Annotated in this window: 41 protein-coding genes and 1 tRNA gene; 24 read left to right on the top strand and 18 right to left on the bottom strand. The window is 37.9% G+C overall.

Features of this window, described 5'->3' with window-relative positions; translation table 11 throughout:
- Positions 1-176: 176 nt before the first annotated feature.
- From RMO03_RS00485 to RMO03_RS00470, 4 genes are all read right to left on the bottom strand, one after another.
- Entirely contained in the window at positions 177-2,594 is a 2,418-nt protein-coding gene (locus RMO03_RS00485; RefSeq protein WP_309640114.1) for a ribonucleoside-diphosphate reductase subunit alpha, read from the bottom strand.
- A gap of 318 nt (positions 2,595-2,912) precedes the next feature.
- Positions 2,913-3,890, bottom strand: coding sequence for a ribonucleotide-diphosphate reductase subunit beta (locus RMO03_RS00480; protein ID WP_309640113.1), 978 nt, complete (start codon positions 3,888-3,890; stop codon positions 2,913-2,915).
- Positions 3,891-4,188: 298 nt separating this feature from the next.
- Positions 4,189-4,767, bottom strand: coding sequence for a DUF3109 family protein (locus RMO03_RS00475; protein WP_309640112.1), 579 nt, complete (start codon positions 4,765-4,767; stop codon positions 4,189-4,191).
- Between the two features lie 70 nt (positions 4,768-4,837).
- The gene (locus RMO03_RS00470) at positions 4,838-6,436 is read right to left on the bottom strand and encodes a T9SS type A sorting domain-containing protein (RefSeq protein WP_309640111.1); all 1,599 of its coding nucleotides are present in this window, start codon (positions 6,434-6,436) and stop codon (positions 4,838-4,840) included.
- Between the two features lie 120 nt (positions 6,437-6,556).
- Here RMO03_RS00470 and RMO03_RS00465 point away from each other — a divergent pair, with 120 nt between their 5' ends.
- From RMO03_RS00465 to RMO03_RS00455, 3 genes are read left to right on the top strand one after another with little or no spacing between them, the layout of a single operon-like run.
- Positions 6,557-7,132 (top strand): MarC family protein, encoded by a 576-nt coding sequence (locus RMO03_RS00465; RefSeq protein ID WP_309640110.1) that lies wholly within the window; start codon positions 6,557-6,559, stop codon positions 7,130-7,132.
- A gap of 39 nt (positions 7,133-7,171) precedes the next feature.
- Positions 7,172-7,372 carry a hypothetical protein gene (locus RMO03_RS00460; protein ID WP_309640109.1) on the top strand — a complete coding sequence of 67 codons (201 nt, stop codon included), beginning with the start codon at positions 7,172-7,174 and terminating at the stop codon, positions 7,370-7,372.
- On the top strand, positions 7,373-7,987 hold the full coding sequence (locus tag RMO03_RS00455) for an FAD-dependent oxidoreductase (protein ID WP_309640108.1): 615 nt from the start codon (positions 7,373-7,375) through the stop codon (positions 7,985-7,987).
- Positions 7,988-7,991: 4 nt separating this feature from the next.
- Here RMO03_RS00455 and RMO03_RS00450 read toward each other — a convergent pair whose 3' ends face one another.
- Genes RMO03_RS00450 through RMO03_RS00440 form a run of 3 tightly spaced genes read right to left on the bottom strand, consistent with a single transcriptional unit; the run spans position 7,992 to position 10,596 of the window.
- Complete coding sequence (locus RMO03_RS00450; protein WP_309640107.1) at positions 7,992-9,575, bottom strand: S41 family peptidase; 1,584 nt, start codon at positions 9,573-9,575, stop codon at positions 7,992-7,994.
- Positions 9,575-10,003, bottom strand: coding sequence for a dCMP deaminase family protein (locus tag RMO03_RS00445; RefSeq protein WP_309640106.1), 429 nt, complete (start codon positions 10,001-10,003; stop codon positions 9,575-9,577). Before RMO03_RS00445 ends, RMO03_RS00450 begins: the two co-directional genes overlap by 1 nt.
- A gap of 2 nt (positions 10,004-10,005) precedes the next feature.
- On the bottom strand, positions 10,006-10,596 hold the full coding sequence (locus RMO03_RS00440) for a HupE/UreJ family protein (RefSeq protein WP_309640105.1): 591 nt from the start codon (positions 10,594-10,596) through the stop codon (positions 10,006-10,008).
- 169 nt (positions 10,597-10,765) lie between these two features.
- On the opposite strand from RMO03_RS00440, the gene RMO03_RS00435 reads away from it, so the two are divergent.
- Positions 10,766-11,197 (top strand): TerB family tellurite resistance protein, encoded by a 432-nt coding sequence (locus RMO03_RS00435; RefSeq protein ID WP_309640104.1) that lies wholly within the window; start codon positions 10,766-10,768, stop codon positions 11,195-11,197.
- An 82-nt stretch (positions 11,198-11,279) separates the two neighbouring features.
- On the opposite strand, the gene fbp is transcribed toward RMO03_RS00435, so the two are convergent.
- Positions 11,280-12,299 carry a class 1 fructose-bisphosphatase gene (gene fbp / locus RMO03_RS00430; protein WP_309640103.1) on the bottom strand — a complete coding sequence of 340 codons (1,020 nt, stop codon included), beginning with the start codon at positions 12,297-12,299 and terminating at the stop codon, positions 11,280-11,282.
- Positions 12,300-12,506: 207 nt separating this feature from the next.
- On the opposite strand from fbp, the gene RMO03_RS00425 reads away from it, so the two are divergent.
- From RMO03_RS00425 to RMO03_RS00395, 7 genes are all read left to right on the top strand, one after another.
- On the top strand, positions 12,507-12,992 hold the full coding sequence (locus tag RMO03_RS00425) for a GNAT family N-acetyltransferase (RefSeq protein WP_309640102.1): 486 nt from the start codon (positions 12,507-12,509) through the stop codon (positions 12,990-12,992).
- Between the two features lie 10 nt (positions 12,993-13,002).
- A complete protein-coding gene (locus tag RMO03_RS00420; protein WP_309640101.1) occupies positions 13,003-14,265 on the top strand; it encodes an aspartate kinase in 1,263 nt (420 codons plus the stop codon).
- A gap of 105 nt (positions 14,266-14,370) precedes the next feature.
- Positions 14,371-15,807 carry a T9SS type A sorting domain-containing protein gene (locus RMO03_RS00415; RefSeq protein ID WP_309640100.1) on the top strand — a complete coding sequence of 479 codons (1,437 nt, stop codon included), beginning with the start codon at positions 14,371-14,373 and terminating at the stop codon, positions 15,805-15,807.
- Positions 15,808-15,814: 7 nt separating this feature from the next.
- The gene (locus RMO03_RS00410; RefSeq protein ID WP_309640099.1) at positions 15,815-16,543 is read left to right on the top strand and encodes a T9SS type A sorting domain-containing protein; all 729 of its coding nucleotides are present in this window, start codon (positions 15,815-15,817) and stop codon (positions 16,541-16,543) included.
- Positions 16,544-16,674: 131 nt separating this feature from the next.
- Positions 16,675-20,082, top strand: a complete 3,408-nt coding sequence (locus RMO03_RS00405; RefSeq protein WP_309640098.1) for a hypothetical protein — start codon at positions 16,675-16,677, stop codon at positions 20,080-20,082.
- A 66-nt stretch (positions 20,083-20,148) separates the two neighbouring features.
- Positions 20,149-20,766: a hypothetical protein gene (locus tag RMO03_RS00400; protein WP_309640097.1), complete on the top strand. Its 618-nt coding sequence runs from the start codon at positions 20,149-20,151 to the stop codon at positions 20,764-20,766.
- A gap of 191 nt (positions 20,767-20,957) precedes the next feature.
- Positions 20,958-23,090, top strand: a complete 2,133-nt coding sequence (locus RMO03_RS00395; protein ID WP_309640096.1) for a T9SS type A sorting domain-containing protein — start codon at positions 20,958-20,960, stop codon at positions 23,088-23,090.
- A gap of 65 nt (positions 23,091-23,155) precedes the next feature.
- On the opposite strand, the gene RMO03_RS00390 is transcribed toward RMO03_RS00395, so the two are convergent.
- The 3 genes from RMO03_RS00390 to RMO03_RS00380 all read right to left on the bottom strand — a co-directional run bounded on the left by RMO03_RS00390 (position 23,156) and on the right by RMO03_RS00380 (position 25,403).
- Positions 23,156-23,229, bottom strand: a tRNA-Ala gene (locus RMO03_RS00390).
- A 23-nt stretch (positions 23,230-23,252) separates the two neighbouring features.
- A complete protein-coding gene (locus RMO03_RS00385; protein WP_309640095.1) occupies positions 23,253-24,923 on the bottom strand; it encodes a DUF6029 family protein in 1,671 nt (556 codons plus the stop codon).
- Positions 24,924-24,926: 3 nt separating this feature from the next.
- On the bottom strand, positions 24,927-25,403 hold the full coding sequence (locus RMO03_RS00380; protein WP_309640094.1) for a TlpA disulfide reductase family protein: 477 nt from the start codon (positions 25,401-25,403) through the stop codon (positions 24,927-24,929).
- A gap of 95 nt (positions 25,404-25,498) precedes the next feature.
- On the opposite strand from RMO03_RS00380, the gene RMO03_RS00375 reads away from it, so the two are divergent.
- The 3 genes from RMO03_RS00375 to RMO03_RS00365 all read left to right on the top strand — a co-directional run bounded on the left by RMO03_RS00375 (position 25,499) and on the right by RMO03_RS00365 (position 27,805).
- The gene (locus tag RMO03_RS00375; protein ID WP_309640093.1) at positions 25,499-26,338 is read left to right on the top strand and encodes an Omp28-related outer membrane protein; all 840 of its coding nucleotides are present in this window, start codon (positions 25,499-25,501) and stop codon (positions 26,336-26,338) included.
- A gap of 235 nt (positions 26,339-26,573) precedes the next feature.
- Positions 26,574-27,026, top strand: a complete 453-nt coding sequence (locus tag RMO03_RS00370; protein ID WP_309640092.1) for a 6-carboxytetrahydropterin synthase — start codon at positions 26,574-26,576, stop codon at positions 27,024-27,026.
- 23 nt (positions 27,027-27,049) lie between these two features.
- Positions 27,050-27,805, top strand: coding sequence for a UDP-2,3-diacylglucosamine diphosphatase (locus tag RMO03_RS00365; protein WP_309640091.1), 756 nt, complete (start codon positions 27,050-27,052; stop codon positions 27,803-27,805).
- 1 nt (position 27,806) lies between these two features.
- Here RMO03_RS00365 and recJ read toward each other — a convergent pair whose 3' ends face one another.
- Complete coding sequence (gene recJ / locus RMO03_RS00360) at positions 27,807-29,495, bottom strand: single-stranded-DNA-specific exonuclease RecJ (protein ID WP_309640090.1); 1,689 nt, start codon at positions 29,493-29,495, stop codon at positions 27,807-27,809.
- Positions 29,496-29,619: 124 nt separating this feature from the next.
- Here recJ and ade point away from each other — a divergent pair, with 124 nt between their 5' ends.
- Positions 29,620-31,239 carry an adenine deaminase gene (ade, locus tag RMO03_RS00355; protein ID WP_309640089.1) on the top strand — a complete coding sequence of 540 codons (1,620 nt, stop codon included), beginning with the start codon at positions 29,620-29,622 and terminating at the stop codon, positions 31,237-31,239.
- On the opposite strand, the gene RMO03_RS00350 is transcribed toward ade, so the two are convergent.
- The 3 genes from RMO03_RS00350 to RMO03_RS00340 form a co-directional block, all read right to left on the bottom strand.
- Positions 31,236-32,594, bottom strand: coding sequence for a thioredoxin-like domain-containing protein (locus RMO03_RS00350; RefSeq protein WP_309640088.1), 1,359 nt, complete (start codon positions 32,592-32,594; stop codon positions 31,236-31,238). The two genes, ade and RMO03_RS00350, sit on opposite strands and share 4 nt — an antisense overlap.
- A 222-nt stretch (positions 32,595-32,816) precedes the next feature.
- Positions 32,817-33,494 carry a 16S rRNA (cytidine(1402)-2'-O)-methyltransferase gene (gene rsmI / locus RMO03_RS00345; RefSeq protein ID WP_309640087.1) on the bottom strand — a complete coding sequence of 226 codons (678 nt, stop codon included), beginning with the start codon at positions 33,492-33,494 and terminating at the stop codon, positions 32,817-32,819.
- A 134-nt stretch (positions 33,495-33,628) separates the two neighbouring features.
- Positions 33,629-34,594 carry a hypothetical protein gene (locus RMO03_RS00340; RefSeq protein ID WP_309640086.1) on the bottom strand — a complete coding sequence of 322 codons (966 nt, stop codon included), beginning with the start codon at positions 34,592-34,594 and terminating at the stop codon, positions 33,629-33,631.
- Between the two features lie 201 nt (positions 34,595-34,795).
- On the opposite strand from RMO03_RS00340, the gene RMO03_RS00335 reads away from it, so the two are divergent.
- From RMO03_RS00335 to RMO03_RS00305, 7 genes are all read left to right on the top strand, one after another.
- Positions 34,796-35,425, top strand: a complete 630-nt coding sequence (locus RMO03_RS00335; protein ID WP_309640085.1) for a thymidine kinase — start codon at positions 34,796-34,798, stop codon at positions 35,423-35,425.
- Positions 35,426-37,870: a bifunctional UDP-N-acetylmuramoyl-tripeptide:D-alanyl-D-alanine ligase/alanine racemase gene (locus RMO03_RS00330; RefSeq protein WP_309640084.1), complete on the top strand. Its 2,445-nt coding sequence runs from the start codon at positions 35,426-35,428 to the stop codon at positions 37,868-37,870. It abuts the gene before it with no gap.
- Between the two features lie 45 nt (positions 37,871-37,915).
- Positions 37,916-40,210 carry a T9SS type A sorting domain-containing protein gene (locus tag RMO03_RS00325; RefSeq protein WP_309640083.1) on the top strand — a complete coding sequence of 765 codons (2,295 nt, stop codon included), beginning with the start codon at positions 37,916-37,918 and terminating at the stop codon, positions 40,208-40,210.
- 179 nt (positions 40,211-40,389) lie between these two features.
- Positions 40,390-40,791 carry a large conductance mechanosensitive channel protein MscL gene (mscL, locus tag RMO03_RS00320; RefSeq protein WP_309640082.1) on the top strand — a complete coding sequence of 134 codons (402 nt, stop codon included), beginning with the start codon at positions 40,390-40,392 and terminating at the stop codon, positions 40,789-40,791.
- Positions 40,792-40,921: 130 nt separating this feature from the next.
- Positions 40,922-41,911: an aspartate-semialdehyde dehydrogenase gene (locus RMO03_RS00315; RefSeq protein WP_309640081.1), complete on the top strand. Its 990-nt coding sequence runs from the start codon at positions 40,922-40,924 to the stop codon at positions 41,909-41,911.
- Positions 41,912-42,055: 144 nt separating this feature from the next.
- Positions 42,056-42,406, top strand: a complete 351-nt coding sequence (locus RMO03_RS00310) for a hypothetical protein (RefSeq protein ID WP_309640080.1) — start codon at positions 42,056-42,058, stop codon at positions 42,404-42,406.
- 66 nt (positions 42,407-42,472) lie between these two features.
- A complete protein-coding gene (locus tag RMO03_RS00305; protein WP_309640079.1) occupies positions 42,473-44,680 on the top strand; it encodes a TonB-dependent receptor domain-containing protein in 2,208 nt (735 codons plus the stop codon).
- A 191-nt stretch (positions 44,681-44,871) separates the two neighbouring features.
- Here RMO03_RS00305 and RMO03_RS00300 read toward each other — a convergent pair whose 3' ends face one another.
- Positions 44,872-45,687 (bottom strand): SDR family NAD(P)-dependent oxidoreductase, encoded by an 816-nt coding sequence (locus RMO03_RS00300; protein WP_309640078.1) that lies wholly within the window; start codon positions 45,685-45,687, stop codon positions 44,872-44,874.
- Positions 45,688-45,887: 200 nt separating this feature from the next.
- Here RMO03_RS00300 and RMO03_RS00295 point away from each other — a divergent pair, with 200 nt between their 5' ends.
- Complete coding sequence (locus tag RMO03_RS00295; protein ID WP_309640077.1) at positions 45,888-46,262, top strand: DoxX protein; 375 nt, start codon at positions 45,888-45,890, stop codon at positions 46,260-46,262.
- A gap of 45 nt (positions 46,263-46,307) precedes the next feature.
- Here the strand turns inward: RMO03_RS00295 and mtgA are convergent, their stop codons facing one another.
- Both mtgA and RMO03_RS00285 read right to left on the bottom strand, forming a co-directional pair.
- Positions 46,308-46,988: a monofunctional biosynthetic peptidoglycan transglycosylase gene (gene mtgA / locus RMO03_RS00290; RefSeq protein WP_309640076.1), complete on the bottom strand. Its 681-nt coding sequence runs from the start codon at positions 46,986-46,988 to the stop codon at positions 46,308-46,310.
- Positions 46,989-46,995: 7 nt separating this feature from the next.
- Positions 46,996-48,108 (bottom strand): FAD-dependent oxidoreductase, encoded by a 1,113-nt coding sequence (locus RMO03_RS00285; protein ID WP_309640075.1) that lies wholly within the window; start codon positions 48,106-48,108, stop codon positions 46,996-46,998.
- A 236-nt stretch (positions 48,109-48,344) separates the two neighbouring features.
- Between RMO03_RS00285 and RMO03_RS00280 the strand changes: the two genes are divergently transcribed.
- The coding region (locus RMO03_RS00280; protein ID WP_309640074.1) for a reprolysin-like metallopeptidase at positions 48,345-49,421 on the top strand (1,077 nt) is incomplete at its 3' end.

The raw sequence follows: 49,421 nt of genomic DNA, 5'->3' as shown, positions 1-49,421 counted from the left end.
ACCCCTCGACTGCGCTCAGGGTGACAATAAATTTCAAATCGTACTAGCCCTGATAGAGCCGATATCCTTTTTGAGGCACGAAAAAAGATAAAGGCGAAAGCAGGAATAGCTTCTAAAAAATAAAACAGCTACCCAAAGATAGCTGTTTTTTGATGGGATAGTAACCGTCTCAAGAATTACGATCCACACATTTCGCAATCATCGGGTCCGGCATTTCGTGCCAGTTCGATCATAGCTTTAAAATCTTCAGCAGACATTTCACCCGTTTCATTGGGCTCAGCCACTTCTACTGCGGCGGCAACTTCTTGTGTTGGTTCTGCTTTTTTATCATTGTTCAGCGTAAACTTGATGGCGTCTACGGCTGACTTGGTTCTTAAATAATACATTCCGGTTTTGAGTCCTGATTGCCAAGCGTAGAAATGCATTGACGTTAGTTTGGAATAGTTCGCATCTTGCATGAACAAGTTTAGCGATTGCGACTGATCGATGAAATACCCTCTGTGGCGCGACATATCGATAATGTCTTTCATCGACATTTCCCAAACGGTTTTGTAGAGTTCTTTCAAATCTTCGGGAACGGCTTCGATATTTTGCACCGAACCGTTGTGGCGCATGATTTCTTGTTTGAGATCTTCGTTCCACAAACCGCGGTTCACTAAGTCTTCGAGCAAGTGTTTGTTGACTACGATGAATTCACCAGACAATACTCTTCTTGTGTAAATGTTGGAAGTGTAAGGTTCGAACGCTTCGTTGTTTCCTAAAATTTGCGACGTAGAAGCAGTCGGCATCGGTGCTACCAAAAGTGAATTTCTCACACCGTTTTTCATGACTTCTTTTCTAAGCTTAGCCCAATCCCAACGGCCTGACAATTCCTCGTCTTTCATACCCCAAAGGTTGTATTGGAATTCGCCTTGTGAAATCGGCGAACCTTTGAATGACGAATATGGACCTTCTTCAATAGCCATTTCCATAGAAGCGGTTACGGCTGCGAAGTATAAGGTTTCGAAAATTTCTTGGTTTAGTTTTTTGGCTTCGTCGCTCGTGAATGGCAAACGCAATAAGATAAACGCATCGGCTAATCCTTGTACGCCCAATCCTACGGGACGGTGGCGCATGTTCGAGTTTTCGGCTTCTTTTACTGGATAGTAATTTCTGTCGATGACTTTGTTTAAGTTGCGTGTGACACGTTTGGTTACGCTGAATAACAAATCATGATTGAATGCACCGTTTTCTACGAACATTGGCAATGAGATTGATGCTAAATTACATACGGCAATTTCATCGCTCGATGTATATTCCATAATCTCTGTACACAAATTCGAAGAACGAATCGTACCCAAATTTTTCTGATTCGATTTACGGTTCGCCGCGTCTTTATATAACATGTATGGCGTTCCGGTTTCGATTTGCGATTCTAAGATTTTCTCCCACAACTCACGCGCTTTGATGGTTTTTCTGCCTTTGCCTCTTTCTTCATAAGATAGGTATAAGGTTTCGAATTCTTCTCCGTAAACATCGTACAATCCTGGACATTCGTTCGGACACATTAATGTCCAATGACTGTCTTCTTGTACTCGTTTCATAAACAAATCCGACGTCCACATTGCGAAAAATAAATCTCTGGCGCGCATTTCTTCTTTTCCAGTATTCTTTTTCAAATCGAGGAATTCGAAAATATCAGCATGCCAAGTTTCTAAATAAATCGCAAAACTTCCTTTTCTTTTTCCACCACCTTGGTCTACGTATCTTGCCGTGTCATTGAACACACGCAACATCGGAACAATCCCGTTCGACGTTCCGTTGGTTCCTCTAATATAAGAACCTGTAGCTCTTACATTGTGAATAGACAAACCGATTCCACCGGCAGATTGCGAGATTTTCGCAGTCGATTTTAAGGTGTCGTAAATACCGTCAATACTGTCATCTTGCATTGAAAGCAAGAAGCAAGAAGACATTTGTGGTTTTGGTGTTCCTGCGTTGAATAACGTTGGCGTGGCATGCGTGAAGAATTTTTTCGACATCAAGTCGTAAGTTTCTATCACGGCATCTAGGTCGTTTAAGTGAATTCCAACCGAAACACGCATCAACATATGTTGCGGACGCTCAACAATTTTTCCGTTGATTTTGAGTAAATACGAACGCTCTAAAGTTTTGAACCCGAAATAATCGTAATTAAAATCACGGTTGTAAATGATATGCGAATCTAAAAATTCTGCATTCGCCTGAATCACTTCATGCACTTCTTCCGAAAGCAATGGTGCGGCTTGGTTGGTTCTCGGATTCACATAATGAAACATTTCATTCATCGTTTCCGAAAACGATTTGGTGGTATTTTTGTGCAAATTCGAAATCGCGATACGAGCAGCAAGCTGAGCATAATCAGGATGTGCAATCGTCATCGATGCGGCGGTTTCGGCTGCTAGATTGTCTAATTCAGAAGTCGTCACGCCGTCATACAATCCCTCAATAACGCGCATGGCTACTTTCACGGCATCGACTAAGTCGTTTAAGCCGTAGCATAATTTTTTAATTCTGTCGGTAATCTTGTCGAACATTACTGGCTCTTTGTGGCCATCTCTCTTTACTACGTACATAGTTTTGTTTGTTTTAAGCAATAGAAAATCCCTTCGCTACTGCAGGTTATTTGTGTTTGTTTTTTTGGAAGCTAATCCCGCTATCATTCCAATCTTTTGCGCCACCCGAGCCTTCGCGAACTGACGAAGTAAACAACGGCACAAAAGGATTTTCCCTTCTATCGGGGCTAGGCAATCCGGTAACTAATTAGGCGTGGAATTTAAAATTGGCGTAGAAGTAATTTATAATCTTTTATTTTGGCTTGCAAAGACGCAGAGACGCAAAGTATAAACTGTTGCTTTTTCTTAGCCCCTTTGCGTCTTTGCGAGAAATATTATTTAAAAATCAGCGTCAAACGAAATTTTTCCAGATTCAGAATCCGTGTTCATCACACCGGCTTTCTGATATTCCGCAACGCGTTTCTCAAAGAAATTGGTTTTCCCTTGCAACGAGATCATATCCATAAAATCAAACGGATTCGACGAATTGTATTCTCTCGGGCAACCCAATTCTACTAACAAACGGTCAGCAACAAATTCTAAATATTGCGTCATCAAATTGGCATTCATTCCTATCAAACTCACAGGAAGCGATTCCGTTACGAACTCACGTTCGATAGTCAAAGCATCAACAATGATTTCTTTGATTCGTTTTTTTGGCACTTTGTGTACTAAATGGTGGTTGTGTAAATGCACGGCAAAATCACAATGCACACCTTCATCACGAGAAATTAGTTCGTTTGAAAACGTTAAGCCCGGCATCAAACCTCGTTTCTTGAGCCAGAAAATCGCGCAGAATGCACCTGAAAAGAAAATGCCTTCAACAGCTGCAAACGCAATCAGTCTTTCGGCGAACGAATCTGATTCAATCCATTTCAAAGCCCAATCGGCTTTCTTCTTAATGGCCGGAAATACTTCAAGCGCAGTAAACAATTGGTTTTTTTCGAATTCGTCCTTAACATAGGTATCGATCAACAGCGAGTAGGTTTCGCTGTGGATGTTTTCCATCATAATTTGAAAACCGTAGAAGAATTTGGCTTCGGCATATTGCACTTCATTCACAAAATTTTCGGCTAAATTTTCATTGACGATACCATCTGATGCGGCAAAAAAGGCGAGAATGTGTTTGATGAAATATTTTTCTTCATCGTTGAGTTTGTTATTCCAATCGGATAAATCCTGATGCAAATCGATTTCTTCGGCAGTCCAAAAACTGGCCTCCATCTTTTTATACCATTCCCAAATATCGTGGTGTTTAATCGGGAAAATAACAAATCGGTTTTTGTTTTCTTGTAGAATGGGCTCTATCGCTGACATGTGCTGTGTGTGAATTGTGTGAATTTGTGTCAAAAAGAGACTGCTTTTTGACTTGTACAAAGATTGCCTTTTGTAATGGAAAATGAAAGCCAAACTTATCCACAATCGACTTTAGTTTTTAACAAATTCTTTTTTTAACACGTGTTTTCATTCGATTTTTAAAAACTTGAATTTCAGCATTTTAAAACATAAAAATAAGAAAAAAGCGCCTAAAATGGGCGCTATAGAAAGATTGAAGCGATTCGATAATTTAACATTTTTCAAAAAAACATTACGCTGTCATAATATTTAGATAACGTTATTTTCGCTGTTGTTTTTGGAGTTCATCAGCGACTTTCTCAAGTTCTGCATACCAGTCTTCACCAAACCGTCGGATAAGCGCTTCTTTGACAAATTTATACACTGGAACTTCGAGTTCTTTTCCGAGTGAACAAGCATCATCGCAAATATCCCATTTGTCATAATTAACTGCCGCGAATTCCGTAAAATCTTTCACACGGATGGGATACAAATGACAAGAAACCGGTTTTTTCCAATCTACTGCGCCTTGATTGTAGGCTTGCTCGATACCACAAAGCGCAGTTTTACCATCATAGATTACGTAAGCACAATCTTTTTCGTCAACCAAAGGTGTTTCTAAATCGCCATCGGTACCTGTTCTCCAAGTGCCTTGTGCTTCGATTGCGGCAATGCCTTCAGGTCTTAAAAAAGGCTTTACTTTGGTGTAGATTTCTTCTAAAATTTTTGTTTCCTCCTTAGACAAAGGCGCTCCGGCGTCTCCATCAACGCAGCACGCGCCTTTGCATGCCGAAAGATTGCATACAAATTCTTTTTCTAAAATGTCTTCGGAGACTATGGTTTTGCCGAGTTGAAACATGCGGCAAAGATACTTTAACTTTTATAATGTCAAAGCGCCAAACAAACTTAAAATTAACAAGGCTTAAGCCTTAATGCAATACCATGATTTTATGCACGGATTGTTGATGATTTTCATCCGACAACGTCAGAAGATATATCCCATCAGCGAGTTCGCCCACATTAATTGCATTGATGCCAACGAAATTGACATGTTGGACCTGAGTTCCGAAAATATTATGCAAAGTCGCTTCAACAATGTTTGTTTTTGAAGTAACATTAAGTACCGTGCTCGCAGGGTTTGGAGCAATAACAATGTGCTGCATACTGAAATCCTCTGTTGCAAATGTAGTTCCGTTGAATCCATATATATAGGTGTGGTAATGCAAATCATCGAACGAAAGTCCACTCTGAACGTAAGCAATCATTTTATTGGCACAATTCGGAAACTCACTTAATAACACTTCAGAAGCACCAGGAATCGACAATAAAACTGTTCCGTCTTCTTTAACAACCGATGAATCATAATGTCCGCCGTCGAGTGTGTTAGACCAGATAGAATAAACCGCCTCCAACTGATTGTCGGAATCAATTTTAGTTTCTGAAACAGAAACATTTTGAATTGTTTCTTCAGGATTTTGGACAGGAACAACAATCGTTTTCCATGGTGAATGATCACTATTATAAACCATAATCTCAGTGGTATTAGGGTCATAAAATTTGGCAAAATATTTCTCGCCTGAATTTTCAAGTTTTATGCGTTCGATTTTCGCCGGGTAAGTATGCTCAAAATTCAGATCCGGTAGCGAATATAAATGGGTATCATACTCTGCATAAATATCCGAATTGATATAATCAACCATTAGCTTATTGGGTAAACCATCAATAGTGCTTATTCTAAAATCGTCCGCGTCGCTTAATGTGAGAAGCGGCGACGCATTTTCATTGATGATTCTCGACTCCTTTTGCGTATTGCTACTACATCTATAACCGACTTCGATCAAATCATCCGCATTAATCTGATGTTCCGAAAGAAAAATTATATTCGAAACATTATAGCCATCTGGCTTCGGAAGCACAATGCTTTTCCAAAAAGAATGATCGGCATTGTATAAGGCAACCAAACTGTTAACCACATCTAAAACATAATATTTTTCACCTGAGTTTTCGAGTTTTACTCGATTTAAATTCATTGTGGGATAAGTGTGTTCTGGCACTAGTCCGGGAACAGCATAAATGACACCGGTTGCCGCAATAATTTTATTAACAAGTCCTGCTTTTTCGTCAAGGCGCAACCCAATACAGTTGTCAACGCTCAGAAGCACTGTTCCCAATTCATTGATGATTTTGCTTTGATTACCTGCTGAGGAGAAAGTACTATATGAAATCTCGAGCTTATCATCGGGGTCGATTTTCGTTTCGGAGATGTGCGGCACATAAACCGACCAAGTTTGGGAAGGCAACACGACGGGAACATTTTTCCATGGTGAGTAATCAGCATTAAAAAACTCGAATCTGCCTGCCTGCCTATTGAGCCAATAGTATTTCTCCCCTGAATTTTCCAAAACAATCCTTGTAACGCTGGTATTATAATAAACATGCTCAAGTCCGAGCTGCGCTGAACAGAATGAAGAAATCAATAAGGTAGTGAAGAGTAATGTTTCTTTCATAATGGCGGGTTTTAGTTTCATAAAAATACAGATTTATATGATTGAATTCGATTTTTCCAGAAAATAATAAAACTAAAATTAACTTGATTTTAGCTAATAACCCTATGATATTGAATAATTTTGCAGTGTAAAAACATTCCTATGAATTTTGACTTCAAAGAAATTGCCACTGTTGGCATGGTGCTTTTCGCAGTAATTGATATTGTCGGAACCATTCCAATTGTCGTTGATTTAAGAAGCAAACACGGGCATATTGAATCCGGAAAAGCTTCACTGGCAGCGGCATTTATTATGATTGTATTTCTTTTTGTTGGTGAAGGACTTCTGAAACTCATTGGCATTGATGTACATTCTTTTGCGGTTGCCGGCTCACTTGTTTTGTTCTTTTTAGCACTCGAAATGATTTTGGGAATCCGCATTTACCGTGATACTGAAGCCAGTTCCGCCTCTATTGTTCCGCTTGCTTTTCCGCTGATTGCTGGTGCGGGAACCATGACCACTTTACTTTCTTTACGTTCTCAATTTTATACGGAGAATATTATTGTGGCTATTGTTTTGAATATTATTTTGGTGTATGGTGTTTTAAAATCTTCATCAAAAATCGAAACGATGCTCGGCAAAACCGGCTTAGGTGTCGTTAGAAAAACCTTTGGTGTGGTGCTATTGGCGATTGCCGTTAAATTATTTGCATCGAATGTTAAAGGTTTGTTTGTTTAAATCAATTGTATTACTTTCACTCCAAATTCTACTCTACGCATGAAAATTTTTACTTCCATTTTAGTTGTTCTCGCTCTAGCTTTAATTGTTTTCAATATCACACTGCTTGATTTCGATCATTTGTTTGAAGGCAATAGCGTTGTAGCCTTAATAGGAATTGCCGCTTCTTTTTGCGCAGTTTGCATCTTACTCATTTTTAGAATGTCGAAAATGATTGTTGAAAAAACAAAAGACCAATAAATGACATTTGACACACTCATTATTGGCGGTGGTGTTGCCGGCGTTTCTTGCGCTATGATTTTAGGTTCTGCTCACAAAAAATCTTTTGTAGCCGATAAAAAAATCGGAATCATTGCCCATCAAAAAACATCTTCGCTTCAAGAAGCTTTATTTAATAATGCTTATGGAATTTGTGCGGGCACTTTAGGTTCGGATTTATTACAAAGCAGTCTTCAACAATTAACCGATTTATATCCGCATGTGACTCAAATCGATGCCGAAAAAGTCATGCGTATTGAAGGTCATTTTCCCAATTTTACCTTAGTGACCAACAAAAATAGTTATACTGCAAAATCGATTGTAGTTGCCATTGGTTATTCCAATACTTTTGACATCCAAGGGTTAATGGAATTTATATCGCCACATCCAAAAGCTATCATAGAAAAACAACGCATTTACCTTCGCAATATCGATCATAAAGTAGCTGATGGTATTTATGTCGCCGGAACTTTAGCTGGTTGGCGCAGTCAATTGGCGATTGCTTCGGGAAGTGGTGCGGCTGTGGCTACCGACATTTTAACTTTGTGGAATAACGGTATTGATTCGCAAAGCCACGATAGCATTAAAAAGATTTAAGAAATTAGATTTTAGATTTTAGATTTAAAACTGCCTTAATCATCGGGTCTTCTTTTAAGACAATTTCATAATATTTCTGTTCACCAAAAAGCTGCGATGCAAATTCGGCCGTGAGATATCGTTTTACCAAGATTTTGTTATTGGATAAATTCAATCGAATGCCGTTGTTCAACAAATAGTTTTGGAAATTATTGAAATACAAATCGCTTGCATTCATTTTACTAAGAAACTGTTCATACGACAACCCATTGAAATCTTTTCTGTTTCGGTCTAATTGCTCAAAGACAAAATGGTTCACAATACCTGATTGCTCCATCACATAGACGATTCCGGCTTCTCCTGATTTGCCTTCCAAGGAAACAAAAATATCGGGAACGATTCCACCACCGCCATAAACGATTTTGCCTTTTGGTGTTTTAAATTTTAAAGTATCGGCAATTTTGATGCTGTCTTTTTTGTACAGTTCTCCGCTTTCAAAACGTTTGGTAAATTCATTCTCATAATCTTCTTCGTCACCTTTGATATAGGGTTTTTGAATAGATCTTCCGGTTGGCGTATAATATCTCGCGATGGTTAATCGAACGGCGGAACCATCATCAAAATTCATTTCTTGTTGTACCAAACCCTTTCCGAAAGAACGTCTGCCTACAATAGTTCCTCGGTCATTATCTTGAATAGCACCTGCCAAAATTTCGCTGGCCGAAGCACTGTTTTCATTAATCAGAATGTAAACTTTTCCTTCTTCAAAATCACCAACATTTGTAGCGATTGATTTCTGAATCTCATTCCTTTTGTTTTTGGTAAAAACGATGAGCTTTTTATTGACAAGCAATTCGTCGGCTATTTTAGTGGCTATTTCTACATAACCGCCACCATTGTCGCGCAAATCAATCACAAAAGTTTTCATGCCTGAATTCCTCAGCTTAGTCATGCCATTTTGAAATTCAGCATAAGTCGTTTCAGCAAATCGATTGATTTTGAGATAACCTGTCGTCGCATTGAGCATCAAAGCCACATCGACACTTTTGATTGGAACGACGTCGCGCTTGATTTTGACTTTGAATTTTTTATCCTTTCTAAAAACGGTCAATTCAACTTCAGAACCCACTTCGCCTTTGAGTTTAGAAAACAAAGTATCAGAAGGTAATTTCTTGCCGAAAAGTCTGGTTTTATCGGCATAGAGTATGCGATCTCCGGCTTGGATTCCGGCTTTTGCTGAAGGCCCGTTTTCTAATGGTTTTACAACGGCAACCGTGTCTTTATACATATAAAAATTAATGCCGATGCCTACGAAGTCGCCTTTCATACTTTCCGCTTCATCGCTTTGTATGCTGGGCGGTAAATACATCGAATGCGGGTCGAGTTGCGCTAAAATATTGGTTACTGTAAGATCTACAATAGAATCAGTATTGACTTTATCGACATAATCATTATTGATAAAATCAAGCAATCGATTCAATTTGTTTTTGGAATTGTTTTTGGAAATTGACACATGCTGAATCGGGAAATTCAAAATACCACCCAAGACAACACCGATGGCAAGCATTAAGAAAAGTAAAAACGGTAAATAGATGTTGCTTTTTTTCATCAATCTAAATCTTCAATCTGCTCGACGATAACGCCTGCTTTGGTTAGAAAATCGATACCTGTCGTGTCGCGATAACCCAACTGATACACCACTCTTTTGATGCCTGATTGGTGAATTAATTTACTGCATTCTTTGCAAGGCGAAAGTGTGATGTAGAGTGTCGCGCCTTCGCAAGTTTGGGTGGAGCGTGCTACTTTTAGAATCGCATTGGCTTCGGCATGCAACACGTACCAATTGGTTAAACCGTCTTCATCTTCGCAGCAATTTTCAAATCCCGTTGGTGTTCCGTTATAACCATCGGATATAATCATGCGGTCGCGAACTATGATGGCGCCTACTTTTTTACGATCACAATACGACAATTGACTCCACTCTTTTGCTATTTTGAGGTAGGCTTTGTCGTATTTGTTTAATTTTTTTAATTCCATAATCAATTCCAAATTTCGTTTTGTAAAATCATCGGCATTACAACTCCGACTATAAATGCTGAAGTTACTATCGTAAAATCGCGTTTTGAAAACTTAAAAAAGGTTTGCAAAAAGTAAGACAAGATTAAGATTGCCAATACCACAGTCATTTGTGCACCTTCAATTCCGAGAGCAAATTCAAGCAAAGGCATTACTTTATCAGAAGGATTTCCGGGCAATATTGTTTTAAAATAATTCGAAAAACCCAACCCGTGTATCACGCCAAAAAACAAAGTGATTAAAACAATGCTGTTGACCGATTCTTTCTTGGATGCCTTCCCGACGGAAAAAAAGTTGAATATTGCAGTAATCAAAATTGTAATTGGAATCAGAAATTCTACCAGCTGCGCTTTAATCATCACGATTTGAAATACCGATAACACTAAAGCTAAAGTATGACCAATGGTAAAGACCGTCACTAAAAGCAAGATTTTTTTCCAATCATTGAATGTATGCGGAACGGTCAAAGCCATCAAAAACAAGACGTGGTCGTAGCTTTTGATGTTCAATACGTGTTTTAATCCGATTTCAACATAAATCCAAAAATCTGACATTGGCTTTGTTATTAAAGATTTAGGGGTTGTAAACTTACAATTTATTTTGAAAAACAAATCCTTTTGAAATCATAAAACATTGCCCTAAAAAATTAAATAAAATCATCACAAATCCTTTCTCTGAAAATGAAAATAAATTTATATTTGCAGGAAATTAAACAACTGAATTATGTCGATCTCTGATTTATTTGATAGCGAATTTAAAGCCCGAAATAAAGGTCATTTTTCTGCTATTGTACGTGTGGCACTTGCCGATGGAGGTGTAACTGCCGAAGAAAAAGCATTCTTGAATAAACTGGCTACCAGACTAGATATTTCAGCTTCTGAATATGAGGAAATTTTAGAAAATCCTTTGAAATATCCAATCAATCCACCTTATTTGTATTCTCAGCGTTTAGAGCGTTTGTATGATTTGGCACGCATGGTGCATGTGGATCATCATCTTGGAGACAAGCAAGATATTTTATTACGTAAGTTCGGTTTGGCGTTAGGATTTACGCCAAGCAATGTGAATTATATTGTAGACAAAGCCTTATCACTGATTGATAAAAAAGCAGATGTGGAAACGTTTCTTTATGAAATGCAGCACATGAATAAATAATAAATTTTCTATTATAGCTCTGCGGCTCTGCGTCTTTGCGAGATAAAATCATGTCTCGCAAAGACGCAGAGCCGCAAAGTTTTTAGTATTTACTGAGCTTGGCTAAGTGCATGAATTCCTCAGCTTTTTCAACCATGTTGTAACTGCCGCAGAAAAACGGTACGCGTTGGTGGAGTTCTGTTGCTTCTATTTCCATGATTCTTTGGAAACCATCGGAAGCCTTTCCGCCTGCTTGTTCGGCGATAAATGCCATGGGATTGCATTCGTATAACAATCGCAATTTTCCTTTGGGTGCTTTTGAACTTGTCGGATAAATATAAATACCGCCTTTGATCATATTTCTATGAATGTCGGAAACCAAACTTCCAATATACCTTGATGTATATGGACGATCGCCTTCTTCGAGCTGACAATATTTGATGTAATCTTTCACGCCTTGTGGGAAATGCACATAATTGCCCTCATTGATCGAATAAATATTACCGTCTTTTGAGAATTGCATGTTGGGATGCGACAGGTAAAAAGTACCAATTGCGGGATTTAAAGTAAATCCGTTGACGCCATGTCCGGTCGTGTAAACCAACATAGTGGATGTGCCATAAATCACATAGCCCGCCGCCACTTGATTGACACCCGGTTGCAGAAAATCTTCCAAAGTCACCGGTGTTCCTACAGGTGTGATGCGTCTGAAAACCGAAAAAATCGTTCCGACTGAAACATTCACATCGATATTGGATGAACCGTCGAGCGGATCCATTAAGACTACGTATTTGTTGTTGTGACTTTTGTCAGAACCGGAAACGGTGATAAAATCATCGTTTTCCTCTGACGCGATACCGCATACAATTTCACGGTTGATTAAGGTTTGAATGAAAATTTCATTGGCATAAACATCGAGTTTTTGTTGGTCTTCGCCTTGAATGTTTTGTTCTCCTGCGGCGCCAACGATATCAACCAAACCAGCTTTGTTTACTTTGTAATTGACCACTTTCGCAGCCAATCTGATGGAGTTAATAATACGAGAAAGTTCTCCTGACGAATATTGAAAAGCATTTTGGTTTTCAATGATAAATTCTCCTAGGGTTTTGTTGCGTTCTTCCATTCCGAAATCGTTGTAGTTAGTGGTGCAAATATCGGTTTTTTTATGAAATTGTTTCGATTTTTGTCAGATAGTTTATCGGATTTGTATATTTGTTTTTGAAACCGAAAACCCTAGCCCCGATAGAAGGGAAAATCCTTGGCATTGGGAGATTGCCGCGCAAGCTCGCAATGACAAGATTGGAATGATAGCGGGAAACAGCTCCTAAAAATGAATATTAGAAAAGGTCGAAAAGAAGACATGTCCGCAGTACTTGATTTGATTCAGGAACTTGCTACTTTTGAAAAAGAACCCGATGCTGTTGTTGTAACGGTGGCGGATTTGGAGCGCGATGGTTTTCAAGAAAATCCTTTATTTTATACTTTTGTGGCAGAAGTTGGCGACGAGATTGTCGGCATGGCCTTGTATTATTACCGTTATTCTACGTGGAAAGGCAGAACGATTCACCTCGAAGATCTGATTGTAAAAGAGAAAATGCGCGGCTCAGGTTTGGGTTTTGCTTTGTATGCAGCAATCATAATGCAAGGTAAAAAAGAGGGTGTTCGCAGAATTGAATGGGCGGTTTTGGATTGGAACACGCCGGCGATTGACTTCTATAAAAAATCAGGAGCAAAAGTCCTCGAAGATTGGCGCGTCGCTCAAATGGATGAAAACGGAATTAACGCTTTTCTGAAATCTAATAATCTAACAGTCTAATAATCTAGAAATGAGAATATTCAAATTTGGTGGCGCATCCGTAAAAGACGCAGCAGGAATCAAAAACGTTTACGATGTGCTTCAAAAAGTGGGTTACGAAGATGTATTGTTTGTGGTTTCGGCAATGGGAAAAACAACCAATGCTCTAGAAGTTGTGGTGAAAGATTATTTTGAAAAATCGGCTTCATTGCAATCTTCGATTCAGGAAGTTAAAAAATACCACAATCAGATTTTATTGGATTTGTTTGAAGACGAAAAAAGCCCTGTTTTTAAAGCGGTGAATGACTTATTTTCGGAATTGGATTATTTTTTAAACCATAATAAATCGCCCAATTATAATTTTGTTTACGACCAGATTGTAAGTTTTGGCGAACTCGTTTCGACTACGATTTTGTCGCATTACATGACGTATCGTGGCATTAAAACAAATTGGATTGATGTACGCAATTACATCAAAACCGACGCAACGTATCGCGATGCTGAAGTGGATTGGGATGCGACTCAAAAGTGTATTGCCAAAAATATTAAGCGCAAAGTGCTCAACATCACGCAAGGATTTTTAGGTGCTGATGAAAACGGATTCACAACCACTTTAGGTCGAGAAGGTTCAGATTATACCGCCGCTATTTTTGCATATTGCCTCAATGCCGAAAGCGTGACGATTTGGAAAGATGTACCCGGTGTGATGAATGCTGATCCGCGCTATTTTGAAAATGCGAGTTTGCTGAATCAGATTTCGTATCGCGAAGCAATTGAGTTGGCATTTTATGGTGCGAGTGTCATTCACCCGAAAACATTACAGCCGTTGCAGAAAAAAGAAATTCCGTTGTATGTAAAATCATTTATAGAACCTTTATTACCAGGAACGAGTGTTTCTAAAGGTGCTGATTTAGAGCCGCATTTGCCTTGCTTTATTGTGAAAAAAAACCAGTTGTTGATGTCGCTTTCTTCTATTGATTTTTCTTTCATTATGGAAGAAAACATTAGTGAAATTTTTGCTTTGTTGCACCAGTTTAAAATCAAAGTCAGTTTGATTCAGAATTCGGCGATTAGTTTTTCGGTGTGTATTGAGGACAAATTCGGCAATTTCAATGATTTGAAAACCATGTTGTCGAAAAAATTTAAAGTGGCTTATAATGAGAATGTTTCGTTGTATACGATTCGACATTTTAACGATAAAGCCGCACAAATGGTGGAAGAAAACAAAGTCGTTTTGCTCAAACAAGTCAGTCGTGAAACCATGCAAATCGTAACTAAAGAATCAATTGATTAAAATTTAACAGATAAAATGATCTTAAAGGTTTGATTTTAGTCAAATTATTCCTATCATTGCTTAAAATACAATTCTCTAACAACCAAACTCTTAAAACCCTTATTCATGAAAAAAATTACTTTATTTTTTGCCTTTATTTTGCTTTCTCTTCAAGGGAATGCTCAAATTGCACCGGGAAGTGTTGCTCCGGATTTTACTGTAACCGACATCAATGGTGTTACACATCATTTAGCAGATTATATCGCCGCTGGAAAAACGGTTATTATGGACGTCTCTGCCACTTGGTGCCAGCCATGTTGGAATTTTCACAACACTAGAGCATTAGAAGATATTTATAGCGCTTACGGTGCCGGAGGTTCTAGTGAAGTAGTTGTTTTATTTATCGAAGGCGATGCTGCTACTACAGATGCTGATTTACATGGTACAGGAACCAATACGCGTGGCGATTGGACTCAAGATGTTCCTTATCCAATTATCGACGGAAGTAATGTTGGTAATTTATATCAAATTACTTATTTCCCTACCCTTTTTAGAATTTGCCCTGACGGTTTAGTTTCTGAGATTAGTGCTGGTACTCCAGCTAGTATTAGAACTAGTATCAATACAAGTTGCGGTGTTTTGACAGGTACTCAAAATAATGTTGGATCTTTAGACAACACGAACGCTTTTTGTTCAGCTAACGGAAGTGCTATTGCTAAAATGAGAAATTATGGTGAAAACATTGTAACAGCAGCGACATTAAATTTAAAAGAAAACGGTACTGTTGTAGCTACTAAAAATTACGTAGGTTCAATGCCAAGATTTACTACAAGAACACTTACTTTCGACAATTATGCTTATAACGCAACCGCAGATTATACTGTTGAAGTAGTGTCAGCCAATACTGCAACACCTTTTAACCCGGCAATAACTTCTGCTGAAATGGGTGTTTCTATTGCAAAACAAGCTACAACCGATGTTGTTGTAAAAGTATACACTGATAATTATCCTACAGAAATTTCTTGGAATATTAAAAATAGCGCAGGAACAATCGTAGCTACTGGCGGACCATACGTTGGTAGTGCTAATGGTGGTGGCGCTGATGCGAATACTACAAAAATTCATAATGTTACTTTATTAGCTAATGATTGTTATTCTATTAACCTTCTTGATTCTTATGGAGATGGATGGAGCTATGGTACTACAGCACATGGCGTTGAAGTTTTCGACAATGCTAGTAGCTCCATTTTAAACATTCCTGTTGGAGGTTTTGGTACAGCTCTAGCCAATCCAAACGCATTGACTACTAATGCTCTTGCTCTAGCTGATTTCAAATCAAATACATTCAAAGTATTCCCTAATCCAACAAACGGAATCATTTCTATTAATACTGAAGTGGCAGTGAATGTTAACATCATTGACGTTACCGGTAAAGTAGTTTTCGTTGCCAACAACATCACTAAAGATAAAAACATCGATTTGTCTGGATTGCAAAAAGGAATGTATTTAGCTAAAATTTCTAGCCAGAATGCAACCACTACAGAAAAAATCATTTTAAATTAATACAACAATGAAAAATTTATTCCTTTCCATAATTTGTCTTTCATCGCTTTTTGCAACTGCACAAATGTCTTTGAAAAAACTTGATGGAACCCCTATTAACAATGGCGATGTGCTTGTTTTTGATAGTGTCGAAGAATCTTATTCGTATTTAGGAATTAAAATTTATAACGATTCTGACAATGATATCAACATCAAAGTAAAAGTCGAAAACATTGTCAATTCTAACGGAACCAATCTGCAATTGTGTGTAGGAAATGTTTGTCTAAGCACTATTACTGCTGGCAGTTCATACCCTAATTTCCCAGCAGTTATTGAAGCCCATAACCAAAATGGGGATTTTGATCACTTCTTGAATTTGAATTCAGGAATCGACCAAACGGCACCCGTAGAATATACTTTGAAATTTTTTCAAGTAGACGACAATGGTGTTGAAATTGGAAATTCAGTTTCCTTTTCTTATCGTTATGTTTCTGCTTTGGGTGTTTCTAATTTCAATGCATTGGCACAATCAGGCGTTACTTTAAAGTCAAACATCGTTGCCAATGAAATCGAAATGACTACTACTAAAAATGTACAATACGATTTGTATGACATTTCAGGAAAGTCAATCCTGCACCAAAATGTAACGGCAGGAGATTATCGCGTAGATGTTTCTAATTTGAATTCAGGCGTTTATATTCTCTATTTTCAAAACAATGAAGGCCAAAAAGCATCGGCTAGAATTATCAAGAAATAGTATTTAATCGCATTCTTTAATAAAAAAACCGTCTAAGCAATTAGGCGGTTTTTTATTGGTGTCAGGATTCAAATCACTGCAATAATTACAATAAAACACACTACTTTTGAAGTCAATCCGTTATAGTTTCTATGTTTAAAAAGTTTTTTTTTGGTCTTCTTCTGACTTGTTGTGGACTCCAAGCCCAACAAATCGAAACGCCTTATAAAACCAAAAGAATTATGGCAACGCGCGACACCATTCGGATTGATTCTGTGAGCGTGAATTCTAGTTTTTTCAAGCTGCTTAATGCTAAGTCCGAACCGATCGATTCAACTTATTATCACGTCGATTTTGAGAAAGGCACGTTGGTTTTCAAAGATAATTATGCGTTTACCACAGATACTTTAACGGTTCGCTTTTTAAAATTTCCAAAAGCATTAACCAAAGTTTATAGCATTTACGATGAAAGCCGCGTCGTCAAAAGCGAAACCGGGCAGTATAATTTGTATAAAATTTCACGCGATCCGTTCAAGAAATTTGTTCCTTTTGATGGTTTGAATACTTCGGGAAGCATCACGCGAGGCATTACGGTCGGCAACAATCAGAATGCTGTGGTTAACTCCAATCTCGATTTGCAAATCACCGGAAAAATATCCGATAAAGTCAGTCTACGCGCATCAATTCAAGACAATAACATTCCATTACAAGACAGCGGTTATTCTCAAAAATTGGATGAATTCGATCAAATTTTCATCGAATTGTTTAGCGACAAATGGAGCATTCGTGCCGGCGATTTGTTTCTCGAAAATCGGAAATCGCGATTTTTAAATTTCAATAAAAAAGTACAAGGCTTATCGACCAATTTCAATTTGGGAAAAGACGGTAGCAAAACCAATGTATTTGCTTCTGCAGCTTTAGTTCGTGGGCAATACGCCAAAAGCAATCTTATCGGTCAAGAAGGCAATCAAGGCCCGTATAAACTAAAAGGCTCCAATGGCGAGCTCTTTATTCTCGTGGTTTCAGGTTCGGAACGTGTTTATGTGAATGGCATTTTGTTGAAACGCGGTGAAAACAACGATTACATCATCGACTATAATGCCGGTGAAATCATTTTCACTTCGCTTTTCCCGATTACTTCCGAAATGCGAATTTCGATAGAATATCAATTTTCCGACAGAAACTATAGCCGGTTTGTGACTTATTTCGGCGCTTCACACGAACGCGATTCTTGGAGCATTGGCACCAATGTTTATTCAGAAAGCGATTTAAAAAACCAGTCTTTGCAGCAAAACCTTTCTGCAGAGCAAGCACAAATCTTAGTCAATGCCGGCGATGACAACAGCTTAATGGTGGCGCCTTCCGCTTATGCAGATGATTATTCTGAAAACAAAATATTGTATAAAAAAACTACGATTGACGGTGTTGAAGTCTTCGAATATTCAAACATTGCTACCGATGTTTTATACAATGTAAAATTCAGTTTGACGGGCAATAATCAAGGAAATTACGTTTTATCAAACGCCGCAGCCATTGGGAGAATTTACCAATATGTAGCTCCGATTGGCGGCATTAAGCAAGGGAATTACGAGCCGATTATTCGATTGATTGCGCCAACAAAAATTCAGATTGCGACTGTTTTCGGAAAATACAATCCGTCTGAAAAAACATCAATCGATTTTGAAACCGCCATCAGCAATAATGATTTGAATTTATTTTCATCACTTAATGACAACGACAATCAAGGTTTGGCCGGGAAAATCAATGCCAAACAAAGGCTTTTTACGCGAAAATGGGAAGTCGATGCTTTTGCGAATTACCAGTTTGTTCAAAAGGAATTTCGAACCATTGAACGGTTGTATAACATCGAATTTGATCGCGATTGGAATTTGACTTTGGTTTCGGGAAATCAAAGCTTTTTGGTTTCGGGTTTGCAATTCAATTTGCCTCAAAAAGGACTATTGACTTATCAATTGGAGAACTTAAATTTCTCGAATAGTTTTAATGGAAACCGCCACAGTGTCAATGCCGCATTCAAGCTCAATCAATGGAACATTCAAAATAAAAGCAGTTTGATGAGCAGCAAAGGAACGGTTTCTAATTCAAAGTTTTTAAGAAATCAATCACAGGTAAAATACCATTTTAAAAACAATTGGATTGGTTCATCTTTGCGTTTTGAAAACAATCAGGAGCGCAATAAAGAAACACATTTGTTGTCTTCTTTGAGTCAACGTTTTGTAGAATACGGCGGTTTTTTAGGCCGCGGCGACAGCACCAAAGTTTATATGGAGTTGGGCTATTTGCATCGCACGAATGACAGTTTACAAAGCGGAAAATTGCAACGCGTCAATACTTCGCAATCGTATTATCTGAAATCGAAATTGATACAAAATGACAAAAGCGATTTGGCGGTTTATGTCAATTATCGAAGCCTGAAATATGAAGATCAAACTAGAGGCAACGAACCGTCATTGAATTCCAGAATTTTATATAACGACCGTTTTTTCAATCAATTGATTCAAACGACTACTGCTTATGAGAACACTTCAGGAACGATTGCACAGCAAGAATTTACGTATTTGGAAGTCGAACCCGGCCGTGGTGTTTATGCTTGGAATGACTACAATAGCAATGGCATACAAGAATTGCAGGAATTTGAAATCGCGCCTTTTCCCGATCAGGCAAAGTACGTTCGGGTATTTTTACCGAATCAAGTTTTTATAAAAACACATCAAAATAAATTTTCAGAATCATTGACTTTGAATCCGAATCAGTGGCAAAACGAAAGCGGTTTGAAGAAATTTTTGTCTTATTTCTACAATCAAACTTCGTATTTAATCGATAGAAAAATAGCCCGTGACGGCGACAATTTCGATTTGAATCCGTTTAGCACTTCGCAAGAAAACTTATTGGGACTGAGCACCAGTTATAGAAATAGTTTTTTTTACAATCGAGGTAAACAGAAGCATTCGGTGACTTATACTTATTTGAACAACCGCACTAAAAACTTGCTTTCTGTGGGTTCGCAAGAAAGCAAAAACATTTCACATCAATTGCAGTATTCTCATCTTTATATGAAATTTTGGCTGTTTGATTTATCGGGTAAAACCATCAAAACTGACGCTTTTGTAGAAAATTATACTTCGAGAAATTATACTATTGAAGGTTATCAAGTGGCACCGAAAATTTCGTATTTGTTTTCACAGAATGCGAGTTGGGATATCTTTTATGAATATCAAAACAAACAGAATAAAATTGGAAATTCAGAAACCTTGACGCAAACCCGCTTGGGCACTTCCTTTACGTATGCGAGTTCAAAAAAACTAACGATGAATGGTGAATTTTCTTTATATGAAAACAAATTTGATGGCGATGCATTAACGCCGGTTGCTTTTCAAATGCTTGAAGGATTACAGCCTGGGCAAAATATGACTTGGCGTTTGTTGATACAAAAAAACCTTACGGATTATTTGGACATTAATATCAATTACCAAGGCAGAAAAAGTGAGACTAGTCAAACGATTCACAATGGTAATATTCAGCTTCGGGCATATTTTTAAAATTTTGGCGCTCATTTGAATTTAATTATTAACTTTAATCTATGTAAAATTTAATTTTTTAAAACCATGAAATCGACGATTCACGAATACCAAAAAAACAAACTATTACGCTTGAGTAAAAAAATACTAGTGTTGTGTTTGTTATTTGTTTTTTCAACAAGCTTCTATGCTCAAGAAACAAAAGCCAAAAAGTCTAAAGCCAAAACAGAAAAAGCTGCAGAAGCTAAAGAGAAAGCGCAAGCTAAGAAAGAAGCTGCCAAAGAAAAAAAGGAAAAAGCAGCCGACAAAAAAGAAAAAGCTGAAGCGAAGAAAGAAAAGGCTGAAGCGAAAAAGGAAACCGCTACTGCAAAGAAAGAAACAGCCAAAGACAAAAAAGAAAAAGCAGAATCTAAAGCGAAAAAAACAGCCGATAAAATTGATGAAAAGGCAAAAAAAGCTGCCGCAGCAACCAACAAAGGTATAGACAAAGTAGCAGACAAAACAGCCAAAGTTTCTAAAAAAATAGAAGCTTCTGTTACTAAAAAATCGGCGCCAAAAACAAGAGAAACTTCTGAAAAAGCTCCGAAAGTAGCGGATAAGGTTTCTGGAATGTATAATGGTAAAAAAGTATATACAGGCCCAAGAGGTGGAAGATATTACATCAATTCTAACGGAAATAAGACTTATATTTCTGACGACAAATAATATTTTTCAAGGAATTGCACAAATTTGCGTCCATGATTGCGAGTTTGTGCAATTTTTTTTGTCTGATGGAATCTAATGATGAAGCATAAATCGCGGTAATCTGTACTTATTTTGCTCAATACGAATTGTTTGCCTACATTCGTGTTCAGGCCCTAATTCGGAATATTAGAAATTTCATTAAAACAGATAAAATGAAACATACACTACTTTTTTTTGCAGTTGTAATGAGTGCCTTTTCAGGTTATTCGCAAACATCACTTCCAGCACCTCATTGTGACTTGGAAATACCTGGAGATACTACTGCAGATAATTCGACAGCAACACTCGTTTGCCCGACGCCTAGTACTTTAATGGTCTCAGCTGTTACCCCTTTTGGAGCTACCTTTGGATGGACAAGTTCATCAGTGCCATCATCGTGGCAAATATTGGTCTTACCAACCGGTTCTCCGGCTCCAACAGTGGCAACCCAAGGGATTGTAACTGACGGCGGTGGAGGTTCCGGCTCGACACATACGTATACTCTTAGTCCGGTTTTGATACCCAATACATGTTATGTGTTTTATATGCGATCAGATTGCGGAGCAGTAGATGGGACAAGTGTTTGGGTAGGCCCGTTTAATTTCTGTACAACCCCGACGACCTGCCTTAGTCCAACCAATTTAACATCTACGCATCCTAATGTTGTTGATGCAGACCTATCCTGGACAGAAGTGAGTAACGCTACCAATTGGGAGTTAATCATTCAGGCTTATAATGGGCCTGTACCTACAAATACTAGCACTGTAACAACGGTTTCTTCAGCTGCAGGTCCAACGGTCACTTTTAACACTGGCATATTAGCCCCCGGAATATATGAATATTATGTACGAAGTGCATGCTCCGAAATTGATAAAAGCCCTTGGGCAGGACCATTCACCTTCTATATAGCAACAGGCAATTCGGCTTGTGCCGGTATCGATTTTGACATGGAAACAACCGCTACCGGCGAGATTGATATATGCAACGTGGAAAATTGTGTAGATCTTTCGGCCACCTATACCGATATGAAAGACACTTCAACTTATTCTGTGCTTCCTTTAATCTACAATCCATATCCGACAACGGGAGGAATAGAAATGCAAATTATTTCCGATGACAAATGGTCCGCGCCTTTTTTGCTACCGTTTAATTTTTGTTTTTTCGGAGTCAACTACCCAACTTTAAACTTTGGTTCAAACGGTGTAATCACATTCAATAATTTTGCAGCTGGAGACATATGTGAATGGAATACCAATATTGGACAAATAATTCCGAATCCTTCATTCTCGATTCGGAATGCAATTTATGGCGTATTTCAGGATATTGACCCAACGGAAAATACCGCTCCGATTCAGCGCAGCATCAATTATCAAGTAATAGGAACAGCGCCTTGCAGATTTTTTGTTTTGAATTATCTTAATATAGGTCAATTCAATTGCGGAACTGATATCGGTTTACAAACCAGCCAGATTGTATTGCATGAAAATTCAAACATCATTGATATATACATCAAGGACAGAACCGCATGCGGCAACTGGAATGATGGTTTGGGTGTTGTCGGTCTGCAAAATGCTGACGGAACGCAGGCCCATTTTCCTCCGAACAGAAATTTAGGGAATTGGGAAGCACATAATGAAGCGTGGCGATTTACACCAAATGGCGCTTCGAACACCACATTTTCATGGCTTAAAGATGGTGTTTTCTACAGCAGTAATCCTGCAATCAACATTTGCGTTTCGGAAACCACCAACATGACTGCACAGACTTTACATACGGATTGTGCGGGCGTTATTTCATCAATCACCAAGGATGTTTTACTCAATTTTATCAATCCGACAGCGCCGACAGGAGCAAGCAACCAGATAAGCGGCGTAGGTTCTACTTTAGAAAATTTGGCGGTAGCCGGCCAAAATATTCAATGGTATACAGAAGCAATTGGTGGTACACTGCTTCCTGGCAATACTCCTTTGGTGAATGGCGCAACCTATTATGCTTCCCAAACCATGGGCAGTTGTGAGAGTTCAAATCGATTGGCGGTGACTGTTGAAATTTCGTTGGCCAATAGCCATTTTAATTCGATTACCTATTCCTATAGTCCGAACCCGGTTGATGATGTCCTGAACATAAAAGCCTCCGGAAAATTGAAAGCAGCGAAAGTATGCAATCTTTTAGGCCAGACTCTGATACAGCAAAAATTCGATTCGAATGAAATTGCACTTAACGTGAATGTGTTGCCAACAGGCACTTATGTTGTTTTAATTGAAACAGAAAATGGAAAAGAAACATTTAAAATTGTAAAGGAATAATGCTAAAGGTCATTAGAATACCAAATAAAAAACTCCCAACATTGTCGGGAGTTTTTTTGTTATTGTGGAGAATACCGGAATCGAACCGGTTACCTCTTGCCTGCCAGGCAAGCGCTCTAGCCAAATGAGCTAATCCCCCCAATATTCGATTGCAAATATAATTTAAAAAGTTGTATTTAAAGACAATGAAATCCCAGAACTTTCGGGAACGAATCTGCAAACACCGCCAACACATACCAAACCACCTCTTTGTCTGCCATAATTCAGCGCAATTCGGGTTGATTTTTGTCTGAAAGCACCACCTACATTATAATAATGGTTTCTCATTTCAACCTCATCGTTACCATAATTATACATGTCTGAAGCGAAGAATGAGTATTTTGAATTTAAATTAAATTCAACCGTAGAAGCCGCCCAATTCTTTTTATCTGAATCTGCCCACATGTGTTCTCCGACAACTCGAATCGATTTTGAATCGGTGAATTTATAAGTAGCTTCAGCTCCGAAAATGTTGGTTTTAACCAGTCCGTAGGTTTCTTCAATCAGTTTTTTATTATAATATTGGTTGATGTATGTGAAAGCCGACTGCCATTTTGGGCTCCATTTTTTGGTGATTTCTATATTATAATCTGAGAAATATTTTTTTCCAAAGCCAAGGAAATCAGTTTTATAATCCTTTTTAGGAAGGTAGAATTTTCCGCCCAATGCATTCCAATTCGAAGCATTGACAGCGACTTTTGTTCCGTATTTCCCGCCCAATGACGTTTGCTTTTTGAAATTGTAAAACACATCCAATTGCCCGCCGATTTCTCCAGTTTTCAATAAAGTTTCATCCGATAAATACACATTGGGTTGCGCTTGATACACATAAATATTCGCCAAATTATAATGGTGTTGCTTGGTTAAGCTCGGAACAAAATTCATAATTCGGTCATTGTAAGCATTTCCTTTGGCATTTCGTTCGGAGAAAAAGCCCATATTTTCTAGTCTTCTGAACGTTCCATCGAGCCCAAATCCTTTTTTAGAATAACCCATATTGACCAACAACGCATTGCCGGGTTTTATAAAATTATGTTCCACTTGTTCTTTTACCTCAACAACAGCATCGCGTGATTTGATGGTATATTCCGTAGAAAAATAAAACGCTTTGTGATTGAAATCGATTCTTCCCGCGAAACCATTAGTCAAACTATTGTAATCCGGATTGGAAACAGCCGTGATTGCTTCTTCTCTACCCACATAAGTCAACCCAAAAGATAATTCCGTGGTATCGAAATGGAATAAATCCGACAATACGAGTTCTGTATCGACGCCATAAACTTCGCCTTCGCTGATATCAAAACCGGTTCGTTGTCTGCCGTAAATACTTTTCAAAGTAAAATAGGACGTTGGTTTGAAAATCACCCTTCCACCGCGCAAAGCATTATTAATTCCTAAAGCTCGGTCTTCCCAGCTTCTATAAAGCAATCCGCTTCCGAATTGCTCGTAAAAATAACCTGCCGTAAGGTCGATTTTTTCATTTTTGAACTGAACAAAGTAAGTTGCCACATCCGATTTGTCAAATTTCGGATTGTAATTTAATAACGCTTGGTCTTCATAAGATTCTCCTTGAATACCGGCTGCCCAATTTTTATATTTTAAATTTAAAAAAAGATAATTGTTTGATCGTAATGGTATTTGAGGATGATCAACACCCAGTGGTTTGTCGTTTAAATACCATTGTGAATTCGATTCAAATCCGCCGAAAAAATTCAGGTTGTCTTTTTTAGTAACTTCTTGTGCGTGGGCACATATGGCAAACAAAACCATGAGAACGATAACTCTTATTTTCATGGTTTATAAGGTTTTCAATTTTTCGAACAATTCTTTTTCATTACCCGGAACATAACCATTTTGAATATGTACTATGGCACCGTTTTTAACCACAATCGTGTATGGAATATTAACAATCGACATCGCTCTTTTGAAATCCTGATTGGTATCCAACAACACATGATAATCCCAACCTTTGCCATTGATGAGTGGTTTCACTCTTTTTTGAGTTCTAGAATCATCGGTTGCTACTGCGATTACTTCAAAATTTACAGATTTTTTCCATTCTTCTTGCACATCATTCAACTCATCCAATTCGCTAATACAAGGCGTACACCAAGTAGCCCAAAAAGAAAAAATATAAAGTTTGTCTTTTTCCGCATAGTCATTTTTCAAAGAAACTGATTTTCCTTCTAGATTAACCAAGCTCAAATTAGGGACTTGCTTTTGTGCCAATACACTAAATCCAATAAAAAGCAATAGGAGTTGAAGTTTGTTCATAATTGTATAGTTTTGTATGCAAATAAATAAATTATAATCATCAAAATAAAATATAATTTGTTTTATTTGCAATAATAAAATTCAAGTTTGCAGCTATGAAAAAATCTGGTTTTTTAGGGCTTCTTTTGATCACCTTATTTTTCGCTTCTTGTAGCAGTACAGAAATGATTTATGCGCCTATCGCTGTTGATGACAGTGTTGATGCACCACCTGTTACGGGTCTATTCAAAAAAAAGGTATTGATAGAAGATTATACCGGCACCTGGTGTGGCAATTGCACGCGAGTTTCCTACGCCATTAGCAAAGTCGAAGAACAAACAGACAATGTCGTAGCCGTTGCCATTCACAATGGAAATGATCCTTATCATTATGCAGCAGTTGGGCCTTTGCAAGAATTGGTTTCTCCGAATCATGATTTAGAATTACCAGTATCCCGATTGAACAGAATCACGATGTGGACTCCTTTCGAAAACGATCATATCGAAGAAGCATTAAATTTAACCAGTAATAATTGCGGGCTTGGCTTAGCCATCCATTCGATGACAGGCGACGGATCAATCAGCCTTGATGTGAAAGTGAAATTTGCACAGAATTATGATAACCTAAGATTGGTCGTATACGTGTTAGAAAATCATCTGATTTACCGCCAATACAATTATTATACTTTCTGTTATGGCGGTGTTCGGCCAACAATACAAAATTTCGAACACAACCATGTACTTCGAGCTGCTTTAACTGATTTGTTAGGAAATACTTTAACGAATACCAATTTCAATCAAACCGTTACGACTAATTTTTCGGTGGTGCTTCCTTCAAACATCAGCAATGCAGACAATATCAGTTATGTCGCTTTTGTTGTAGATGCGAACAACAATGTAATCAATGTCAGATCTGCTGAAAGCAACGAAGATCAAACTTTCGAAGAAAATCCTTAACCGATTATAACATCAATACAAAACTTAGTCGCTCGAAAGGCGGCTTTTTTTGGGCGTGACCACAAGGGTCGGGCTCTCGCGACTCGCTTTTTTTATTTCCGCTGCGCACAAATAAAAAAGAGCTCAGACAAACGCTCCATCCCTCACGCGACCTACAACTCCGAACCCACAACTGATTAATAAAAACCTTCTGATTTATTTCAAAAGTGATTACCTTTACACCAAAATTTTCTTCATGAGTAACATCAGGATTACCAAAGAATTCAGCTTCGAAACCGGCCATGCGTTATATGGCTACGATGGAAAATGCAAAAATGTTCACGGTCATAGTTACAAACTTTCCGTTACTGTGATAGGCGTTCCGATTAGCGACAGAACCAATGTAAAATTCGGTATGGTCATCGATTTTTCTGATTTGAAGAAAATTGTCAAAGAAGAAATCGTAGACCATTTCGATCACGCTACCGTTTTTAATGAAACCACGCCCCATATCGAATTGGCCAACGAATTGAAAAATCGCGGGCATCACGTAATCCTCGTCAGTTACCAACCAACAAGTGAAAATATGGTCACCGATTTTGCTGAAAAAATAAAAAACAGACTGCCAAAATCAATTCAGTTGCATTCGTTGAAATTGCAAGAAACTGATTCTTCTTTCGCAGAATGGTATGCAAGCGATAATATCTAAACTGAATTCCCTAACTTAGCTTCATGACCATTTCCGAAAACAAGAAAATATATTTCGCTTCCGACCAACATTTTGGCGCACCGACTGCGGAATTAAGTTTCCCACGAGAACAAAAATTTGTCGCTTGGCTTGATCAAGTAAAGCAAGATGCAGAAGCCATTTTCCTATTAGGCGATTTATTCGATTTTTGGTTCGAATATAAAAAAGTGGTTCCCAAAGGGTTCGTTCGCGTTTTAGGCAAATTAGCCGAAATCCGCGACAGTGGTATTCCCATTTATTTCTTCGTCGGCAACCATGATTTATGGATGTCGGATTATTTTCAAAAAGAACTCAACATTCCGGTGTATCACGACAATCAAGAATATACATTTGGAAACAAAACCTTTCTAATCGGCCACGGCGACGGAAAAGGCCCGGGGGATAAAGGCTACAAACGCATGAAAAAAGTATTCACCAATCCGCTTTCCAAATGGATTTTTAGATGGTTGCATCCTGACATCGGCGTTAGTCTTGCCCAATATCTTTCGGTTAAAAACAAACTCATTTCGGGCGACGCCGACGTGAAGTTTTTAGGCGAAGACAACGAATGGCTCGTGCAATATGCCAAGCGTAAATTAGAAACCAAACATTACAATTACCTTATTTTTGGACACCGACATTTACCGATGATTATCAAAGTTGGTGACAATGCAGAATATGTGAATCTTGGTGATTGGATTGGTTATTTTACTTACGGTGTCTTTGACGGAGAAACTTTCGAATTAAAAACATTTCAATAGACTATTGCAAATCCTTGAATCGCAATTGTACGGAAACATTGCCATTCCATTCGTTTTCTTCAATACAATACACTGCTTCAAATGGTTTTTTGTTTTTGGTTAGATTGATTTTATCGGCCAAACCAAACCCAATCGCCGGAAAACTATCCGAATTTTTTTGTTTGACAAACAATTTCAAATGGGTTTCATCGCCACCAATTTTTTTAGCATAACCCGTATCAAACATATTTTGAGTTAAGAAAACCGGCGTTCTGTTTTGTGGGCCAAAAGGTTCGAATTGTTTTAAAAGGCGCGTCAATTTTGGCGTGATTTCATTAAAATCAATTTCAGCATCAATTTCAATTTCGGGTGTAAGCATTTCCGGTGCGATGGTTTCACGGACTACTTTTTCAAAAGCATCTTTGAATTTTTGATAGTTTTCAGGTTTCAATGTCATGCCCGCAGCATACATATGACCTCCGAATTGTTCTAGATATTCCGAGCAAGCTTCAAGCGCATTATACACATCAAAACCAATAACCGAACGCGCTGAAGCGGCATACTTATCACCACTTTTGGTAAATACAATCGTCGGTCGATAATGATTTTCTATCAATCTTGACGCTACAATCCCAATCACGCCTTTGTGCCAATCTTCTTGAAAAACCACGGTTGTAAAACGTTTTTGCTCCTTATTATCTTCAATTTGTTGTAATGCTTCTTTGGTAATTTTTTGGTCTAAATCTTTTCGGTCGGCATTGTATTGTTCGATTTCGGAAGCGAATTGTTGCGCTTGTTCAAAATCAAATTCCGTCAACAATTCAACCGCATGATTACCATGCTTGATTCTTCCGGCTGCATTAATTCGAGGTGCAATGATAAAAACAACATCGGTTATGGTTAATGCATTTTTTTTAATCTTTTGCGTCAAAGCCTGAATTCCCGGGCGCGGATTCTCATTGATCACTTGCAAACCAAAATGGGCCAGAATTCTATTTTCACCGGTCATTGGAACAATATCAGCAGCAATGGCAGTAGCAACCAAATCGAGATAAGGAACAAAATCATCTATCGTTTGATTTCGATTTTGTCCTAAAGCCTGTATCAGTTTGAAGCCGACACCGCAACCGCATAATTCATCATAAGGATAAAAGCAATCCTCGCGTTTCGGATCTAAAATCGCAACCGCTGCCGGCAAAGAATTTCCTGGACGATGGTGGTCGCATATGATAAAATCGATGTTTTTATCTTTCGCATAAGCAACATGATCAATCGATTTAATACCACAATCTAAAGCGATAATCAACGAAAATTCGTTGTCGTCGGCAAAGTCGATGCCTTTGTACGAAATACCGTAACCCTCGTCATAACGGTCTGGAATGTATGTCGCAATGTTTGGATAAATGGTTTTTAAATAAGAAGAAACCAAAGCAACAGCGGTTGTTCCATCAACATCGTAATCGCCAAAAACCAAAATATTTTCTTGGTTGTTTATGGCGGTCTCAATGCGTTCGACCGCTTTGTCCATATCTTTCATCAGATGCGGATTGTGCAAATCGTCTAAATTCGGACGGAAAAATTGTTTCGCTTGTTCGAAGCTTTCGATGCCACGTTGTAGCAAAAGTTTGGCGGTAATCTCATCAACATTCAAAACATCTTGAAGATGCTTTACTTTGTCGGTTTCAGGTTTGGTTTTAAGTGTCCAGCGCATAAGATAAATTTTGTTTGGTGTATAAATAATTGAATTGTTTTTCAAATTTAAGAAAAAAATCTTTGTCACGAATGCACAAATCCATTTGAAAAAATTCGTTCTTTGTCTTTCAAAACAAAAGATTATGCAAATTCAAGGACAAATCGTCGATATCAAAAACAAACGGATTTATTCGGGAGAAGTACATGTCGAAAACGGAAAAATTATTGCTTTGATTGAAAAGGAACACGGCAACAAAAACTATATTCTTCCGGGTTTTATTGACGCGCATATTCATATCGAAAGCTCGATGTTGGTACCTTCCGAATTTGCAAAAATCGCGGTGCTTCATGGCACGGTTGCTACGATTTCCGACCCACATGAAATTGCAAATGTGCTCGGAGCAGCCGGCGTTTATTACATGATTGAAAACAGTAAAAAAGTGCCTTTGAAATTTCACTTTGGCGCGCCATCATGTGTTCCTGCAACTTCATTCGAAACTGCTGGAGCCATTATCGATTCTGATGGTATCAAAGAGTTGATGTCACATCCTGATATCTATTATCTCGCAGAAATGATGAATTATCCGGGCGTTTTGTTTGATGATCCTGAAGTTCTCAAAAAAATCGAGTGGGCGAAACATTTTGACAAACCAGTTGATGGACATGCTCCGGGATTGCGTGGTGAGTCCGTGAAAAAATACATTAACGCAGGAATTACAACCGACCACGAATGCTTTACGTTTGAGGAAGCGCAAGAGAAATTATCTTTAGGCATGAAAGTCTTAATTCGTGAAGGAAGTGCTGCCAAGAATTTCGAAGCGTTAATCGATTTGTTACCCGAGCATTTTGAGAATATGATGTTCTGTTCCGATGACAAACATCCTGACGATTTGATTGTAAGTCACATCAATGCTTTGTGCGCGCGTGCTGTTGCAAAAGAAATTGATGTTTTTAAAGTACTGCAAGCCGCTTGCATCAATCCGGTGCACCATTATAAAATGAATGTTGGTTTGTTGCGTGAAAACGATGCGGCTGATTTTATTATCGTGGAAGATTTAAGCAATTTCAAAGTATTGCAAACTTACATCGATGGTAAATTGGTAGCCGAAAATGGAAAGTCTTTTGTGACGCATGTCGATTTTGAAACACCCAATAATTTTAACGTCGATGAAAAGCAAATCAGCGATTTTGAAGTGACCGGAACTGCCTCAAAAATTAGAGTAATTGAAGCTTTAGAGGGGCAACTCATCACAAACGAAATTCATCACGAAGCCTTACATTCAGAAGGAAAAATTTTAGTTGATATATCAAATGATGTGCTGAAGATGGCGGTAGTAAATCGCTATCAAAATACCAAACCCGCGATTGCTTTTATTAAGAATTTTGGTCTCAAAAAAGGAGCTATTGCGAGTTCAGTAGCGCATGATTGCCATAATATTGTAGTGGTTGGCACATCGGATGAGGAAATTTGCCATGCCGTAAATGTACTGATTAGAAACACCGGAGGCATTTGCGCTGTGCATGGAACTGAAGTCAAATCGTTAGCGCTTCCCGTTGCCGGAATCATGAGCGACAAAGATGGTTGGGAAACCGGAAAACGGTATCAAGAAATTGATGCGATGGCGAAATCATTAGGGAGTCAGTTAAAAGCGCCGTTTATGACATTGTCGTTTATGGCTTTATTGGTGATTCCGGATTTGAAATTATCGGACAAAGGCTTGTTTAGTGGGAAGGCTTTTGAGTTTGTGAATTTGGAGGTTTAATCCTTATCCAAGTATTTTTGAAGATCGGTTAAAACGCTTTGCGCATCCATTTTCGATACGATTTTCCTTTTCGAATCAATGAGCACGAACGAAGGCAATGTCGTTAAAACATACTCGCCAAAAGAATTATTGTTTGGTCCTTCCATAACATTAATCCAGCCGGAGCCCATATATTTCTTTATGAAACCAATCCATTCCGCATTTCCAGTGTTGGCTGCGACGGTAAATATTTTAAATCCTTTCGATTTGTATTGTTCTGCGATTGGACCCAATTTGGGCAGTGTTTCTTGGCAATGTGAGCAGCCCGGACTGTATAAAGCAAGTAATGTATACTTTGAAGATAACGCAACATCCTTTAACTGTTGTGTGTTTCCTATGGTGTCTTTTAGACTTATATTAATCAAAGGAGCGCCTACCATACATTTCGCAAGCCGTTGCAACTTTGCCTGAACAACTTGCTGCACCATTTTATTAGGATGCGCCTGCGCCCAATAGATATAACCGTTGATCAAATCCTGCCGCTTGCTTTTTTCAAGTGCATCATAAAGAGCGTCCTCGAGGCGTTTGGCCGCTTCGGTGTTTTTTGAAGCTAGATTGAGTAACCCATCAAAAGGAGCAAATGAGCTATTGTTTTTATCGCTTATGAAATCAATGTAGTTTTCCAAAATGAATGTGGGAAGTGATGTATTGTAGAACTTGGGGTCGGCGAAAACTTGACGCTTTAGGTAATTTTGACGAAGACTCAAAATAGAAACAAGGTCTTTTTCGCTTACGCGGTCGGCAACAGTAAGATGATTGGCGGCATAAGTTTGCGGATTTTGCTTCGCCAAAAGTGTGAGTCCCGTTTGATAGTCATGCAAGTGTTTTGCAAATTCTTGAAACACTGCAACATCATCGAGATTTTTGGTGCGAAAGCTGTCGATATCGGTTGAAAACTTTTTACGCAGGTTTAAAAAATCCTGATACGCTTTATTTTCTTTTGAATTATTAACCTGAATCGAATTTAGGGCATCATTACTACACGTCAAATCCAATTGGTATGTTTTTTCGCTTGCGGTAGCTATAAAATATTGTGAAAACATGCCTTTCTTAATGTATACCAAACCCGGTTCTTTTAGCGAAAACTTAGCTTTGAATTCGCCATTCGCATTGGCATTGATGGCTTTCACATCATGCTCGGCTCCATGGAATCCTCCAAAATACAAATCGACTGGTTTGTGGCAATCGTTGAGCAATTTCCCTGAAATCTGAATATCAAATGATGTGTTTGCAGCTTTCGGTTTTGATTTTTTTGTCTGAGATGAAGCACATAAGCTTGAAGTAATAAAAAATAAGGCGAGAAGATTTTTCAACATAATAATTTTATTTAGACAATAATCCGTTGATTCATATTTTGCATTAAGCCATACAAAAATAAAAACTTTTGCTAATATTTTTGATTTGATTTAAGGATTTAAAATTTTCTGCATACCGTGAACCGCGTTAGGGATTGAGCGTTTGTTTGAGCTCTTTTTGCGCCGGCTTTCGGCGTGAAAAAGCGAGTGCGAAAGCCCGACCCGTAGGGAAACGCCCCAAAACTACTTAGTCGATTTACCACCAACCACGACTACAATTTCACCTTTTGGAGGTTTGTTTTCGAAATGTGTCAACACTTCTTTTGCGGTGCCGCGAACATTTTCTTCATGCAGTTTCGACAATTCTCGCGACACACAAACCTGGCGATCTTCACCGAAATACTGTACAAATTCAGCCAAGGTTTTGACCAATTTATGAGGCGACACATACAAAATCATCGTTCTGGTTTCTTCTGCCAAAGCTAAATATCGGGTTTGTCTTCCTTTTTTATCGGGCAAAAAACCTTCGAAAACGAATTTGTCGTTGGGCAAACCACTGTTGACCAACGCGGGCACAAAAGCTGTGGCTCCGGGCAAACATTCTACTGTAATATTATTTTCGACACAAGCGCGTGTGAGCAAAAATCCGGGATCTGAAATCGCGGGCGTTCCTGCATCGGAAATGAGTGCAATGGTTTCGCCGGATTTGAGTCTGGAGATTAAGTTCTCTACGGTTTTATGTTCGTTATGCATATGATGGCTGTGCATATGCGTGTTGATTTCGAAATGCTTGAGTAGTTTTCCGCTCGTTCGCGTGTCTTCGGCCAGAATCAAATCGACTTCTTTTAGAATGCGGATGGCGCGAATCGTCATGTCTTCTAGATTGCCTATTGGCGTGGGAACGATGTAGAGTTTTGACATAATGTGAATCTTTATTAAACACGGATTTCACAGATTATCACGGAAAAAATCTGTGTTAATCTGTGAATTGAAAATCAGTGAACACAAATAAAAATATAGCCAAGTGAGCTAAATCTGTGTTCGTTTTTATATTTCTAAGAGAACTTTTTCTCTACAATTTCCATGAAACGTTCGGCGTATTCGTCTTTGCCTTCCCAATTGTTGTAATCGGGTTTGACCATGGTATCGATAAAATCTTGTGCTTCATCAAACGTGTCAAAGGTCATCAATTGTGATAACACGCGGTTGTAGTCTTCGCTGCTGTTGGCAAACAGATTACTCATGAATGCGATGCGGTCGTTGAGTCCGATAATGATGCCTTTGGCTATTCGGTCATTGAGTGACATAGCTTCTTTATTAATAGAAATCACCGGAGCTGCATCGTTGTAGCTTCTTCCGATTGGAATCACATTCGATGGTTCGTTCTGTTTTTCTTGCGCTAATTCTTCAGGTTTTACGAAAACTGGATCTACATAATCGGCGCCTAACAAATCATCGAAAGTAATTTGAGGCGATACGTTTTTGATTTCTTCTTTTATTTGTTCTGCTATTTCTTCGTCTTTGGTGTCGAAAGCCAATTCGAAAGCAGGTTTGAAATCGTTTTCTTCTGCAGCGACTGGAGCTTCCGCTTCATTTGAATCTTCGGTTTCTTCTTCAACAGTTTCTTCTGCTACTGGCTCAATTTCATCTTCGGTTGCTTCAACTTCTTGTTCTTCTTCGATAGCTTCTTCTTCCGTTTCAGAATTGTCTACAACTTCTTCTTCAGCTTCTGCCACGGCAATTGGAGCGGTTGCTTCTTCTTCAATTTCGACAATGGTTTCTGCTATTGGCTCTGATTGCTCGTCTTTGGCTTCAAAAGCAGCTTCTATTGTATCTTCTATTTCAGCACGTCCGATGGTTGGTTTTACTTCATCAAAATGGTCTTCCACGAATCGAAGAACCGTCAATTTCTCATAGAGATTTTGAGCTTCCTGATGCAGTTGATGTAATTCTGATTTGTTTTTAAGCTTTAAAATTCGATGCGCTATGCTGATCAATTCGGCTTCCAACTTTTTTTTCATAACTTTTAAAATTACCTTAGAATTGGGGTTAGTTTTTTTAATAATTATCTTCTTTGCGATTTATTTAATCAAAGGATGAAGTCACCTTAAATAAAATTTTTCTACTTTTGACAACGGCGTAAATATACTAATTTTTATATCGGTTTATTTATACTACAAAGTAATAAAATCTATTCATCTTTAGCGCAAGAAAAATACAAAATGTTTCTCGAAAATACAGTCAATCATAAAGAACAATTTGGATGGATAGAGGTAATCTGCGGCTCGATGTTCTCAGGGAAAACCGAAGAATTAATCCGCCGTTTGAAGCGCGCGCAATTTGCCAAACAAAAAGTCGAAATTTTCAAGCCTTCCATTGACACGCGTTATGATGAAGAAATGGTCGTTTCACACAACAAAAATGAAATCCGTTCAACGCCAGTTCCCGCCGCTGCCAACATTGCTATTTTAGCGCAAGGTTGTGATGTAGTCGGCATTGATGAAGCACAATTTTTTGATGATGAAATTGTAAAAATATGCAACGATTTGGCCAATTCCGGAATTCGTGTCATCGTAGCCGGTCTCGATATGGATTTTAAAGGAAATCCGTTTGGTCCGATGCCTGCACTTATGGCAACCGCTGAATATGTGACTAAAGTACACGCTGTTTGCACACGCACCGGAAATCTTGCCAATTACAGTTACAGAAAAACCGACAACGACAATTTGGTTTTTCTTGGAGAAACCGAAGAATACGAACCTTTGAGCCGCGCCGCTTATTATCATGCCATGCAAAAAGGTCAGGAAAAACAAGAAGCTGAAAAGGCCAAAACCCGCAAAAATCAAGAATAATTGGTTTTATCCATCAAAAATATTGTCCCAATCCTTCATGCCCAATGGTTTGGTAAGCATCCGAATACTTTAATTGAAAACATTGCTATCGACAGTCGTTCGCTGCAAAACGGCGCTCAGACTTTATTTTTTGCGATTGTCGGTCCGAATAATGACGCGCATATTTACATAGAAGAATTGCTTGAAAAAGGCGTTCGCAACTTCGTGGTGACACACATTCCTGAATCATTTAAAGACCAAGCGAATTTTTTAGTCGTAGAAAACACGCTTGATGCTTTACAAAAATTCGCAGCACACCATCGTGATCTTTTTGATTTTCCGATTATCGGAATTACAGGAAGTAATGGAAAAACAATCGTCAAAGAATGGCTTAATTTTCTGTTGAGTCCGGATTATAACATCATTCGAAGTCCGAAAAGTTATAACTCGCAAGTCGGCGTTCCGCTTTCGGTCATTGCGATTAATGCGCAACACAATCTTGGAATTTTCGAAGCTGGAATTTCGACGGTTCATGAAATGGAAAAACTCGAGAAAATCCTCAAACCTACGATTGGCATTTTAACCAATATCGGTTCTGCGCACGACGAAGGTTTTGCCAACATTGGTGAGAAAATGAAAGAGAAACTCAAGCTTTTCCACCACGCCAAAATATTAATCTACAATAAAAACAAATCGATTGATGCATTTCTGAATCCGAAATTAAAAACTTTTTCTTGGAGTTGCAAGGATGAAGAAGCCGATGTATTCATCGCCAAAAAATCGATTTTAGATAAAACACTTTTAAAAATCCGATATGCGGAATCGACTTTTGAAATCAAAATTCCATTTCAGGACGATGCTTCTGTAGAAAATGCGATCCAATGCATTATGACGCTTTTGTATTTTGGTTACAACCCAAAAACGATTGAAAGCCGCGTTGAATTGTTGTTTCCTGTCGAAATGCGTTTGAAAGTTAAGAACGGCATCAACAATACTATGCTCATTGACGACAGTTACAGTTCAGATTTCCAATCACTCAAAATTGCACTCGATTTCCTTGAAAGTCAAAAACAATACAAAAAGAAATCATTGATTTTATCGGATATTTTTCAAAGCGGTTTGTCTGATGAAGAATTGTATTCGAAGGTTTCTCAACTGATTATTTCGAATAAAATCAGTCGTGTGATTGGCATTGGCGAGACGATTTCGAAATTTAAAAATAAGTTTTTGAATTGCATTACGTTTCCGAATACCGATGCGTTTATCAGCCAAATAGAAAGTTTGAATTTTGGCAATGAAACCATATTAATCAAAGGTGCGCGAACTTTTAATTTCGAAAAAATCGTACACGCTTTAGAAGAAAAAACACACGAAACAGTTTTAGAAATCAACCTCAACGCGATTAGTCACAATTTGAATTTCTTCAAATCGAAATTGAAACCCAAAACCAAAATGATGGTGATGGTCAAAGCTTTCGGTTATGGCAATGGTGGATTTGAAATCGCCAAATTGCTCGAACATCATAAAGTAGATTATCTTGGAGTTGCGTTTGCAGATGAAGGAATTTCGCTTAAAAACGACGGCATCAAATTGCCGATTATGGTTTTGAATCCTGAATCTACTAGTTTTGCAGCAATTATTCAACATCAATTGGAGCCGGAAATTTATAGTTTGAAAGGTTTGAATGCCTTTTTGAAAATTGCAGAACAGAAGAAATTAAAAAATTATCCGATTCATATTAAGCTCGACACCGGCATGCACCGTTTGGGTTTTGAAACAGAACAATTAAAAGAATTGATTGCTAGGTTGAAAGACAACAAAACAGTTCAAGTAAAAAGCATCTTGTCGCATATGGCCACGAGCGATGATTTGGAACATCATGAATTTGCTTTAGAGCAGATTGCGTTGTTTGAAAAATTATCATCAGAATTGATTTTCGAATTAAAAATCAAACCGATTCGCCACATCTTAAATACTTCAGGAATCAGCAATTATCCGAAAGCACAATATGATATGGTTCGTTTGGGTATCGGCCTTTACGGAATTTCGAATGATGCTGAAGAGCAAATCAATCTTGAAAATGTCGGCACTTTAAAATCGATTATTTCTCAAATTCGAACCATTGATATGGGCGAAAGTGTCGGTTATGGCCGTAGATTCATGGCAACGAAAACCACAAAAATAGCTACTGTTCCTATTGGCTATGCCGATGGTATTTCAAGACATTGGGGCAACGGTGTTGGTTTCGTTACGATTCATGACCAAAAAGCTACAATTGTCGGAAGTATTTGTATGGATATGTTGATGGTTGATGTGACTGACATTGCTTGTTTAGAAGGCGATCCGGTGATTATTTTTGGTGAAAGTCCAACCGTTATTTACATCGCTGAAAAACTACAAACGATTCCGTATGAAATTCTGACCAGCATTTCGCAAAGGGTGAAGCGCATTTTTTACAGAGAATAAGCTTTTAAAAAACTACATTTGCCTGATTTTTTATACTTTACATTTATGAAAAAATATTATTTCTCTTTAGTTTCATTGCTATATTTAGTTGTTACCAACGCACAAATCGTCAACATCCCAGATGCCAATTTTAAAGCAAAACTGTTGCAGGCGGGGCCAAATGAAATGATTGCTTCTACTTCAACGTCTTCCGATTCAGGAAATGTGACTGTATATAGTAAAGTAGATACCAATAATGATGGCGAAATTCAGGTAAGTGAAGCGAGTGTGATAAAATATCTCAATATCAGCTCGGCACCTGTTCACAGCCTCGAGGGGATTAGTAGTTTTACTAACCTGCAAACTTTGCAGATCAGTTCTATCGAATTATCAGGCTTAGATTTGAGCAGTTTGGTTAATTTAAAATTTTTTTATTGCAGCTCAAGCGGTTTAACGAGTTTAAATGTGAATGGGCTAATTAATTTACAAAAATTAGGTTGTCCTTTTAATGATTTGCAAACTTTAAATCTAAGTGGATTAACAAGTCTGAAAGAAGTAGTTTGTCCTCATAATCAATTGACAAGTTTAGACCTTAGCGGTTTGATTAATATGACCAATGTAGAATGTTATGGAAATCAACTAACGAGTTTAATTGTAAATGATTTGATTCATTTAACCAGCTTGTTTTGTTACAACAATCATTTGACAAGCATTGATATTAGTAATCTGACCTATTTGACCCTTTTGAATTGTCGAGTAAATCAACTCACAAGTTTGAACGTTGAAAATCTGATTAATTTGACCCGATTGTTATGCGACAACAATCAACTAACAACGCTTTTTTTAAAAAACAACAATGTTAGTTGGACTACATTAGACCTGGGAAATAATCCCAACCTGATTTATATTTGCGCTGACGAAGCCGATATCATTTCCATTCAGCAAAATGTGGCGAACTTGGGCTATACGAATTGTCAGGTCAATAGTTATTGCAATTTTACATCTGGCGGTATATTCTATACTATTGAGGGCAGTAAAAAAATCGACGGCAACAACAATGGTTGTGACACTTCTGATGTGTCTTATCCGTATTTAAAATTTACCATTTCGAGTGGAGTGAACTCTGGCACTTTAATTTCTAATGCCACAGAAGAAAATTATTCCATTACTGTACCGGCAGGAACCCACACCATCACACCAAGATTCGAAAACCCGACTTATTTTACCGCTTCACCTGTCAACGCATCGGTAACTTTTCCATCAAGTGGCAATCCTTTTGTTCAGAATTTTTGTATTGTGCCTAATGGTGTTCATCACGATTTAGAAGTGGTTTTCATTCCAATAAGCAATGACATCCGCCCAGGCATCAATGCCAGATATAAATTAAAATACAAAAACAAAGGCAACTTGACTGAAAATGCCACCGTTAATTTAACATATAACGATCAGATTTTAACCTATATTTCTTCGTCTTTGCCTTCGACACAATCACCAAATACCCTTTCTTGGAATCTTGGCAACCTTACTCCATTTCAATCCGGTGAAATTGTAATCACCCTAGCCATCAATACTCCGCTGGATATTCCTCCTGTAAACATGGGTGACATTTTGCATTATACCGCAAATATTGACGGTTTAAATACTGACGAAACGCCCGAAGATAATACGGCTACATTAAACCAATTGGTTTTTAACTCATTCGACCCTAATGATAAAGCGTGTTTAGAAGGTAGCGTCATCAGTGCAAATTTGATTGGTAAATATGTACATTATAAAATCCGTTTTGAAAATACCGGAACTTTTGCCGCCGAAAATATTGTTGTAAAAGACATCATCGACACTACAAAATTCGACATTTCTACGCTACAACTTACTGATGCCTCGCATAGTTGTACCACTAGAATCAACAATACAGACAAAGTAGAGTTTATATTCGAAAATATCAATCTCCCTTTTGATGATGGAAACAATGATGGTTACTTGGTTTTCAAAATCAAAATCAAACCCACAGTACTTGCAAATTCAACAATAAGCAATTTGGCTAATATTTACTTTGATTATAATTTTCCGGTTGTTACCAATACTACTACTTCCTCATTTGAGGTCTTGAAAAATGACACTTTTGAATTTGATACTTATTTGACGATGTATCCAAATCCTGTCGGTGAATTTCTTAATCTAATTACAAAACAAGATATAGAAATATATAGTTTAACGGTTTACAACATTTTAGGACAACAAGTTCAAAACAGTGTAAATCCAGACAAAAAAGTGGATGTTTCAAGTCTGAAAACCGGAAATTACATTGTCAAAGTGATGACTAACAAAGGGCTTTCCAGTAGCAAATTTGTAAAATCGTAAGAATTTCTTATTGCTAAACTTTTAAAAATCAGACTTCAATGGTGTTTTAAGAAGCTTTTCTCCAAAAGAAAATTTTCTTTAGAGAAAAGTAAATCTTAAGAAAATAATAGCGCAAATGTTAATTTATTCTATAATTTAGCGAATCAATTAAATAGAATATTAACTAATCCCAATTAATTATGTTAAAAGAATTCAAGAGTTTTATTATGACAGGCAACGTGATTGAATTCGCAGTTGCTGTAATTATGGCTGGTGCCGTTGGTGCTGTCGTTAACGGATTTGTTGCTGATATCGCGATGCCAATCGTAGGAATGCTAACCGGCGGAATGGATTTCGCTTCGCTTAAATACGTTTTATCTCCTGAAGTTAAAGACGCAGCAGGCGCAGTTGTTACTCCTGAAAATGCCGTTAGATATGGTGCTTGGATTAATACTATTGTTAGTTTAATTGTTGTAGGTTTTGTAATGTTTTTGATTATCAAAGCTTATGGGAAAATGAAAAAGCCAGCTCCAGCAGCTGCTCCAGCAGGTCCAACTCAAGAAGAATTACTTACGCAGATTAGAGATTTATTGAAAAAATAATACCGCTACACTATATATTTAACCCAACCATTCGTTTCGGCGAATGGTTTTTCTTTTTATAAATTATCCAATCAAGATAAATTCTAGTTATTTTTGTGCTTTAAAAATTCAAACTTAAATAAAGAACTATATGAAAGTTGCTGTTGTAGGCGCTACCGGAATGGTTGGCGAAGTGATGCTTCAAGTATTGGCCGAAAGAAATTTTCCTGTAACCGAATTAATTCCGGTTGCTTCTGAGAAATCGGTTGGAAAAGAAATCGAATTCAAGGGAAAAAAGTATAAAGTTGTAGGCATGCAAACCGCTGTCGATATGAAAGCCGATATTGCTTTGTTTTCTGCCGGTGGACAAACTTCTTTAGATTGGGCGCCGAAATTCGCAGCTGCTGGAACAACAGTAATCGACAATTCTTCGGCCTGGAGAATGGACTCAACCAAAAAATTAGTCGTTCCTGAAATCAATGCCTCGTTGTTGACCAAAGAAGATAAAATTATTGCCAATCCGAATTGTTCTACAATACAAATGGTTTTGGTTTTAGCTCCATTACATAAAAAATACAACATCAAACGTGTGGTAGTTTCGACTTATCAATCGATTACAGGAACTGGTGTCAAAGCTGTTGAGCAATTGGAAAATGAATATGCCGGCATTCAAGGTGAAATGGCTTACAAATATCCTATTCATCGCAATGCCATTCCGCAATGTGATGTTTTTGAAGACAACGGTTACACCAAAGAAGAAATGAAACTCGTTCGTGAAACTCAAAAAATTATTGGCGATTCTAGTATCGCAGTTACTGCAACTGCCGTGCGTGTACCTATTGTTGGCGGCCATAGCGAAGCGGTAAACGTGGCTTTCACTAATGATTTTGATATTAATGAAGTACGCAACATTTTACACCATACTTCAGGTGTTGTTGTGCAAGACAATACCGACACATATACCTATCCGATGCCTATGTACGCGCAAGGAAAAGATGATGTTTTTGTAGGAAGAATTCGCCGTGATGAAAGCCAACCCAACACTTTAAACATGTGGATTGTTGCTGATAATTTACGCAAAGGTGCCGCTACGAATACGGTTCAAATTGCGGAATATTTGGTAGCGAATCATTTGGTATAAAACATTCAGCTCAAAATAAAAACAACCGCGAATTCACGAATTATTAAATTAAAATTCGTGAATTCGCGGTTTCATTTTTCCTAATCAATCCAAAACTTTGTTAAAACAAACCGGTTTTTTTAGGGGTTTACTACATTTGTCCCGATGAAAAAAAGGTTTGCCATAATCAATTCGACCTTAATGGTTGCAGTATTGTTTTCAATGCTGCTGCAATCGGTGCATTCGTTTGAGCATTTAAGTAAATTATTTTCCGAAAAACAATGCCATCATAAATACACTGGTCAAACCGAAATTTCGCATCAACACCATCCTTTTGATAAATGTTTTGTGTGTGAATTTACGTTTAGCACTTTCATTACGCCGCAAACTTTTTCGCATACACCACATTTTACAATAGGATTAATCCCTTATTGTTTTTTCGCTCCGACCGAAATTATTTTTTCGTTTTCGGGAAGTTCCTATTCGCTTCGTGGCCCGCCAAGTGCTATTGTTTAAATAACGTCATGACTTCCAATCACAAGTTGGAAGTAGTCTATCATTTATAACAATATCATTTATCTTATGAAAAAAATTATATCCATCCTATTGCTGGGGTTTACGGCTATGTTGCATGCGCAAAATTCGGTTTCAGGAACCGTAACCGATGCCAAAAGTCAACCTATAAAAGGCGTTACTGTGAATGTTCCTGAAATTCACAAAGGAACCACTACCGATGAAAACGGAAAATACACCTTAAACAATCTCCCAAATGGCAATCTAAAATTGACGTTCAGCTTTATTGGATTTGCCACTCAAAATAAAATCATTTCACTTGAGCAAAAAGAAACTGTTCTCGACATCAGCCTTGAAGAAAAAGCATTTCAAATGGATGAAGTCATTGTTTCGACGGCTTTCAATAAATTGCAATCGCAAAACGTCATGAAAGTCGAACACGCCAGTATGCGATCGTTACAACAAAAAGGAACTTCAACTTTAATTGAAGGTTTGGCGACAATTCCCGGCGTTTCGCAAGTTTCCACAGGAACGTCGATTGGAAAACCAGTCATTCGAGGCTTGAGTGGCAATCGGGTTTTGGTGTACTCGCAAGGCGTTCGTGTCGAAAACCAACAATTTGGCGATGAGCACGGTTTGGGTTTGAATGATGCCGGCGTTGAAAGTGTTGAAGTCATCAAAGGTCCGGCTTCGTTGCTTTACGGATCGGATGCGCTTGGCGGCGTATTGTATTTCAATCCCGAAAAATTTGCGGAACCACAAACTTTCAAAGCGAATTTTAGTCAAAAATTATTTTCGAATACTTTGGGAAGCAATACTTCTTTGGGTTTGAAAACATCAACTGAAAACTGGAAATTTTCGGCGCGAGGAAGTTACAACACACATTCAGATTATAAAATTCCAAATGGCGATCGAGTGACCAATACACGTTATAATGAATCCGATTTTAAAACAGGCATCGGCTATTCAAATGCGAAATTTTCTAGTGTATTGCGCTATAACTATAACAAACTCGACTTGGGTATTCCCGAAAATGGCATTGCGGAACAAACATCAAGCAAAAAAACAGCGTTTCCTAAGCAAGGTGTTTTCAATCATTTGTTGAGTTGGAATAATATCGTGTATTTTAAAAATTCAAAGCTCGATGTTGATTTGGGTTATATAGAAAATGACCGAAGTGAATTTGAAGACAGTGATGTTGCGAGCTTGCACATGAAACTTAAAACGTTCAATTACGATGCGAAATTTCATTTGCCGAAATTTGGAAAAATCGAATCGATTGTTGGCATTCAAGGAATGCATCAAACCAACTCCAATTCTGGTGAAGAATATTTAATTCCCGATGCCACTACGAATGATTTCGGTGTTTTCGGCACTTTCAATTACGAATGGAAATCGAATGTCATTCAAGCCGGATTGCGTTTCGACAACAGAAAAATCACAAGCATTGCACATGGAATATCAGGTGATGAAGGTTCGTTTGACGCCATCAAAAAAAGCTATGACAGTTTTAATGCCGCACTCGGATACAAAACCAATTTGCAGCAAGATTTGACTTTTCGACTCAATGTTGCTTCGGGATTTCGCGCGCCGAATTTGGCAGAATTGACTTCGAATGGTGTTCATGAAGGCACGAATCGCTATGAAATTGGAAACGCCAATTTGAAAACCGAACAGAATATCCAAACCGATATTAATTTAGAATACAACAACAGTCATTTCGAATTTTTCGCCAACGGATTTTACAATCATATCAATCATTATATTTATGCTGCGCCTGCAGGAACAGTAATTGATGGCAATGATGTGTTTGATTACATTCAAAACAATGCGATGCTTTACGGTGGTGAAATTGGGTTGCATTTTCATCCACATCCGCTCGATTGGTTGCATTTGGAAAGTAGTTTTGAAAACGTCACGGGCAAAAAACAAAACGGCGATTATTTGCCCTTAATTCCTGCGAATAGTTGGAGCAATACGATTCGTACGGAATTCAATGTCAAAAAATGGTTGACCGATGGATTTGCGACTTTGAATGCTGTGTATACTTTTGACCAGAACAATGTGAGTGGATTTGAAACGCGCTCGAATGATTACACTTTAGTAAATCTCGGATTTGGAGGGAAAATTCATTTCGGAAAAACAGCTTTAGATGTCAATTTAAACGCAAACAATCTGCTCAATAAAACCTATATCGCGCATTTATCACGTTTGAAAACCGATGGCATTCCGAACATTGGAAGAACAGTGGTTTTGGGATTGAATTTTACGATATAAGGAATTCAAAGTCAACCGCAGATTCGCAGATTTTTTTAAAACTTTGCGTCTTAGCGCCTTTGCGAGATATAAATTTGGCTCGCAAAGGCGCTAAGACGCAAAGAAAAACATAAATTTTTAGCAGTAAACTATAGTATAAAGTTCTGGATAATCACTAATGTTTAATAATCCGCGAATCTGCGGCCGACTTTTTATTTCAAAACAAACCTTCTAATCACACAATTGAACAATCGATAACCCAATACTGCCCGAAGCATTTTCATCACATTAGCATCAAAACCAATCGAATATCTTCTGAAATTTGGGTTAGGATTTTCAGCAATCGACAATAATTTTTGGGTGATTTTTGGTGTTAAATCAACATTCTTTGCGGTTTTTTTATGAAGCAGTTCGGTGACTTTATCCATTAATGTATTGTAAGATGGAATTCCTGAAGTGGCCGATTTAGTAACATTGCTTTGAAAATTCGTCGCGGCATTACCAAATTGCACCGTACAAACTGAAATGTTGAAATCGAGTAATTCATAAGCCATACATTCCGAAAAACTCTCGACGGCTTGTTTGGTCGAATGATAGAAACTTCCCAATGGCAAATTGACCAATCCGGCAATCGAAGAAATATTGATAATCTGCCCGTAGTTTTGTTGTCTGAATACGGGAATAAAAGCGCGCGACATTTTTACAACACCAAGCCAATTGACATTGACAATGCTATTGATATTAGTGTCTTCGGATAATTCCACAAAACTTCGGTAACCAATTCCTGCATTATTAATCAATGCATCGATGGTTTTAAAATCTTGAAGTATTTTTTCTTTGGCTGCATTGATGCTTTCGGTTGAAGTCACATCCAAAAGATAACTGTGAATATTGGGAATGCTTCGAATGTCTTTTCCTTCTTCTAAACAAATCATCGTGGCGATGACGTTCCAACCGTTGGAAGCGAAATGAATTGCTGTAGCTTTGCCGACCCCGCTCGATGCGCCGGTGATTAAAATAGTCTTCATAAATAATTATCAAGCTGTGAATATAGGATTAAAGCTTAATTTTTCATTGTTTTCTATAAAATAAATTTGCATCAAACGGAATCTACATATTAATCAAATTTTAAGAAATTTTTTTAGTTATTAAGCGTAAAATATGTTTTTTATAAAGAATAAATTATTAATTTAGGATTTTATTTAAAGTCTAATTAACCCAAATAGCTATGAATTCACAATTTACTTTACTCGTTAGAATCACATTAGGGATTTTGCTTGTTGTTTTTGGCAGCAACAATTTTTTACATTTCATTCCGCTACCACCACCAACAGGTTCCGCAGCAGATTTTATGAATTCATTAGGCGCGACTGGTTATATTTTCCCGGTTGTAGGTATTTTAGAAGTGATTATTGGCGCGATGCTTTTAATTAAAAAATGGGTGGCTTTCGCTTTGATTTTACTCGCGCCGATTTCTATTAATATTTTACTTTTCCACCTATTTCTTGACATTCCCGGCGTTAGTGCCGCACTATTGGTGGTAGTCTTGAACACGATTATGATATACAAACATTGGAAACAATACATTCCGTTGTTCCATTAATATAAAAACAAAAAGCGCTTTGAGAACAAGGCGCTTTTTTTATGATTAATAATCGAGTTTCCCAACATAACTCATGTGCTTTACAATTCTGCCTTTTCTTCTATTAATATAGGAAGAAGAATTGGTCGCTTTAAATTTCCTTGGATTTGGAAGAATGGCGGCAATTCCGGCGGCTTCATTTTTAGTCAAATCGACAGCGCTTTTTCTGTACCAATATTTCGACGCGGCTTCGGCTCCGTATACACCATTGCCCATTTCAATGCTATTAAGATAGACTTCCATGATGCGTTCTTTGCCCCAAATCAATTCGATTAGAACGGTGAAATAAGCTTCAAGACCTTTTCGGATATAACTTCGTCCTTGCCACAGAAAAACATTTTTTGCGGTTTGTTGAGAAATTGTGCTTCCACCTTTTAGTTTTTTTCCTTTCTCATTGCCTTCCATCGCCTTTTGAATCGCTTTAAAATCGAAACCATGATGGGTTAGGAAATTCGCATCTTCACTGGCAATTACGGCTTTTTGTAAATTGGTTGAAATTTCTTCAATCGGAACCCAATCATGGCTGCAAACCATATCGTCTCCGTCGAGTTTGTTTCCAATAGCGCGTGTTACCATCAATGGTGTTGACGGAATCGGAACCCATTTGAAGATGAAAACTGAAAGAATAGAAATTACAAAAAACCAAAGCAGCACTTTTCCGATAATGCGAAGTATTTTCTTTACCATATTATATTTAAATTAAATCCGCCAACTCATTCCCGATTAAACTTCCAATGGCAACGCCCATTCCGCCTAATCTTACACCACAATAGACATGATCTGACAATTGTGAAACGATTGGGTTTTTACTCGATCCCAATCCCATAATGCCGCTCCAGCGGTGTTCGATTTTAAAATCGATATCAGGCAAAATGACTTCTTTTAAAAGTTCATCCAATCGATTTTGAATTAATGAGGTTTCACCCAATTCGGTTGTAGTTTCGCCTTGAAAATCAAGGTTTCTTCCGCCACCTAAAAGAATTCTGTTGCCTACATTTCTGAAATAATAGTAACCTCTATCGATGTGAAAAGTACCTTTGATATCCAAATTCGGAATCGGTTCGGTGATCAAAACCTGGGCTCGTGCTGGCTTTACTTCTTGTGCAATCAATTGATTGGCAAAACCGTTCGTGGTGAATAATAATTTTTTTGTTGTGAAACTAAAATCACCCAAAGCCACTTCAACACCATTTGAATTTTCTTCAAAAGCCGTGACTGTTTGTTGGTTGAGTATTAAAATATTGTTTGAAACTGCTTCTTTTAATAGCGCTTGCATCATATTTCCGGTATCGATTTGCGCTTCGAAAGGATTGAAAATCAAATATTCGTGAATGCCACTAAAATTGAAGCGGTCGATTTCTTTGAGGAACACATCCGTTTTAAAAATCGGTTTGATGATTTCATTAATGAACAGCAATTTTTGTAAACTTTCATGATAGGCAGATTCATCTTCCTTTAAAAACAATTCATAGCCACCATAAGGTTGAAAATCAATGGTAGCATCGCCTAATCTTTTTCGCAACAATTGCAAACCATTCCAACGTTTTTGAATCAGTTGAATGACTTCTTCTTCCGAATGTGATTTTAAATCTTCCGTGATTTCAGAAATGCTTCCAAAACAAGCAAATCCAGCATTTTTTGTACTGGCGCCTTGTGGCAACATGCCTTTTTCGAGTATTAAAATTTTACTTTCTGGAAAACGTTCGCGCAATCGAAGTGCCGCATGCAAGCCGACGATACCGCTTCCTACGATGGTATAATCAACGTTGGTGAACCAATTTTTTATTTCCCAATAACTCAAATTCATCTGCGATAGTTTGTATAAAAATAGTTTTTATCTGATTCAAAAATAAATCCGCTGATGAATTATTTTATTTTCAAACGCTTTATTTCATTAATTGTAAGAAATCAACCCATGATATAAGAAATATCCAACTTATTTTTTAAAATATTGTGAAAAATGTTGATAAACTCTTCGTTTATTCGATAATTGGTTAAAAAATAATTTTACATTTGAAGCCGAATTTAACCAAAACTCGAATTATGAAAAACAAATTACTCTCGATTGCTCTAATTGCAATCACTGGTTTTTCCTTTGCCCAATCAGGAAAAGCTTTATGGAAAGCTACTGCAAAAAACCCAAGCGCAGTAACTTTTGCAAATAAACAAAGTATTGTTAATCCACGATTATTTGCACTTGATGTCAATCAATTAAAACAAAGTCTAACCAACGCACCTAAAAGATTCGCTTCGAATGCACAGTCGAATGTTATTGTTTCTTTTCCTAATGCGCAAGGACAATTGGAGCAATTTCGCGTGAAAGAATCTTCTAATATGGATCCGGCATTGGCAGCAAGATATTCTGACATTAAATCCTATATAGGACAAGGTGTAGAAAATCCGGCTTCTACGATTTATTTTAGTTTGTCGCCGCTTGGTTTACAAACTATGGTCGTTAAAGCGGATCAATCGGCTGAATTCATCGAACCTTACACTACAGATTTAAGCACTTATACGGTTTATAGAAAATCTGACAAAGCGGCTTCATTAAGTCCTTTCGAATGTAGAGTTGTTGAAACTGTTAATGCTGACATTCGTAATGTTGTAGTTGCACGACCAAATGCTGATGATGCTACTTTAAGAACATTCCGTTTAGCAATGTCTGTAACAGGTGAGTATACCGTTTATTTTGGCGGAACAAAAGCGTTGGCTTTGGCTGCTATCAATAATACGATGACTCGTGTTAATGGTGTTTTTGAAAAAGATTTCGGAGCTAGAATGACATTGATTGCTAATACTGATGCTGTTATTTATACAAGCGCTTCAACAGATCCTTATTCTGCTGCGGCAACCGGATCCGGTGGTGCTTGGAATTCAGAATTGCAGAGTACATTAACTTCTGTAATTGGTGAAGCTAATTATGATATTGGTCACTTATTTGGTGCTTCCGGTGGTGGTGGAAATGCAGGTTGTATTGGTTGTATTTGTTCAAGTGGAAAAGGAAGCGGAATCACTTCTCCGGCTGACGGAATTCCATCAGGAGATAATTTTGACATCGATTATGTAGCCCATGAAATTGGACACCAAATGGGAGCTAACCACACATTTACTCAAAGCAAT

Origin of the sequence: Flavobacterium sp. (assembly GCF_031411595.1) — a bacterium.
Taxonomy (GTDB): Bacteria; Bacteroidota; Bacteroidia; order Flavobacteriales; family Flavobacteriaceae; genus Flavobacterium.
This window is presented reverse-complemented; position numbering and strand designations above follow the sequence as displayed.

Bases quoted from the DNA above. Each gene is read 5' to 3' on its own strand.
- RMO03_RS00465 (WP_309640110.1), top strand. From the start codon at position 6,557: ATGAATTTTGACTTCAAAGAAATTGCCACTGTTGGCATGGTGCTTTTC.
- RMO03_RS00410 (WP_309640099.1), top strand. From the start codon at position 15,815: ATGAAAAATTTATTCCTTTCCATAATTTGTCTTTCATCGCTTTTTGCA.
- RMO03_RS00440 (WP_309640105.1), bottom strand. From the start codon at position 10,596: ATGTCAGATTTTTGGATTTATGTTGAAATCGGATTAAAACACGTATTG.
- RMO03_RS00365 (WP_309640091.1), top strand. From the start codon at position 27,050: ATGACCATTTCCGAAAACAAGAAAATATATTTCGCTTCCGACCAACAT.
- ade (WP_309640089.1), top strand. From the start codon at position 29,620: ATGCAAATTCAAGGACAAATCGTCGATATCAAAAACAAACGGATTTAT.
- RMO03_RS00385 (WP_309640095.1), bottom strand. From the start codon at position 24,923: ATGAAAATAAGAGTTATCGTTCTCATGGTTTTGTTTGCCATATGTGCC.
- RMO03_RS00315 (WP_309640081.1), top strand. From the start codon at position 40,922: ATGAAAGTTGCTGTTGTAGGCGCTACCGGAATGGTTGGCGAAGTGATG.
- RMO03_RS00480 (WP_309640113.1), bottom strand. From the start codon at position 3,890: ATGTCAGCGATAGAGCCCATTCTACAAGAAAACAAAAACCGATTTGTT.
- RMO03_RS00295 (WP_309640077.1), top strand. From the start codon at position 45,888: ATGAATTCACAATTTACTTTACTCGTTAGAATCACATTAGGGATTTTG.
- RMO03_RS00425 (WP_309640102.1), top strand. From the start codon at position 12,507: ATGAATATTAGAAAAGGTCGAAAAGAAGACATGTCCGCAGTACTTGAT.
- RMO03_RS00455 (WP_309640108.1), top strand. From the start codon at position 7,373: ATGACATTTGACACACTCATTATTGGCGGTGGTGTTGCCGGCGTTTCT.
- RMO03_RS00445 (WP_309640106.1), bottom strand. From the start codon at position 10,003: ATGGAATTAAAAAAATTAAACAAATACGACAAAGCCTACCTCAAAATA.
- RMO03_RS00485 (WP_309640114.1), bottom strand. From the start codon at position 2,594: ATGTACGTAGTAAAGAGAGATGGCCACAAAGAGCCAGTAATGTTCGAC.
- RMO03_RS00420 (WP_309640101.1), top strand. From the start codon at position 13,003: ATGAGAATATTCAAATTTGGTGGCGCATCCGTAAAAGACGCAGCAGGA.
- RMO03_RS00325 (WP_309640083.1), top strand. From the start codon at position 37,916: ATGAAAAAATATTATTTCTCTTTAGTTTCATTGCTATATTTAGTTGTT.
- mscL (WP_309640082.1), top strand. From the start codon at position 40,390: ATGTTAAAAGAATTCAAGAGTTTTATTATGACAGGCAACGTGATTGAA.
- RMO03_RS00435 (WP_309640104.1), top strand. From the start codon at position 10,766: ATGTCGATCTCTGATTTATTTGATAGCGAATTTAAAGCCCGAAATAAA.
- RMO03_RS00460 (WP_309640109.1), top strand. From the start codon at position 7,172: ATGAAAATTTTTACTTCCATTTTAGTTGTTCTCGCTCTAGCTTTAATT.
- recJ (WP_309640090.1), bottom strand. From the start codon at position 29,495: ATGCGCTGGACACTTAAAACCAAACCTGAAACCGACAAAGTAAAGCAT.
- RMO03_RS00475 (WP_309640112.1), bottom strand. From the start codon at position 4,767: ATGTTTCAACTCGGCAAAACCATAGTCTCCGAAGACATTTTAGAAAAA.
- RMO03_RS00340 (WP_309640086.1), bottom strand. From the start codon at position 34,594: ATGAAAAAAAAGTTGGAAGCCGAATTGATCAGCATAGCGCATCGAATT.
- RMO03_RS00335 (WP_309640085.1), top strand. From the start codon at position 34,796: ATGTTTCTCGAAAATACAGTCAATCATAAAGAACAATTTGGATGGATA.
- fbp (WP_309640103.1), bottom strand. From the start codon at position 12,299: ATGGAAGAACGCAACAAAACCCTAGGAGAATTTATCATTGAAAACCAA.
- mtgA (WP_309640076.1), bottom strand. From the start codon at position 46,988: ATGGTAAAGAAAATACTTCGCATTATCGGAAAAGTGCTGCTTTGGTTT.
- rsmI (WP_309640087.1), bottom strand. From the start codon at position 33,494: ATGTCAAAACTCTACATCGTTCCCACGCCAATAGGCAATCTAGAAGAC.
- RMO03_RS00415 (WP_309640100.1), top strand. From the start codon at position 14,371: ATGAAAAAAATTACTTTATTTTTTGCCTTTATTTTGCTTTCTCTTCAA.
- RMO03_RS00310 (WP_309640080.1), top strand. From the start codon at position 42,056: ATGAAAAAAAGGTTTGCCATAATCAATTCGACCTTAATGGTTGCAGTA.
- RMO03_RS00380 (WP_309640094.1), bottom strand. From the start codon at position 25,403: ATGAACAAACTTCAACTCCTATTGCTTTTTATTGGATTTAGTGTATTG.
- RMO03_RS00450 (WP_309640107.1), bottom strand. From the start codon at position 9,575: ATGAAAAAAAGCAACATCTATTTACCGTTTTTACTTTTCTTAATGCTT.
- RMO03_RS00370 (WP_309640092.1), top strand. From the start codon at position 26,574: ATGAGTAACATCAGGATTACCAAAGAATTCAGCTTCGAAACCGGCCAT.
- RMO03_RS00350 (WP_309640088.1), bottom strand. From the start codon at position 32,594: ATGTTGAAAAATCTTCTCGCCTTATTTTTTATTACTTCAAGCTTATGT.
- RMO03_RS00400 (WP_309640097.1), top strand. From the start codon at position 20,149: ATGAAATCGACGATTCACGAATACCAAAAAAACAAACTATTACGCTTG.
- RMO03_RS00375 (WP_309640093.1), top strand. From the start codon at position 25,499: ATGAAAAAATCTGGTTTTTTAGGGCTTCTTTTGATCACCTTATTTTTC.
- RMO03_RS00305 (WP_309640079.1), top strand. From the start codon at position 42,473: ATGAAAAAAATTATATCCATCCTATTGCTGGGGTTTACGGCTATGTTG.
- RMO03_RS00405 (WP_309640098.1), top strand. From the start codon at position 16,675: ATGTTTAAAAAGTTTTTTTTTGGTCTTCTTCTGACTTGTTGTGGACTC.
- RMO03_RS00470 (WP_309640111.1), bottom strand. From the start codon at position 6,436: ATGAAACTAAAACCCGCCATTATGAAAGAAACATTACTCTTCACTACC.
- RMO03_RS00395 (WP_309640096.1), top strand. From the start codon at position 20,958: ATGAAACATACACTACTTTTTTTTGCAGTTGTAATGAGTGCCTTTTCA.
- RMO03_RS00285 (WP_309640075.1), bottom strand. From the start codon at position 48,108: ATGAATTTGAGTTATTGGGAAATAAAAAATTGGTTCACCAACGTTGAT.
- RMO03_RS00300 (WP_309640078.1), bottom strand. From the start codon at position 45,687: ATGAAGACTATTTTAATCACCGGCGCATCGAGCGGGGTCGGCAAAGCT.